Origin of the sequence: Bacillus sp. PPSBB_2 (genome assembly GCF_045291115.1) — a bacterium.
In the GTDB taxonomy this organism is placed as follows: domain Bacteria; phylum Bacillota; class Bacilli; order Bacillales; family Bacillaceae_G; genus Bacillus_A; species Bacillus_A cereus.
Genome location: NZ_CP147983.1, coordinates 533,064 through 590,734 on the forward strand (window position 1 = coordinate 533,064; position 57,671 = coordinate 590,734).

Below are 57,671 nucleotides of genomic sequence, written 5' to 3' on the forward strand. Positions count from 1 at the left end.
TCGCGGGGTGGAGCAGCACGGTAGCTCGTCGGGCTCATAACCCGAAGGTCGCAGGTTCAAATCCTGTCCCCGCAACCAAATGGTCCCGTGGTGTAGTGGTTAACATGCCTGCCTGTCACGCAGGAGATCGCCGGTTCGACCCCGGTCGGGACCGCCATTTTAATAAGGCTCGGTAGCTCAGTCGGTAGAGCAGAGGACTGAAAATCCTCGTGTCGGCGGTTCGATTCCGTCCCGAGCCACCATTTATTTTAATAAAATACGCCGGCTTAGCTCAATTGGTAGAGCAACTGACTTGTAATCAGTAGGTTGGGGGTTCAAGTCCTCTAGCCGGCACCATGTAAGTTTCGGAGGGGTAGCGAAGTGGCTAAACGCGGCGGACTGTAAATCCGCTCCTTCGGGTTCGGCAGTTCGAATCTGCCCCCCTCCACCATTTACATAGGGGCATAGTTTAAAGGTAGAACTGAGGTCTCCAAAACCTCCAGTGTGGGTTCGATTCCTACTGCCCCTGCCAAATATATTTACACAACATGGCGGTTGTGGCGAAGTGGTTAACGCACCGGATTGTGGCTCCGGCATTCGTGGGTTCGATTCCCATCAGTCGCCCCATTTTTATTTTAAAAATTACAAATAATCTAATGGATACTTACATATAATTAAGTAAGAATTCGATGGGCTATAGCCAAGCGGTAAGGCAACGGACTTTGACTCCGTCATGCGCTGGTTCGAATCCAGCTAGCCCAGCCATTTTTGCGGAAGTAGTTCAGTGGTAGAATACAACCTTGCCAAGGTTGGGGTCGCGGGTTCGAATCCCGTCTTCCGCTCCAATAAAATTTAATATGGCGGCATAGCCAAGTGGTAAGGCAGAGGTCTGCAAAACCTTTATCACCGGTTCAAATCCGGTTGCCGCCTTTTCTTTTGTGCCGATGTGGCGGAATTGGCAGACGCGCACGACTCAAAATCGTGTTCCTTCGGGAGTGTCGGTTCGACCCCGACCATCGGTATCATGAACGGCGTAATAAAAGACTCTACACCAAATGTGTAGAGTCTTTTTATGTTTTCATCACACTATAAAATAAGCAAAAATGGTGTGTTGGTGAAATGGTTATAAATGATTAAGGTAAACTTATTCATTTAGTACATGCGATACAGTTGGGGAAAACTACAAAACAATAAAGGGATAAATTTTTATCCCTTTATATAATTTCATTATTTTATAGAGAATTTCTCCAACCTGGTGACATGAAGTTAAATCCGACGCCACCAGTAGATATTAGTACATGATCAGCTGTTAATTTCGTAATTTCTAAGAACTTCTTTTCAAACTCTTCTCTGTTGTATTTGTACATAGTTGAGTGGCATGACCACATGTGCGTTGAAGTACTCAACCAGTCTCCTAATTCCTTTAATTCAGGAAACGACTCAAATCGAATTGGTTCATCTAATTTCATGAATCTCACTTGATAGATAGTTGGGTTTAATTTTTCTCCTATTCCTTTAAAAGCATGTGATTTTTTGCCTTTTGAATGTGTCATAATTCACCCTCCATCTTTTCTTCAAATTTTTTCCTATTTTTATTATACAACAATAGAAAACAATTATGGGAATAATATGGAAATCGGTATTAGCAATATAAAAAGACACTAACAGAAATGTTAGAGTCTTTTTGTTAAATTATACTATGTGCTTCTAAAATTCGTAATAAACGTAGGAATTCATGTATAATATAACTTGTCGAAAGAACAAAATGATAGTGATTTATATTATGTCTGTAATATGAATCAAAAATGAACTTTTTATATTTCTTTTAAAAATGTGTTGAACACACATTATATTTCATATTAATATTTTTATGTAGATTTAAAACGGGAAAGAGAGTGGAAAGTATGGGCCGTAAATGGAACAATATTAAAGACAAAAAAGCATCAAAAGATGCAAATACAAGCCGTATATACGCGAAATTTGGGCGTGAAATTTATGTGGCAGCAAAACAAGGCGAGCCAGATCCAGAATCAAACCAAGCACTAAGAGTTGTATTAGAGCGTGCGAAAACATACAATGTTCCAAGAACAATTATTGATCGTGCAGTTGAAAAAGCAAAAGGCGGTTCAGAAGAAAATTATGACGAGCTTCGTTATGAAGGATTCGGACCAAATGGAGCTATGGTTATTGTAGATACACTTACAAATAACGTAAACCGTACTGCAGCAGATGTACGAGCTGCATTTAGCAAAAACAGTGGTAATATGGGTGTGAACGGTTCTGTAGCTTACATGTTTGATGCGACAGCTGTTATCGGCCTTGAAGGTAAAACATCAGATGAAGTTCTTGAAATTTTAATGGAAGCAGATGTAGATGCACGTGACATTCTAGAAGAAGAAGATTCTGTTATCGTGTATGCTGAACCAGATCAATTTCATGCAGTACAATCTGCACTTAAAGGTGCTGGCGTTGAGGAGTTTACAGTTGCAGAATTAACAATGCTTGCACAAAGTGATGTAACACTTCCTGAAGATGCTCAAGCACAATTTGAGAAAATGGTTGATGCATTAGAAGATTTAGAAGATGTTCAACAAGTTTATCACAACGTAGACTTAGGAGAGTAATACGATAGATGACCCTTTTCGCTTAGCGGATAGGGTCTTTTTTATGAAGTTAATTAAGGTGATGAAGTATTAAAGGTATTTTGTTGTAGGTAGGGAATATGATTATAGGGATATATAAAATATTCATTATCTCTAGGAGGCTTAATATGGAACATAAGACACCAAAGCATATCGTTGCTGTAGCAGGTTATTTAACAAATGAAAAAAATGAAGTGTTATTAGCAAAAGTGCACTGGCGAGCTGATACGTGGGAGTTGCCAGGAGGACAGGTAGAAGAAGGCGAAGCGCTCGATCAAGTTGTCTGTAGGGAAATAAAAGAGGAAACAGGGTTAACGGTGAAGCCTATCGGAATTACAGGCGTTTATTATAATACTTCTATGCATATTCTAGCTGTTGTTTTTAAAGTAGCATATATAAGTGGTGAAATAAAAATTCAACCTGAAGAAATACAAGAGGCTAAATTTGTTGATTTAAATGAAGAGAACATAGATGAGTATATAACGCGTCCTCATATGAAATCCAGAACGCTTGATGCAATGAGAGCAACACATTTTATTCCGTATGAAACGTGGGAAGTACAGCCGTATAATTTAATAGGAAGATTGTAAAGAAAAGAGTAGCCGATTTGAGATACATTCGAATCACTACTCTTTTTTTGTATACTGTTTAAGAAAAAGGTCAAAATAATAATAGCACTAGTATTGATTTGAGAAACATTTGTTCTGTATAATAAATCTATATGTTATATACATTTAGATTACTAGATAGTCAAAAGTATATATATTTGTAGATGATATAATTAAAGTGTAAAGTGAAAATATAATAGTCTTAAGGGTTTCTCTATTATTGGTTATTCGTACTTTAACATAACCTATATTCAATATTTCAGATGAATAGTAGATAAAAAAATACTGTGATACAATACTTTTTTATCCCACTATTTGCTGGGCAGTAAGCCTGATTGATGAGGGCTCATTAAAGTTTCACTTTATACCTTACAATGATGTAAGGTACGTGTAAGAGAAATCGATGGGATATTTTTTTACAACAATGTATTCTTAAAGTAAGAGTTATATGCTGTGTGGAAAAGAGGTGTTCAAGATGAAAGAACGAGTATTATCTAGGGTGAACTATCATCAAAAAGTTGCATTAAATCCAATGACTAAACTTTTTTATAAAGCCATCATATTATTATTATTGTTAAGTTGTACGTTATTATTCATTGGAAATGTAATGATTGAGAAAAGTGATATTAGTAAATTACATGTACCGGCTAAGTTAGAGGTGCCAGAATCATTAACATATGCATTTATTGCGACAGAAGATAAAAGATTTTATCATCATAACGGTTTAGATTATATAGCAATTATTAGGGCATCTGTTGAGAATATAAAGGCTGGTGGTGTCGTGCAAGGAGGAAGTACAATTACACAGCAGCTATCTAAAAATGCCTTTTTAACGAATGAACGTACATTTTCTCGGAAGTGGAAAGAGATTTTTTATACGAAAAAAATTGAACGCACATTTACGAAGGATGAAATTTTAAAATTATATGTAAGTAATATTTATTATGGAGAAGGAGCATGGGGAATTGAAAAAGCAGCAAACCTTTACTTCGGTAAAAAGGTGAACCAATTAACGTTGGCTGAAAGTGCAATGATGGCTGCTGTAGTAAAAGCACCTGCTTATTACTCACCTGCACAAAATTATGATAAAGCAGTAGAGAGACGTAATGTCGTTTTGAGACTAATGGAGAAAGAAGGCTATATAAGCCATGATGAGTATGTTCAAGCAGTTAGTGAGAAATTGGTAATTCGTCATGATATAAAAATAGAGCAGTCGATGTTAAATAGCGCGCGTAAAAAAGCAGTAAGTTAAGAGAAGTTCCTACAGAGGAGCTTCTTTTTTTGAATAAATTGTGACAAATTGTGACACAATATCGTCACAATTATTGTGTTTTTGTAATTTATGTGAGCGTGTTCATTGCGTGACGTATATAAGTGTTGATATTATGTGTATTGTGTACAATGCTGTATACAGAATATGAATTTAAAGAGGAATGTATATGAAATCAAATAAACTCATGGCTCTTGGTATAGTTTTTTCTATCGCAGTATTAATTGTAATTGGAACAATTGCGTATAGCATCATAAATGACAAAAAAGATAAAGGGAATGAGATGTTTGCTTATTCTACGCAACAATCTTTAGGGAAAGATGATGCTCCAGTTAAGGTAGTTGAATTTGGAGACTTTAAATGTCCTGCTTGTCGTACTTGGGATGTAACAGTATTACCTCGATTAAAAGAAGAGTATATTGATAAAGGCAAAGTGCAGTTATACTTTATTAACTTCCCATTTATTGGAAAAGACTCAGATTTAGGTGCAGCAGCTGGTGAAGCAATTTATAAACAAGATAAAGATTCATTCTGGATCTTCTATGATGAGATCTATCAAAATCAAAAGAAAGATACAGAAGAATGGATTACAGAAGATTTGCTTCTTAGCATTGTGAAAGAGAAACTGCCGAAAGTTAATTTAGAGCAATTTAAGAAAGATTTACACAGTAAAGACATTAAAGAAAAAGTAAGTAAAGATTCAGATCGTGCTCAAAAATTAAAAGTTCAAGGTGCTCCTTCTGTATATGTAAACGGAAATCTTGCAAATCCTGATTTTGATAGTATGAAGAAGGCAATTGATAAAGAATTGAAAAAGTGATGAGGTCTCTCATCACTTTTTCGACTTTTTTCGATAAAATTCTTGCCTCTACTTTTTTTACATGCTATACTACTTTACATAAGTTATTCTAATATCTTATATGTAATTCATATTTGCGGGTGTAGTTTAGTGGTAAAACAAGAGCCTTCCAAGCTCTGGTCGAGAGTTCGATTCTCTTCACCCGCTCCAAATTTTATTAAATGTTTTTCTATAAATTGTGATCAACGCAGTGTTTCGTTTCCGAGATAAACGAGGCATTGCGTTTTTTAATGTTTGAAAAATATAATTACATGCGAAAATAGAAGTAAATAATAGTATTCCAAACGTGAATTACTAACCAATAGAGTGGTTACATAAGGGGTGGATTCATCTGAGGAGGCGATTAAGAGTGGATTTTGAACAATTAAAGCAAGATGTAATTGCGTATAGTAAAACAATTGGCATAGATAAAATAGGCTTTGCGAGCGCTTCTCCTTTTGAGGAATTAAAGCAGCGCTTAATCCAGCAACAACAATTAAATTATCAATCTGGATTTGAAGAGCCTGATATAGAGAAGAGAACGAATCCGCAACTGTTATTACCGGGTGCTAAATCAATTATTGCGATTGCTTTAGCATATCCTTCAAAATTAAAAAATGCACCATTAAGTAAGCGTGGAGAACGCCGTGGGATTTTTTGTCGTGCTTCTTGGGGACAAGATTATCATCTTGTTTTACGAGATCGTTTGCAAAAATTAGAGGCATATTTAATTGAAAAACTTCCCGATATAGAAGTGAAGTCCATGGTTGATACAGGTGAATTAAGTGATCGAGCTGTATCAGAGCGTGCTGGTATTGGATGGAGCGGTAAAAACTGCTCTATTATTACACCTGAATTTGGTTCGTTCGTATACTTAGGGGAAATGATTACAAATGTTTCATTCCCGCCAGATAAGCCGATAGAAGATCAATGCGGGGGCTGTACGAAATGTATCGATATTTGTCCTACCGGTGCTTTAATACAGGGGGGACAGTTAGATTCGAAGAAGTGCATTGCGTTTTTAACACAAACGAAAGGATTCCTACCTGAAGAATATCGCGATAAAATAGGAAATCGCATATATGGATGTGATACGTGTCAGACTGTTTGTCCGAAAAACAAAGGAATGGATTTTCATAATCATCCTGAGATGGAGCCGGATCCTGAGCTAGTTAAACCATTATTAACGCCACTTTTAACAATTAGTAATCGTGATTTTAAAGAGAAATATGGGATTATGTCAGGGTCATGGAGAGGGAAAAAGCCACTGCAAAGAAATGCGATTTTAGCATTAGCACATTTTAAAGAAGCATCGGCAATTCCTGATTTAATTGGTGTTATGAAAGATGACCCAAGACCGGTACTACGCGGAACGGCAGCATGGGCACTTGGGAAAATTGGCGGAGATGGAGTAGGCGAAGCGATTGAGAAAGCGATGGAACGTGAGAAAGATGAAGAAGTGCTTCATGAAATGAATCGCGGGCTTGAATTGTTAGCACAGAAAAAAGAGTAGATAATATTTCCCTTTTTCATATTGTAATATGGGAGGGAGACAGAATGGTTGTAAAAACGAAGATTGAAAACCAAGTACAACAATTTTTAGCATATATAACGGAGAAAAGAACGAATGTGGATGGTATTGCTGAGGATTTATTACAAATGGCACTGAGAAAGAAACAATTGTTTCAAAGGCGTAGTGCACATATAGTGAAAGCAACTGCGGATGTTTCTTTTATTAGACAATTAAATAGTAATGACCATCAAGAAATTGATTATCAAATACATTTTAAATATTTAATTAAGCATAAAGAATTATTTTATATTGAAGAGGAACAATTAAAACGAAGAGTTTGTTTAAATAATAGTCGAATTATAGGCGATTCTGCTATTGAAGTGTCAGAAGAAATTAGAATGGGTGAGACATTAGAAAGGGATATTACGAAAGAGAAGTACGGTTCTTATCAGTATAATCGTTTAGAGGCAGTGAAATATGCAGAGCGTTGGTGGGATGACCGGAATCCTATGTATCGTAATTTCCCTGATAATTGTACGAATTTCATTTCTCAATGTCTTCATACTGGAGAAGTACCTATGAACGGGTATCCTAATATTCGTAAAGGATGGTGGCAAAGGGAGAATCAGTGGAGTTGGAGCTGGGCTGTTGCACATTCTTTTTATTGGTATTTGTCAGGTGCTACAACAGGACTTCGAGCAGAGGCGGTAGAGAGGCCAGAAGAACTTATTCTTGGAGATGTCATTGCTTATGATTTCGAGGATGACGGAAGATGGAATCATACGACGATTGTGGTAGCAAAAGATGCAGATGGTATGCCGCTTGTAAATGCACATTCAGCGAATAGCCGTCGACGTTATTGGAACTATGAAGACTCTAGTAAATATACACCACAAATGAAATATAAATTCTTTCATATTATTAATGGGTAGAGATTTTTCGCTCAAGTGGTATAATACGTAGTAGACAAAAAACAGAGGTGAATATCGCGTGGGAGTACATGTTGTTTTATATCAGCCAGAAATTCCAGCAAATACAGGGAATATTGCTCGTACTTGTGCAGCAACTGGAACAGAATTACATTTGATTAGACCGCTTGGATTTTCAACGGATGATAAAATGTTAAAGCGTGCAGGATTAGATTATTGGCAGCACGTAAAAATTACGTATTATGATTCAATTGAAGAATTTTATGAAAAAAATAAAGACGGTGAATTCTTCTATTTAACAAAGTATGGCGAGAAAGCTCATACAGCGTTTGACTATAGCAAGCGTGAGAAGGATTACTATTTTGTATTTGGAAGAGAAACAAACGGCTTACCAGCTAATGTAATCGAAGAAAACTTTGATCATTGTTTACGTATTCCAATGACAGATAAAGTACGTTCATTAAATTTATCTAATACAGCAGCAATTTTAATTTATGAAGCGTTCCGTCAACAAAATTACCCTGGATTAGATTTAGAAATCGTTTATTAAAAGTCGCCATATGGCGACTTTTTTTTATAAAATAAAAATAATATATAATCATACATTTAAAAGAGAGGACATAATCATATAGAATGGGATATATGATTAAAAATAGATAAGACGGGTTGAGATAAATATGAAGGAAGAATATAGTAATCAAAATACCTTTTTAAGTATGATAGATATGGATTTAATTAGACAAGGATTATTACATGCTATTCAAGATTTAGTATTCATATTGAAAGTTATTGATAATGAAACGTTTCAATATATGTATGTGAATAAAATAGGAATGGATTATGCTAGGTTAAGCGAAGAGTGCTATGGAAAAACTTTTGCAGAAGTATTACCAAAAGATATAGCGGGGATATTGCAAAGGCAATATGCAAAAGTAGTGAGAGAAGCGAAAGCACACACCTTTTGTGATGTAGTCAATTTACCAAAAGGTGAGATACATTATGAATCTTCACTTAATCCTGTCTGCGACGAAGAAGGAATATGTCAATTTGTTATTTGTATTACAAGAGATATTACAGCTCAAATTGAGGAGAAGACAAAGATAGAGGAAAAACAAATGTTATTTAAGTCGTTACTGGAATATAATAATGACTCAATTATATCTATAGATTCTATAGGGAGAGTTACATATGCAAATCCGGCAACGTATGAAATATTTGGATACCGGTATGAGGAATTAAATAATAAATTTATTTTTGAATTCATTAATAAAGAATATGAAAAAGATTTTCAAATTATATTTAAGGGATCGATGCAAGGAAAAGCAAAACAAATTGTTTCAAAGAAATATGTTCATAAAGAAGGGTACGAGCTATATATTTCTTTGAGAACTATCCCGATTATTGTGAACGGTGAAATTGTTGGGATTTATATTGTTACGAGAGATGTTACAAGGCAAGTATTAAACGAAATGCGAACAGAATATTTAGCTTACTATGACCAGTTAACGGGATTAATGAATAGAATTTCATGTACAAATAAGTTAAATACTTTTTTAAATGAGAGTGTAAATTTTGCACTTGTATTTATAGATTTAGATGAGTTTCATCGTATTAATGATACATTTGGTCATAAAGAGGGAGATAAAGTATTACAAAAAGTTACAGAATGTTTAAGCAATCTAAAAATAGAAGATATGCACTTATTTAGAGAACACGATGATCAATTTGTTATGTTGATAGAAAATATAACGAAAGAATATGTAGAGGAAGTTGCAAAAAGCATACTGAAAAATATTAGTGAATATTTTGTAATCGAAGAAGAAGATGTATATTTAAGTGCATCAATTGGAATTGTAATGGCTCCAGCAGATGGAGAAGATGAAAAAATACTATTTCAGAGGGTCGATGCTGCTTTAAAAAAAGCAAAAGAAAAAGGAAAAGGACATTATCATTTTTATTGTAGTGGATTAGACTGTGAGCGTGAACAAAGGTTTATAATAGAAAACCAGTTACATCGTGCTATAGAAAAAAATGAATTTTTCTTATATTATCAGCCACAAATTAATATTGAAACGAAAAAAATAGCTAGTATGGAAGCTTTAATAAGGTGGGAGAATAAGGAATTAGGATTTGTTTCTCCAAACCAATTTATTCCGTTGGCAGAAAGAACAGGGTTTATTATTAAGCTCGATGAATGGGTAGTAAATCAAGTGTGTCAGCAACTGCGCGAATGGTTAAATAAAGGATATGAAGTGGTCCCAATTGCGGTTAATATTTCAGCTAGACACTTTCGTTCTATTACATTAATAGAGATGATTACACGGGCTTTAAATAAGTACAATGTATCAGCTCATTTATTAGCGATAGAGGTTACAGAAGGAGCTCTTATACATAAAGATATATCAAAGAGAGTGTTACTACAATTAAAAGAACAAAATTTAAAGATTCATTTAGATGATTTTGGAACAGGCTATTCATCTTTAAGTTATTTAAAAACATATCCAATTGATACTTTAAAAATTGATCGTTCTTTTATGGAAGGTATACATATAGATGAACGTGATACGAATGTTACAGCTGCAATTATTCATTTAGCTCATACTTTAGAATTGAATATAATTGCAGAAGGAGTAGAAAAAAAGGAGCAAATACAGTTTTTGAAAGAAAAGAATGTGAAGCTTGTACAAGGTTATTATTATAGCCGACCACTATCCAAATATGATATGGAAAATATGTATTATAAATAAAAAAATGATGTGCTAAAAGCACATCATTTTTTATGTGTACCTGGTTTGTCATTGTAACCGGATGTAAAAATAGCTGTAAGAAATGTGAGTGATACACCTAAAATTAATAATAATTTCATACTAATATCCTCCTTACTTTTTTCGGTTCATGAGTTTTATTTATTATCCAAAATGTATGTAAGGTTCTTAGAAGAAAAGAATTTATTTATAATGAATAGCAGTGTAAAAATGTTAATACCTATATTATACAGAATTTTCTTTGAATTTTGGAGAGAATTTTAGCGTGCTATTATATATTTCGTTTTGATTTAAAGAATGTTTAAGGACATCCTAGCATACCTTTTATAATAATCCGATTGAACAAGGAGATGGGGGAGGAGCTATAATGGATATTCTAAAAAAGATTGAACAGCATCGAGCAGCAGAAGAACGTTTACAATGGGAAGGTACGTTTGCGGAGTATTTGGAGCTTGTGAAAGAAAGACCATGGGTGGCTCAAACAGCACACTCTCGCATTTACAATATGATAAAAGACGCTGGAATTGAAGAAGTTGATGGTAGAAGAAAGTATAATTTCTTTAGTAATCAGCTCTTTGGATTAGAGGATGCTCTAGAACGTCTTGTAGAGGAATATTTTCATCCATCTGCAAAACGATTAGATGTTAGAAAAAGAATTTTATTATTAATGGGTCCTGTTAGTGGAGGGAAATCAACGTTAGTTACAATGTTGAAACGAGGATTAGAAACATATTCAAGAACAGATCGCGGAGCAATTTTTGCAATTAAAGGATGCCCAATGCACGAGGATCCACTGCATTTAATTCCACATCATTTACGAGATGATTTCTTTAATGAGTATGGGGTTAGAATTGAAGGGAATTTATCACCACTAAATGTCATGCGTTTAGAGCAAGAATACGGATCAAGAATTGAGGATGTAGTTGTAGAGCGTATTTTCTTCTCTGAAGATCGCCGTACAGGGATTGGTACATTTAGTCCGTCTGATCCAAAATCACAGGATATTGCAGATTTAACAGGTAGTCTGGACTTTTCTACGATTGCAGAATATGGTTCAGAATCAGATCCACGTGCGTATCGATTTGATGGAGAATTAAATAAGGCAAACCGAGGAATGATGGAGTTCCAAGAGATGTTAAAATGCGATGAGAAGTTTTTATGGCACTTATTATCGCTTACGCAAGAAGGGAATTTCAAAGCGGGAAGATTTGCGCTTATTTCAGCAGATGAATTAATTGTAGCGCATACGAATGAAACAGAGTATCGCTCATTTATAGCAAATAAGAAAAATGAAGCATTGCACTCAAGAATTATTGTAATGCCAGTTCCTTATAATTTACGAGTAAGTGAAGAAGAACATATTTATGAAAAAATGATTCGTGAAAGTGATGTATCGAATGTTCACATTGCACCACACACACTTCGCGTTGCAGCAATGTTCACTATTTTAACTCGTTTAAAAGATCCGAAGCGTCCGGATATTGATTTAATTAAAAAGATGCGTTTGTATGATGGAGAAACGGTAGAAGGTTATAATGCGATTGATGTAGAAGAATTACAACGCGAATATCAAGATGAAGGTATGAAGGGTATTGATCCTCGTTATGTCATTAACCGAATTTCGTCTACAATCATTCGAAAAGAGGTACCATCTATTAACGCGTTAGATGTACTTAGATCTTTAAAAGATGGGCTAGATCAGCATCCATCCATTAGTAATGAAGACCGTGAACGTTACATGAACTTCATCTCATTAGCGAGAAAAGAATACGATGAAATCGCGAAGAAAGAAGTACAAAAAGCGTTTGTTTATTCATATGAAGAATCAGCTAAGACGCTTATGGATAATTACTTAGATAACGTTGAGGCGTACTGCAATAAATCGAAATTACGTGATCCCTTAACAGGAGAAGAAATGAGTCCAGATGAAAAATTAATGCGCTCAATTGAAGAGCAAATTGGAATTTCAGAAAATGCTAAGAAAGCGTTCCGTGAAGAGATTTTAATTCGCATTTCTGCTTATGCCCGTAAAGGAAAACGTTTTGATTATAATTCACATGAACGTCTTCGTGAAGCGATTCAGAAAAAACTATTTGCTGATTTAAAAGATATAGTGAAAATTACAACATCAACGAAAACGCCGGACGAAAATCAGCTTAAGAAAATCAATGATGTTGTTGCGCGTTTAATTGATGAGCATGGCTATAATTCTTCTTCAGCAAATGAATTACTACGCTATGTAGGTAGCTTGTTAAACAGATAGTTTGATAACAAAACGCTGTCTCTTGTATTTTGCGGGACAGCGTTTTATTATCCGTTCATATGTGTATAAAGTGTCATACCTTGTCCAAATGTAATAAATTAAGATGCAATTTTATGAATTTATTGTCAATTATTTTTACAATATGCATATGATAGAGTAACCAACCATTCATACGAAAAAAGCCAACACAATACAATATGTTGCAAAGTAAAAATGTGTGCAACAATGCATTGTGTTTCTTTCTTATCAGTGGCTGAATATTTCTTTCTATTTATGTGAGTGGCAAAATTTTGTTTAGGATGCTCGGGGTATTGTATGAAAAACGTTATAAATGTTTATGGGATGATTTTCTGTGGGCAGTTACCTTTCAAATATTCTAGCTTGCATATTACAGAACAAAATTTATAGATTGCTGTTCATACAGGAAGACAATTACAGTAAGGAGGGAAAGGAATGGGCGAAGAAAATCAACCAAATTATACGATTTCACAGGAAAACTGGTCCCTCCATCGCAAAGGATATGACGACCAACAGCGCCATCAAGAAAAAGTACAAGAGGCAATTAAGAATAATTTACCCGATCTTGTAACAGAAGAAAGTATAGTTATGTCTAATGGCAAGGATGTTGTAAAAATACCAATTCGTTCTCTAGATGAATATAAGATTAGATACAATTATGATAAAAATAAACATGTTGGGCAAGGAAACGGTGACAGCAAAGTTGGTGATGTCGTTGCGAGAGATGGATCAGGTGGTCAAAAACAAAAAGGGCCAGGAAAAGGGCAAGGAGCAGGAGATGCAGCTGGGGAAGATTACTATGAAGCTGAAGTCTCTATTTTAGAATTAGAGCAAGCGTTTTTCAGAGAGTTAGAACTGCCTAATTTAAAGAGAAAAGAAATGGATGAAAACCGGATTGAACATGTTGAATTTAATGACATTAGAAAAACAGGATTATGGGGAAATATCGATAAGAAACGAACAATGATATCCGCATATAAACGAAATGCGATGGGTGGTAAAGCATCTTTTCATCCAATTCATCAAGAAGACTTAAAGTTCCGCACTTGGAATGAAGTATTAAAGCCAGATTCAAAAGCTGTTGTATTAGCGATGATGGATACGAGTGGATCGATGGGAATATGGGAGAAATATATGGCACGTAGCTTCTTTTTCTGGATGACAAGATTTTTACGCACAAAGTATGAAACAGTTGATATTGAATTTATTGCTCATCATACAGAAGCGAAAGTCGTTACAGAAGAAGAATTTTTCTCAAAAGGAGAAAGTGGCGGAACAATATGTTCCTCCGTATATAAAAAAGCATTAGAACTTATCGATAATAAATATTCACCAGACCGCTATAATATTTATCCATTCCATTTTTCAGATGGTGATAATTTAACATCAGATAATGCTAGATGTGTAAAGCTTGTTGAAGAGCTAATGAAGAAGTGTAATATGTTTGGGTATGGGGAAGTGAACCAGTACAACCGCCATAGTACACTTATGTCAGCCTATAAAAATATTAAAGATGATAATTTCAGATATTATATTTTAAAGCAAAAAGCAGACGTATTTCATGCGATGAAAAGCTTTTTTAGAGAAGAATCAGGTGAGAAAATGGCATAACCTCTTTTAAAGAGGTTCTTTTTTTGTAAACTTTTTATTTTTTCAGTTGACAATGATAATGAAAATCATTATCATTTATTCGAGAAATGATTACATTTCGAATTATATATTTCGGAGGAGATGTAAAGTTGAAACAAAATAAAAGAAAACGTATAAATGCAATGATTATAGCGGCGGCGTTATCACTTCCGTTTGCTGTGTATTCAACACCTGCTTTAGCGGCAGTAGCAATTGAGGCGAATAAAACTGGACAAGGTTTAGAAGATGGTACATATGACGCTGTTATTAAAGCGTATAAAGATAAAACGAATGAAGAGTCTATGGCAGCTGTTTATATAAAGGATCCGAAATTAACAATTGAGAATGGAAAGAAAATTGTAACAGCAACGTTAAGTGATAGTGATTTCTTTCAATACTTGAAGACAGAGGATATTCACACTCCAGGTGTGTTTCATGATGTGAAAGTAATATCAGAAGACAAAAAGAAAAATGGAACGAAAGTGATTCAGTTTGAAGTAGGGGAATTAGGAAAAAGGTATAATATGCGAATGCATATTTATATTCCAACAATGGCCTATGACAATAAGTACCAAGTACAGTTTGAAGTAAATACATTGAATTTAGAGAACAATGTTCCAGAAAAACAAAAGGAAAATAAAGAGGAGAAACAAGATGAAAACGGAAATGTAATATTAGATAAGCAATTACAAAAATATATTAATAAATATAACTTAAATAGAGATAATGTAGATGCGCCAATCACAAAGAAAGATTTATTACAAATTAAAACATTATCCATTTATTCAGGTAAAGGAATAAATGAAATAACTGGTTTAGAGTATATGACAAACTTAGAGAAGTTGATGTTACGAGAGTCTAATGTAAAAGACATATCAGCCATCTCGAAATTGAGAGGTTTGAAGTACGTTGATTTAACATCTAATTCAATTGAAAGTATTCACCCAATTGAGCAGTTAGAGAATATTAATATGCTTTTTTTAAGAGATAATAAAATTTCTGATCTTACACCATTAAGTAAAATTAAAACATTAGATTTAATCGGTAATAACATTAAAGATATCCAGCCATTATTTACATTATCAACTGTGAAACAATTATACTTAGCAAATAATCAAATCAGTGATCTTACGGGAATTGATCGATTAAATAATGTGGAACTATTATGGATAGGGAACAATAAAATTAATAATGTTGAATCTATTAGTAAAATGAGTAATCTTATTGAACTAGAAATTTCTGATAGTGAAATAAAAGATATATCATCACTATCTCAATTAGGAAATTTACAAGTGCTGAATTTAGAAGAGAATTATATCTCTGATATATCGCCGTTGAGCACTTTAACAAATTTACATGAGATAAATCTTGGAGCAAATGAAATTTTTGACGTAAGGCCTGTTGAGGAATTAGGTAAGCGAATTTCAATTGACATTCAAAGACAAAAAATCTTTTTAAATGAAGCAAGTGTAGATGAAGAAATAAAAATCCCAGTATACAACCTTAAAGGAGAACCACTTCAAAATATTAATCTACAAAGTGAGGGGGCTACTCTGAATAACGGATTTATAAAATGGAATAGTCCTGGAGAAAAAATATATGAATTTAAACTAGATACTAATTCTACTGAAAGTAAAATAAGATTTAATGGCACGGTTATACAGAATATAGTTGAAAAACAAAAAGAAAGTCAAAATGTAATTCTCGATAAAACTTTACAACAACATATTAATAAAGAGAATTTAGGTAGAGAGAATTTAAACGCTCCTATCACAAAAGAAGATTTATTACAGATTAAAAAATTAGAGATACTTAAAGAAAAAGGAAATGAGATAAAAGATATAACAGGTTTAGAATATATGACGAACTTAGAAAAACTCACTTTAGAAGGAGTAGGTCTGAAAAATATTGAGTTTATCTCAAACTTGAAACAATTGAATAATGTGAATGTATCTCATAATCAAATTGAAGATATAACACCACTATCTTCATTGGAAAATTTACAGTGGTTAAATCTTGCGGACAATCATATTAAAGATGTAACGGTTATTGGTTCCATGCTAAACTTATTTAGCTTAAATTTAGCTGGAAATGAGATTCGTGATGTAAGGCCGTTAATACAATTAGGTCAGTGGTTTACAATTGATGTTGGAAGACAAAATATCATTTTAAATGATGCAAAAATAAACGAAGAAATTCAAGTTCCTGTATATGATTTAGAAGGAGAAAGTATTGAAAATATTCAATTGGTAAGTGAGGGAGGGACGTTTAATAACGGAGTAATAAAATGGAGTACCCCAGGTGAAAAGGTGTATAAATTTGATTTAGATTCTGATGAAATTAGCATAAGGTTTAACGGAACAGTTATACAGAATATAGTGGAAAAAGAAGAAGAAAAAGAGCCGGTAAAAGAAGTTGAAGAAACAAAAGAAGAAGTGAAAGAACCAACAAAAGAAGTTGAAGAAACAAAAGAAGAAGTGAAAGAACCGGTAAAAGAAGTTGAAGAAGCGAAAGAAGAAGTAAAAGAGCCAACAAAAGAAGTTGAAGAGGTAAAAGAAGAAGTAAAAGAACCAACGAAAGAAGTTGAAGAAACAAAAGAAGAAGTGAAAGAACCAATAAAAGAAGTTGAAGGTACAAAAGAAGAAGTGAAAGAACCGGTAAAAGAAGTAAAAGAGGAAGTAAAAGAGCCAACGAAAGAAGTTGAAGAAGCGAAAGAGGAAGTGGACGAGCCAACAACAGGAGTTGAAGGATCGAAAGTGGAGGTAAAAGAAACAGGAAAAAAAATTGAAGGTTCAAAAGACGCGGTAAATCAATCAGCAGTAGTCCAAGAACAAAACGTGAATAATCAAGTTGTGAAAGAAAATAAACCAGCTGTTAATAAGCAAGAAGAAAGTAAGAAATCATTAGGAGCAACAGGTGGACAAGAGAATACATCAACATTACTTTCAGGCATAGCGTTAGTTCTTTCAGCACTGAGTATGTTTGTATTTAGAAAGAGATTATTTAAGAATGAAAAACGTTTTATCTTATTATAACGTAAGATGATTATATGAGTTTTTGAGAAGACATTATCATGGCGATTTCATTTTGAAATATGCTTATGGTGATGTCTTTTTTAGAAGGATATAAATGGAAAAGGTGTGAATATATTAGTGAAGGAGGAGAGGTTATGTATGTCAGTTCTATTTTGAAAATTGAAGAGGTGGCAGCATTTATTGCGAATATGAATAAAGATGCTACTCATCATGTTGGCTATTGTGGAGATGAGAAAGAGGAGTTGTTACAGACAATTATTCATGATTTTTCAGATATAGGCTGGGAACAATCTTTTGTTGCTACTTATGAGAATAATAATTTAATAGGTTTATTAGGATTTGATGTGGATGAAGTAAAGAAATGTGCAGAGATATGGGGACCGTTTATTATCGCAGAGAATTGGGAAGAAGTTGCTTTACATATGTGGAAGGAACTTATAGAAAAGGTGCCTTTTCATATTGAGAGATTTTATGGTTTTTATCATGTGGAAAATAATAATTGTGCCCGTTTAATGAGGAATTTACATGCAAAAGAACAAGGTCGACATAGTATTCTCGTTTTAAATAATATTGTGGAGCACCGTATTATATGTAATGTAGAAGAGGCTTTACCACAAGTGTTTGAGCAGTTTATCGCTTTACACAATCATGTGTTTTCTAATACGTATTATGACGGAAACGAAATTATTGAACGTTTAAGTAATACGAATAAATTATTTGTAAGTATGAAGAATGATAAGTTAGAAGGTTATGTATATGTGGAAGTAAATCCAGAGTTTCAAGAAGCGAATATCGAATTTATTGCAACCGCTGAAAATAGTAGAAGAAAAGGTGTCGGAGAGCGGTTATTACAAAAGGTAATTCAGTATATTATTTCCTTCCAAGGAATGAAGGAGATAGAATTATGTTTGAATACGAATAATGATCGTGCGATGAAATTGTACAAGAAAGTAGGATTTGAGGAGAAGGCATGTTTACAACACTATATAATAGAGTGAAAACCCATTCGTATGAAAATTATATTTCATACGAATGGGTTTTATTAATCTACTTTTCCCTCAGTTGTTACGGATTCAGAAGTAATTTGAGGTGCTAATCGTTACATAACCTTTTTTATTTTTTGAGATACTTCTTTTGTTTGCAAATTAACATCTTCTTTTCGCAGCTCCTTAAAGAGCGAAATGACCATAAGAACGACTACGATAGAAAATGGTAGTGCTGCGATGATAGCTGCGATTTGTAGTGCATTTAATCCTCCAGCTTGTAATAAAATAGCGGCAATTATCGCGATTGTTAATCCCCATATAAGTTTTAAACTATTTTTCGGTGATAAGCTTCCGTTACTCGTTTGCATGGAAACGACAAATGTTGCTGAATCGGCAGAAGTAACGAAAAATGTGGCTACTAGAATCAACCCGATAATCGTTAAAAATGTAGAGAATGGTAGGTGTGAAATAACAGCAAATAATCCAATCTCTGTACCATTTTTTGCAATTTCATCAGCTATTCCAAGCGATTGGAACATTTCCATATGGATTGCGGTACCACCAAATACTGCAAACCAAAATGTACAGATAAGAGTCGGGACTAATACAACTCCAAAAATAAATTCTTTTATTGTGCGCCCTTTAGAAATACGTGCGATAAATGTGCCGACGAATGGAGACCAAGAGATCCACCATCCCCAATAGAAAATAGTCCAGTTTTCAATCCAAGAAGAAGATTTTTCACTAAATGCTCCTAAATTTAATCCCATACTAGGCAAAGCTCCAATATAAGAACCGAGTGTAGATGTGAAATATTTCATAATAAATACGGTTGGCCCTAAAAATAAAAAGGAGACGAGTAAAATACCTGCAAGAGAGAAATTTAAGTTACTCAAATATTTAATCCCACGATCTAAGCCAGTTTGTGCACTCGTTAAATATAAAACGGCGAAGATGGCGATAAGTACGAGCTGTGTAAGTAAAGTGTTATGAATAGAAGGGAATAAATAGCTTAATCCTCCAGCAATTTGTTGAGCACCAATCCCAACAGATGGTACAATGCCAAATACTGTGGCTAAAACAGCTAAAATATCGACTGTTTTTCCGATACGAGAATTTTTCGATCGATTAAATAATGGAGTAACTGTAGCCCCGATAGTGCTACCTTTTTGTTTGCGGAATGTGAAATATGCAATTGTTAAAGCGACCATTGCGTATAGTGACCATGGAAAGAGACCCCAGTGGAAAAATGAATATTGCATAGCGAGTTTGGCACTTTCCTCTGTCCCCGCTTTTCCTGTTAATGGATCTGTAAAATGTGAAATCGGTTCAGCGATTCCATAAAAGAGGAGTCCAATTCCCATTCCTGCCCCAAACAACATGGATAGCCAAGATGGATAATTATATTTTGGCTTTTCTCCATCTTTACCAAGACGAATAGAACCGTACTTGGAAAATGCTAAATAAGCAGCCAAAATAATCATTGTAGTCATAAGTAGAGAGTAAAACCATCCAAATTTATTGAGGATAAATGAGTTTAAAGAAGATGTAACACTTTGTAAATCGTAGCCTTGTATCCAACTTGCTGGGGTAATTCCCCATATAATGAATAATGTTGTTAGCAAGAAGGAGATATAAAATACACTGTTTTCTTTTTTTATCATAGAATCCCACCCTTATTTAATAAAGTTAACAATTATAATAATCATAACAATTAAGTTTTTAATTGTCAAAAAATTCCCTTTTTATAATGTGAAAGGATGCAATTTGTTTTAGGGAGGTAAAGAGCAATGCGTTCACGATATGTACAAATTATAGGAAGAAATAATATGAAATATTGCATTTTATATTGTTACATCCAGATTTTATGTTAAATTCTTGAATGGAATATTAAAATAGGGGGCAAGGATATGAACAAGAAATCAAAGATCAATAAAGTGATGCTTAGCATTAGTACAATGGCTTTATCGTTAGGCGCACTTCAAACTCATGCAGCAGCGGAAGAAAAAGTACCGTATAACGTGTTAAAAACGAAACCGGTTGGAATTGAAAAGTCGGTAGATGAAGTTGGACATATTTCAAAAGTTGATGAAACTTTATCATTTCAAGAACGTTTAAAAGTAGGAGATTTTTCACAGCGACCAGCATCTATTAAGAAGAAAACTGCAGTAAAGCAGGTTAAAGAAAGCTATTCAATGGCTGATTTAAACAAAATGAATGACCAAGAATTAGTTGAAACGTTAGGCAGTATTAAATGGCACCAAATTACAGACTTATTCCAGTTTAATGAAGATGCAAAGGCTTTTTATAAAGATAAAGGAAAAATGCAAGTCATTATAGATGAATTAGCTCATAGAGGTAGTACATTTACGAAAGATGATTCAAAAGGAATTCAAACGTTTACTGAAGTGCTGCGTTCAGCTTTTTATCTTGCATTTTATAATAGTGAATTAAGCGACTTAAATGAAAGAAGCTTCCAGGATAAATGTTTACCTGCTTTAAAAGCAATCGCAAAAAATCCAAACTTTAAGCTTGGTACAGTTGAACAAGATACAGTCGTATCTGCGTACGGTAAATTAATTAGTAATGCTTCAAGCGATGTTGAAACGGTTCAATATGCATCGAATATTTTAAAGCAATACAATGATAATTATACTACTTATGTAAATGATCGAATGAAGGGACAAGCAATATACGATATTATGCAAGGTATTGACTATGATATGCAGTCGTACTTAACTGAGGCTCGTAAAGAAGCGAATGAAACGATGTGGTATGGAAAAGTAGATGGGTTTATTAATGAAATAAATCGTATTGCTCTTCTAAATGAAGTAACGCCAGAAAATAAATGGCTCGTTAATAATGGCATTTATTTTGCTAGCCGTTTAGGGAAGTTTCATAGCAATCCAAATAAAGGATTAGAGGTTGTTACACAAGCAATGCATATGTACCCGCGCTTAAGTGAACCGTATTTTGTTGCGGTAGAACAAATTACAACAAATTATAATGGTAAAGATTATAGCGGGAATACAGTAGATTTAGAGAAAATACGTAAAGAAGGAAAAGAGCAATACCTACCAAAAACGTATACATTCGACGATGGATCAATTGTGTTCAAAACAGGAGATAAAGTATCAGAAGAAAAAATTAAGAGACTATATTGGGCTGCGAAGGAAGTAAAGGCACAGTATCACCGTGTAATTGGAAATGACAAAGCGTTAGAGCCAGGAAATGCGGATGATGTATTAACGATCGTAATTTATAATAGTCCAGATGAATATCAGTTAAATAGACAATTGTATGGATATGAAACAAACAACGGTGGAATTTATATTGAAGAGACAGGTACATTCTTTACATATGAGCGTACACCAGAGCAAAGTATTTATAGTTTAGAAGAGTTATTCCGTCATGAATTTACTCATTATCTGCAAGGGAGATATGAAGTTCCTGGTTTATTTGGAAGAGGAGATATGTATCAAAATGAAAGGCTAACTTGGTTCCAAGAAGGAAATGCAGAGTTTTTCGCAGGATCTACTCGTACGAATAACGTTGTACCAAGAAAGAGTATAATTAGCGGATTATCATCTGATCCTGCAAGCCGTTATACAGCAGAGCGTACACTATTTGCTAAATACGGTTCTTGGGATTTCTATAATTACTCGTTCGCATTGCAGTCTTACTTATATACGCATCAGTTTGAAACATTTGATAAAATTCAAGATTTGATTCGTGCGAATGACGTGAAAAATTATGATGCATATCGTGAAAATCTAAGTAAAGATCCTAAGTTAAATAAAGAGTATCAAGAGTATATGCAGCAGTTAATTGATAATCAAGATAAATATAATGTACCGGAAGTAGCAGATGATTATTTAGCTGAACATGCACCGAAATCGTTAACTGAAGTGAAAAAAGAAATTAGTGATACGTTGCCTATGAAAGATACAAAAATGACAAAACATAATTCTCAATTCTTTAATACATTTACATTAGAAGGTACGTATACAGGTAGTGTCACAAAAGGTGAATCAGAAGATTGGAAAGCAATGAGTAAAAGAGTAAATGAATCTTTAGAACAATTGGCGCAAAAAGAATGGAGTGGCTACAAAACTGTTACAGCATACTTCGTCAATTATCGTGTGAATAGCTCAAATGAATTTGAATATGATGTAGTCTTCCATGGAATCGCAAAAGATGATGGAGAAAATAAAGCTCCAACGGTTAATATAAATGGCCCTTATAGCGGTCTTGTAAAAGAGGGAATTCAATTTAAAAGTGATGGCTCAAACGATGAAGATGGAAAAATTGTTTCTTATTTATGGGAATTTGGAGATGGAAGCACAAGTGTAGAAGTGAATCCAGTACATGTATATGAAAGAGAAGGTTCTTATAAAGTATCGTTAAGAGTAAAAGATGATAAAGGCAAAGAGAGTAGAAGCGAAACAACTGTTACGATTAAAGATGGAAGTTTAACAGAATCAGAACCAAATAATCGTCCAGAGGAAGCAAATCGTATCGGGCTAAATAGTACGATAAAAGGTAATCTTATTGGCGGGGACCACACTGATGTTTATACATTTAATGTAGCATCAGCGAAAGATATCGACATTTCTGTTTTAAATGAGTATGGAATTGGGATGACATGGGTACTTCACCATGAATCAGATATGCAAAATTATGCAGCTTACGGTCAAGCCAATGGGAATCATATAGAAGCGAAATTTAATGCAAAACCAGGCAAGTATTACTTGTATGTATATAAATATGATAATGGCGATGGAACGTACTCATTATCAGTAAAGTGAAACTTTAATCATTCATCCCCCAATGATTATTAGCCCACACCAATCGGGGGAAAATAAGCGCTTTTCCAATGTATGTTTAACTTTACTTTTTGTGGAAAATAGTATATTATATAGATATATAATATATCGGTTATTTTCTAGGAGGAGCCTGTCACAATAGGTTTCTCCTGTTCTTTTTTAGGGGCCTGTTTTACAGGCTTTTCTTTAAAGAGTAAATAACTGAAAATTAAGAACTATAATCTTTGAAAGAGGTGGGGCATACACATAACAAAAAAGGGATTGTTTAAGAAAGGGGGATAAGGAATGGTCTTGTTTGGTTATCCACTTGAAACAATTTATTTATATGGATTTATTATTGCTACTATACTCACTGTTATTTATATCTTCTTTGGAGATATATTTGAATCGATATTTAGTTTTGGGGGCGGATCTGTATCCGTTGTTACTTTATTACTTAGTTTCTTCGCCATGTTATGTGGGCTTAGTTATATAGGAGAGTACTTATTTTCCTTTAATAGTATTACTATTTTCGGGGCTGCATTTGCTATATCTTTTATCGGTGTTTTCATCATGAAAATACTAATTTTAAAACCGATTGCAGAAGCAGAACAAAATACGATGCAACGTATGGATGAATTTATTGGTTGCAAAGGAGAAGTCATTACGACAATTCCTACAGAAGGATTTGGTGAAGTATTAATTTTATCCCAATTTGGAAGTAATGCAATCCCAGCTAAAACTGTTGGAAAAAAAGATATTTCGCAAGGAACAGAGGTTATTATCGAGGGAGTCCAAGATGGTGTTTTACTTGTACAAAACATCGCTTATTCTTTAAAAAAACCAAAATTATAAGGGGGAATTTACATGACGATTCCATTAATTATCGGTGGAGTTTTACTGGCAATTTTAATTCTACTCATTTTAGTATTCATTACGAAGTATCGTACGGTTGGTCCAGATGAAGCGTTAATTGTTACAGGGAACTGGCTTGGTGGAGGAAAGAATGTTGTTACCACTGATGATGGAAAGAAGATTAAGATTATCCGCGGGGGCGGTACTTTCGTAGTTCCAATTATGCAAAGAGCAGAGCCTTTAAGCCTATTAAACTACAAATTAGAAGTTGGTACACGTGATACGTATACGAAGCAAGGTGTTCCAGTTACAGTAAATGGTGTTTCTATTATTAAAGTAGGTTCTACAATTGAAGAAGTATCTACTGCAGCTGAGCAATATTTAGGAAAAGAAACAGAAGAGTTAAAAGTAGAAGCAAAAGAGGTTTTAGAAGGTCACTTACGTGCAATCTTATCTTCTATGACAGTAGAGGATGCGTATAGTAATAGAGAGCAATTTGCTCAAAAGGTACATGAAGTAGCTTCTACAGATTTAAAGAAAATGGGACTTCGCATTGTTTCTTTCACAATTAAAGAAATAATGGATAAAAACGGATACTTAGATGCGCTTGGTCAGCCGCAAATTGCGACAGTTAAGCGTGATGCAACAATTGCAAATGCAGAGCGTGAAAAAGAAGCACGTATTGAAAAAGCACGTGCTGAAAAAGAGGCAAAAGAAGCAGAATATCAACGTGATGCACAAATCGCTGAAGCTGAAAAACATAAAGAATTAAAAGTACAGTCCTATAAGAGAGAACAAGAGCAAGCACGTGCAGATGCGGATCTTTCTTACGAATTACAACAAGCGAAAGCACAACAAGGTGTTACAGAAGAGCAAATGCGCGTTAAAATTATTGAGCGTGAAAAGCAAATCGAGTTAGAAGAAAAAGAGATTGCGCGTCGTGAAAAGCAATACGATGCAGAAGTTAAGAAAAAAGCAGATGCAGATCGCTATGCTGTTGAGCAATCAGCAGAAGCAGAAAAAGTAAAACAAATTAAAAAGGCAGATGCGGATCAATATAAGATTGAAGCTGAAGCGAGAGCTCGTGCGGAAGAAGTACGTGTGGAAGGTTTAGCGAAGGCGGAAATCGAAAAAGCGCAAGGTCAAGCGAAAGCGGAAGTACAAAAAGCGCAAGGTACAGCAGAAGCAGATGTTATTAGATTAAAAGGTTTAGCAGAAGCAGAAGCGAAACAAAAAATTGCTGAAGCATTTGAATTATATGGTCAAGCGGCAATTATGGATATGGTTCTTAAAATGCTTCCAAGTTATGCGAAGGAAGTTGCAAGTCCGCTTAGTAATATTGATAAAATCACAGTTGTCGATACAGGCGGCGGTGGTAAAAATAGCGGGGCCGGAAAAGTTGCGGGCTATGCCACTGATTTAATGGCAACGATGCAAGAAACGTTAAAGGCTTCTTCTGGAATTGACTTAAAAGAGCTATTAGAAGGATTTGCAGGAAAAGGAGCAGTGCAACAATTATCAAGTGATAAACCTGTTGTATCTGTAGTAGAAGATGAGAAAAAAGAAGTAGAAAAAGATAAAGAATAATAAGGTGGAAAGAACCTCTAGTAAGTGAAATACTAGAGGTTCTTCTGTGAATTATAATATTTCGAATAATATACATTTTTATACATTGTTTTAATTATTTAATTTATATAGAATGAAAAAGATATGTATCAATTCTTTATGATGTAGAAAAAGATAGAGAGTCTCATCGATACATTTAAATCGTATTATTTTTATAGAAAGATTAAATGTTAATTAATTACATTTAAAACGGTATGGAGGGGTAGAAGTATGTTTCAAGGGAAACTAAGGAGTAGTAGTTTAAAAACAAAGTTACTTGTATCATTTATTATTATTTTAGTTCTTCCAAGTATTGTAATTGGTTGGACGTCTTATCAACAGGCGAAGACGAATTTTAATGAAACGATTTTAAACTCGGCGAAAGATAATATAAAAATTTTGGATAATGTAATTAATAAAGAATTGGATAGTAAAAAAGTAGATGCAACTTATTTTACGAAATTATTCACACAATCAAGTTACCAAGCAGATCAAATTCAAAACATACAAAATAAACTAGAAGAATACAATAAACTGCATCCAGAAATGGAAGCAATCTATACAGGATCTAGTAATGGACAGTTCATTCAATCACCAGCTATTCAGATGCCAGATGGATATAATCCTACAGAAAGAGATTGGTATAAAGAGGCCGTGAAGAAAAGCGGAGAAGTAATTGTAACTGCTCCATATAAGTCAAAAACGACAGGGAATATTGTTATTACACTAGCAAAGCAAAACGAGGATAAAAGTGGAGTTCTTGGGATTGACTTAATCATTAATGATATTGTTACTACTTCCAAGATGGTTAATATCGGTAAGGAAGGATATGTAGCGATATTTGATCAAGATAAAAATGTAGTAGCGCACCCGAAAATGAAGCCAGGAGAGAAATTAGAAGAGAAACTTAGTAAAGAATTGTATAAACAGGAAGCTGGGGATTTTCATTATTCATTAGATGGTGAAGATCGCAATATCACTTTTAAAACGAATAAGAAAACTGGGTGGAAAATAGCAGGAATTATGCCTTCCAAAGAAATTATCGAAGCGGCTGAACCTATTTTCTATAAAACAGTAACTGTTCTTGGAATTTCACTAATAATCGGTGGGATTGTAATTTACTTCATAATTGCGTCTATTATTAAACCGTTAAAACAACTTGTCATATCATCGAAGAAGATTAGTGAAGGTGATTTAACAGAATCAATTACAGTTCATTCTAAAGATGAAATTGGACAGCTAGGAGAAAGTTTTAACGAGATGGCTGCATCGTTACAAAGTGTCATTTCCAATATAAACACTTCAGCAAGTCATGTAGCGGCATCTTCAGAAGAATTAACAGCTAGTATGAAGCAGACAAGCGAAGCGACGGAACAAATTACACAGGCGATAGAGCAAGTATCAAGTGGTGCAGAAATACAAACGAAAGAAGTTGAAGAAGGAGCAACATTGTTAGAAGAAGTTACAGAAGGAATTCAGCGTGTTGCAGATAGTTCTTCATTAGTATCTACAGCCTCTATGTATACGAAGAAAAAAGCTGAAAATGGTGGGAAGTTAGTTGAACAAACTGTGAATCAAATGCAATTAATTCATGAGTCTGTTTCACAGTCAGACAAAATCATTGGTTTGTTAGACGATAAGTCGAAACAAATTGGAGCAATCCTTGAAGTGATTCAACATATTGCAGAACAGACAAATTTATTAGCGTTAAATGCGGCAATTGAGGCTGCGAGAGCTGGAGAGCAAGGAAGAGGATTTGCAATTGTAGCAGATGAAGTGCGAAAGCTAGCAGAACAATCAGGACAGTCTTCTACGGAAATTGGGAAACTAGTGAAAGAGATTCAATTTGATATAAAAGAAACAGTAAGCTCTATGAATCAAGTTGGAGCAGAAGTACAATCAGGACTTGTAGTTGCAAATGAAACGAAGCAAAGCTTTGCTGAAATATTGAAATCTACGGATGATACAGTTGTACAAATTGATAACATGGTAGATGTAGCAAAACAAATGACGGTAGATGCAAAGCAAGTAAGTGCATCTATTAATGAAATTGCAGCTACAATTGAAGAAAATGCAGCAAGCGTTCAAAATATTGCTGGTTCCTCTGAGGAACAATTAGCTTCAGTAGATGAAATAAATGCAGCAGCAGTCCATTTATCACAAATGGCAGAAGAATTACAAGAGATGATTAGTAAGTTTAAAGTGTAATAACGAATGTTAAGAAACGAGGTAGTAATTTTACTTCGTTTCTTTTTTTATGAAGAGAAAAAGAAAGAAATATAGAGTAACCGTGTTATGATTAAGTATAATTAAAGAGACTGTATATTCTTTAAATTCTATCTTTAATCATGTTAGGGGAATGGTTTTGAAATTAAAAAAATTAAAACTCCAACCGAGAATTACATTAACTATTAGTACACTTATTTTAGTTGTACTTATGCTAACGAATTATTTATTTTATTACATATTATCTGAAACGGTAGAAGAGCAAATTGGCAAAAGGGCTTTGCATGTTGCGAAAACAGTTGCTGCTATACCTGAAATAAAGGAAGCTTTTCAAAAAGAAAACCCAGCTTCTATTATTCAGCCGATTGCAGAAAGAATTCGAATGGATACAGAGGCTGACTTCATTGTAGTTGGAAATAAAGAGGGGATTCGATATGCACATCCTGAGCGAGATAAAATAGGAGAAGCGATGATTGGTGGAGATAACAAAGGCGTTTTATTAGAAGGAAAATCATATGTTTCGAAAGCAACTGGATCATTAGGCCCTTCATTACGCGGAAAAGTTCCAATCCGTAATCAGGAAAATGAAATCATTGGTGTGGTGTCTGTTGGATTTTCAATGGATGATATTCATGGAGCGGTAGAGGTGTATGGAAAGCGTGTATTTTGGATTACAATAATAGGGCTATTAATTGGAGTAATCGGCTCTATATATTTAGCGGCAAGTATAAAAAGAATGATGTTCGGTATGGAACCAGAAGAAATTTCATCTTTATATGAAGAGCATAGTACAGTGATTCAATCTGTACGTGAAGGGATTATTGTAATCGATAAAAATGGCATGATTAGTTTAGTCAATCAAGCAGCTTATGATATTCTTTCGCTAGATAAACAACAAAATATTATTGGGGAATTTATTTTAAATGTAATTCCTAATTCAACGATACTAGATGTACTTCAAACTGGTGAAGAACAGTTTGATCGCCAATTAAATATAAAAGGACAGGCTGTTATTGCGAACCGTCTACCTATTAAAGTAAAGAATAAAGTAACTGGCGTTGTATCGAGCTTACGTTTGAAATCTGAAATGGATCAGTTAACAGCAGAATTATCTCAGACGAAGCAATATACAGAGGCATTACGAGCGCAAGCGCACGAATATAACAATTTATTGTATACGCTTTCAGGTCTTATCCAATTAGAATCATATGAAGATGCTTTAGAGCTTATTCATAAGGAAACAGCGGTATATCAAGATTTTGTTCAATTTATTATGAAGCGGATTCAAAATCCATGGCTAGGTGGAATTTTAATTGGATTTTATAATAGAGCACGAGAGTTGAAGATTGATTTTATGCTAGATAGAGAAAGTGGTTTAGACAAATTAAGTCCACATATTGAGAGTAATTATGTCGTTTCTATTTTAGGAAATTTAATTACGAATGCATTTGAAGCAATTGAAAAAAATGAAGAGAATGATAAGAGAGTAAGGATGTTTGTAACTGATATTGGAGAAGAAATATTAATTGAAGTGGAAGATTCAGGACAAGGGATTCATGATGAAATAATTACTAGCATATTCTATAAAGGCTTTTCGACGAAAGAAGGAGGAGAGCGAGGATATGGATTAGCAAAAGTGAAAGAGTTAGTAGAAGATTTAAATGGAAGTATTGCAATTGAAAAAGGGGATTTAGGTGGTGCGTTATTTATTATTGCACTACCGAAAGAGAGAGGCGAATAGTAATGGGTGAGGAGATTGAAGTATTAATTGTAGAAGATGATATTCGGATTGCTGACATTCATCGTCGTTTTACTGAGAAAATTGAGGGATTTAAAGTAATTGGAACGGCAACGACTGGAGAACAAGCGAAAGAATGGCTAGAGCTTGTGAAGCCACAGCTTGTTTTATTAGATGTGTACTTACCTGATATGCAAGGAACGGAACTTGTCACATATATTAGGCATCATTTGCACGATACAGATATTATTATGATTACAGCGGCATCGGAAACAGATGTAGTGAGGCACGCCCTGCGGGGCGGAGTAACAGATTATATCGTAAAGCCACTAATGTTTGACCGATTTAAAGCAAGTCTGGAAGGCTATCAAAAAAAGATTATACAGTTAAAGAAAAATAATCAATTATCTACGGAGCAAATTGAATATTTATGGTCTCAAAGAGGGGTGAAGGGAGATCAAATAGAATATGCCCCGAAAGGGATAGATCCTTTAACTTTAGCGAAAATAAAAAAGCATATGTTAACAGTTAATGAAGAAGGGATTACAGCAGAGGTGCTAAGTTCAATGGTAGGCGTAAGCCGATCAACTGCAAGGCGTTATTTAGAGTATTTGATATCTGGGAAGAAAGTCCACGCAGAGCTAATATATGGAAGTGTTGGGAGACCGGAGAGACGTTATTTTCTTGTTTCTTCATAATAAAAAACAGTAGAGGATTTTATTCCTTCTACTGTTTTTTTTGCATCTTATATTGGAATAATCCCAATTACAATTCCGGTAATTAACATAACCATTGTCGTTCCAACGGCCCATAATAAAGTGAAGCGTTGATGTTCACCGAAATCAACTTTTGCCATTCCGACCAATAAATAAGTGGAAGCGACAAGAGGACTTAATAAGTGAACGGGTTGCCCAAGTAAGGAAGCACGTCCCATTTCAGCTGCACTAATTCCGTAAGTAGCAGCAGCCTTAGTTAAAATAGGTAATACCCCAAAGTAAAATGCATCATTGGACATGAAAAATGTGAATGGCATACTAAGAAGAGCTGTAATAATTGGCAATTGTGGTCCAAGTGCATCTGGTATAAGAGTTACTACACTGTTAGCCATGGCATCTACCATTTTTGTTCCAGATAAAATACCAGTGAAAATACCGGCAGCAAATACGAGAGAAACAACTGCTAATACATTCCCAGCATGAGAAGCAATACGTTCTTTCTGTTGCTCTAAGTTTGGATAGTTAATCATAACAGCGATAGCAAAAGCGACTGTAAATAAAACAGGTAACGGCATAACTTCTAGTATGAGACAGACAAGTAATGTGGCGGTTAATAAAAAGTTAATCCATAGAAGTTTAGGGCGTTTATGCACTGCTGCTTCGACAGTTGCAGCTTGCTCATCCATTGTTTGCATTTGTTTTAAATACTGTACATCCATAATTCCTAAACGTTTTCTTTCTTTTTTTCCAAGATAGTAGGCAACGAAAACAACCCAAATTGCACCAGCAATCATTCCAGGAATAAGAGGTGTAAATAATTCGGAAGCCTCAAGTCCAAGTGCGCTCATAACACGAGCTGTCGGTCCACCCCAAGGTGTAAGATTTGTTACCCCTGCCCCTAACATAACAACTCCAGCTAATATGAGGGGGTTCATTCCAAGGCGCTTATATAGTGGATACATTGCGGAAACTGTAATCATGTATGTTGTTGTACCATCACCATCTAGAGAAACGATAATAGTCAATATAGCCGTTCCGACAACGATTTTTAAAGGATCTCCTTTTACAAATTTTAAAATCTTACTAATGACAGGATCGAATAAACCGCTATCAATCATAATCCCAAAATATAAAATAGCGAACATAAGCATAATACCAGTAGGTGCTAATTTTTGAATCCCCTCTAACATCATAGGCCCCATATTGGCATAGAATCCGCCAATTAATGCAAAAACACTCGGAATTAATATTAATGCTACTAGCGCTGACATACGTTTCGTCATAATTAAAAACATAAAGACAAATACCATCGCAAATCCAAGTAGTGCTAACATGTAATTTCCCCCTTAAAAGAATGATTGCGCTTTCAAAATAGAATAAAAATTCAGAAAAAGGTTTTTTATTTATAATAAAAGCATCTATTCAAATGGTAAATAATTTGAAAAATAACATCATTAGAAGCATAATTTTTATTTTGTTCATTTTGTTCACGGTAGTTAATTTGAATTTTTAAAAAGTAAGCTGCTTCTCGTAAGAATGGTAGAATAAGATGAAAATAGTGAAGTGTGAAATAGGGAGTAGATGTTATATGAAAACGAGAATTGAAGAGATTTATAGCTCTTATGAAGGAAAAGTAGAGGAGATTTTTATTAATGAATCTTCTTACGTATATGAATGGGAAAAATTACTGATGATCCGAAAAAATGACGGTGAGCTTAAAAAAATTGCAGTCGGGATTAGTGGAAATATAAGATTGGTAAATGTAGAAGTTGGACAGGAAATTAGTGCGGATACATTATTAGTTAAATTAGAAGATGATTTGTTAATTACAGGTTGCGAGTGATGAGAGATGTGTAGAAATAACTACACATCTTTTTTTGTTTTCTATATTACAAAAAGCACATTGTTTTTTCACAAATCTCACACAACCTTTTGGTATTCTTTTCGTGGAGTATACGGTTTCTAGGGAGGAATATTGATGAAAGTAAAATATGTCGTACTTGCTATATGTATATGTTTCGTATTTACGGTAGTCGGGTGTGGGAAAAAGGAAACAGCAGCTGTTGCCATTGATGAGAAACATGATAAATGTGATATTTGCCAAATTGGGGTAACAGATAATCAATTTGCAACAGAAATTATTTTAGAAAATGGAAAAGCGTTAAAGTTTGATGATATCGGTTGTATGTATAAATGGATGGAGATCAACTCAGATGAAAAGACGAAAGAGAAATTTGTCCGAGATTATGATTCGAAAGATTGGATTTCGTTAGAAGACGCTACTTACGTATATGATAAAACAATAACGACACCGATGGCTTATAATGTCATCTCATTTAAAAATAAAAAAGATGCAGAGAGCTTTGTATCTAACTATAAGGGGAAAGTTCTTTCGTATAAAGAGCTAGCAGAGCATAAATGGGAAATGAATAAAGAGATGATGGGGAAACCGAAGGCAGGAAATCATGGTGGACATCATTAATAATAGAAAAGGTGTAAAATTTTTAGAAGAACGGTTACAATGGAATATAGTAACCTAAAGCAATCATTTATCCCGCATTAACGGGCGGTAAGATCCCCACCTCAAAATTTAGTGAAAGCAAAGAAGTTAGGTGGAGTCGGGCTGCCCGTAAAAGCCCAACTGGTGTGGGCTAATAATTAGTGGTGGATGAACAAAACCCCCACTAATTAAAGTTTCACTTTATGTACTTTTTAGAAATGTATACAAATGCGGTAAAAACGTGCTAAACTAATTGCTTCATAATGTTAATGATGGGGCCATCAGGCGTATCATTTCAATAGGTTGAGAAACATAGTATAAGCTTAAGATAATCCGATTAAAGAAGGAATCTAAAGGGCTTATGGATAAATGTACTCAAGAAGAGTTATTGTATGTGATGGAGGAATGGTTAAGAAAACATTATCTTTCATAGGAGCTGTAGTTGTGAGAAAACAAAAAATTTTATTATGTATTTTATTAGGACTTTTAATGACGGTAGTGGCTTGCGATAAGCAAGAAGAACCAGAATCGAAACCGGTTCATGTGAAAAATGAGAAGAAAAAAGAGAAGCATAAAGAACAGGAAGAATCTAAAGAAGAGAAAAGTATAAATTTAATGGACAAACAGTTGTTACTTTCAGCTACTCTTGGAGACACAGAGACAGCTATGAAGTTGATTCAGGATGGAGCGAATATAAACGTAGAAGGTGACAACGGAGAAACGCCTGTCCTTGCAGCGACGTACCAAAATCATGTAGAGACAGTTAAAGCATTAATTGGTGCAGGTGCTAATATTGAAATTAAAGATGAGAAAAAAAGTAATCCACTTCTTTATGCAAGTAGAGAAGGATATACGGATATTGTAAAAGTATTAATTAATGCAGGAGTTAATACGAAAGAAACGACTAGGTCAGGTGGGACAGCACTTATTTCTGCATCTGAGCGTGGCCATGTAGAGGTTGTTAAAGAATTATTAGAGCATACAGATATTGATGTGAATTATAAAAATGAACGTGGTGGAACAGCGTTATTAGAAGCAATTGTATTAGGAAATGGTAGTGAAAACCATAAGAAAGTAATTCAATTACTTATTGATCACGGTGCAGATGTAAACATGGCTAACAAGGAACATCTGACACCACTGCAATACGCTGAAAAAAGAGGTTTTAAAGATATTGTAAATATGTTGAGGGTAGCTGGAGCGAATGAAGTAGTACAGCCACAACAACCAGTAGAGTAAAAAACGAAAAATAATCCCATTTAGATAGACAGAATGAAGAAATCAGTTAGTATGATGGATTCAGTAATGTGTATTTGAATGGGATTTTTATTTTGAACATGAAAAATAGATTATGAATGGATGGTAAATGGAGTAAATAAGGAGGCAACCTTATTTGGCAATTGTAAAAAATGAAAAAGTAGTTTCTGTTTGTTGCAGTGCCAGAAGTACGCCCGTAGCTGCTGAGGCAAGTGTGGAAACTTTAGCTGAGTTTCAAGGGAACGGATATGGTACTGATGTTGTTACAGCCTAGGCCATATCAATACAAGAGAAAAGGCGCATTCCACTTTATAGTACTGCTTGGGATAACTTTAGTTTGCAAGCAGTGGCAAGCAAACTAAAAATCATTAACTATGGAATGAATTTACATATTGATTGAATTTTAAGTATTGTTTCGTTCTATTTATTTATATTTTAATATCTAGATTAATGTAAATAATGATATGGTGAATATTAACATTTGATTAACACCTAATTAACAATCTATCAAAACTGACTTAATAAATGCGTAATATAGTAAAGGTAACAAAATAACTAGGGTAGAGAACATTTGAGAACACCCACTTACATATAATGTGCCACTTTCTTAGGTGTGCTCTATTCCCTAGAGTTCAAATAAGGAGAAAGGCGTTCTATGTAAGTAGGTGTTTTTAGTTTGGATAAAAATAGAACAGTTAGGTGGAATAAATGTTTAAAGAACCTTATATTGCGATGATAAAGGATTGGAAAGGATACAAAGCATACAAAAAATTGCCGAAAACAGTTTTTCTTATGACTGGTTCAATGCTGGAATTACCAGAGCGTGTATATGAATTGCAGAAACATGAACATGATGTATTTCTTCATTGTGATTTTATACAAGGCTTAAATACGAATACAGAGGAAGCGCTTTTGTATATTCAAGATGTTATCGGGGCACAAGGTATTATTTCAACAAAGGGTTCAACAATTCGAAATGCTAATAAAATTGGATTGAAAACAATTCAACGTATTTTTATTGTAGATACTTTATCTCTTACTAAATCAATTGAAAATTGTAAAACGACTAAACCAAATGCAGTAGAGATTATGCCGGGGATTATGCCTTCTATTATTAAGCAACTAGTAGAGGAAATAGAGTTTCCTATTATTGCAGGAGGGCTGATTCAAACGCGAGAAGATGCGGAAATTGCAATTCGTGCAGGAGCAAGTGCGATTTCAACAAGTCATTATGAAGTATGGATACAAGAAGAAAAAAGGAGTGCAACCTTGTGATTGAATTGAAAAATGTTTCAAAGGTATATAAAAATGCAGAAGAGACAGCGGTTAAAGGCGTATCGGTTCATATTAAGAAGGGTGAATTTTTTGTTTTAGTTGGACCTTCGGGATGCGGGAAAAGCACATTATTACGAATGATCGCTGGCTTAGAAGAGATTTCTTCAGGAGATTTAATTATTAATGAACGTGTTGCAAATGATCTAGAGCCGAAAGACCGTAATCTATCAATGGTATTTCAAAATTATGCATTATATCCACACTTATCTGTAGAAGAAAATATTTTATTTGGACTTAAGGTAAGAAAAGTACAAAAAGAAGAGCGACAAAAGCGATTAATGGAAGCTATTGAAATGGTAGGACTGAAAGAGTATGTGAAAATGAAACCAGGCCAATTATCAGGCGGACAAAGACAGCGTGTTGCACTTGCCAGGGCAATTGTGAGTCAAGCGCCAATCTGTTTAATGGATGAACCACTTTCGAATTTGGATGCGAAATTACGTGCGCAAATGAGAATTGAAATTAGAGAAATTCAGCAGCGATTAGGAATTACGATGATTTACGTTACCCACGATCAAATAGAAGCGATGACTATGGGTGATCGTATCATGGTTTTAAATAAAGGAAGTATACAGCAAGTTGGAACACCACTTAACATATATAACGAACCAGCAAACGAATTTGTTGCAAGCTTTATAGGTTCTCCTTCTATGAATATAAATGATGGGGAAGTAAATAAAGAAAAAGGTGTATTACATATAGGACAATTGCAAATTCCATTATCTATTAGACAGTTAAAGCAATTACCAGAAGGAACAATTCGCATAGGCATGCGCCCTGAGCATATTGCACTGTCTGAGGAGGGACAAGAAGTGACGTTGCAATCTGTAGAAGTATTAGGGAATGAATCTATATTGAACTTTGCGGTAAATGGAACAACTTGGAGTGCGAAAGTTATAGGACAGTTACTCCTGAACAAAGGTGACAAAGTAAAATTATTATTCTCGCAAGAAAAGTTATGCTTCTTTAACGAAAACACGAATGAACGCTTAAAAGTGGTAGCTGAAGAAGAGTTGAAAGTGGTGGCGAAATAATGATCGAAGTAAGTAAGTTACCAGTTCAAACAAAGGTGTCAAAAAAGAAAAAATTATGGGAGAGAACGAAAGATTTAAGAATAGGATTATTGTTTTTGGCGCCATCTATTTTGCTATTTTCGATTTTTCTGTTCTATCCATTGTTTAGGACGATTTATTATAGTTTTTATTTAACCGATATACATGGAGAAGCTAATCTTTTCGTTGGCTTAGAAAATTATCAATATTTATTCTCTGATCCAGCCTTCTACAAAAGTATAAAATCAACTTTATTATTTGTTTTATATACAGTTCCTACGAGTATTATATTTGCTTTGTTTCTTGCATTGATTGCAAATGGAAAGGTAAGAGGTATTGGGTTATTCCGAGTTCTGTTTTCTTCGACGATGGGAATATCAGTAGCTGCTAGTGCAGTGATTTGGCTATTTTTATTTCATCCAAGTGTAGGATTATTTAATAATATATTAGCCTCTATGAACCTTCCTGCAATCGCATGGTTAACGAGTCCGGACTGGGCACTATTCTCTGTATCAGTTACAACAGTTTGGGTGAATACAGGTTTTGCATTTTTAGTTATATTAGGTGGTTTACAAAATATTGATACGTCTTTATATGAGAGTGCATCTATAGATGGCGCTAGTTATTTATATAAGCTTCGCCGTGTTACATTACCGATGCTATCACCAACTTTATTCTTTATTGTAACAGTAACATTAATTAGTGCGTTCCAAAGCTTTGGACAAATTGATATTTTAACGCACGGTGGACCAAATGATGCAACGAATTTAATTGTGTACTCGATTTACAAAGAGGCGTTTGTGAATCATCAATTTGGAACAGCAAGTGCACAAGCGATGGTATTATTTGTTTTCATTTTCGTTGCTACATTACTTCAATTTAAGTTTGCTGAGAGAAAGGTGCATTATAAATGATTGTTAAACAGTGGAAACAAAATTTCCTATTATACATGCTACTCATTATTAGTGCAGTGATGGTATTTTTTCCTGTACTGTATGCATTTTTAATAAGCTTTATGACACCAGACGATATTCAAATGAGAAGGTTATTTCCGACCCAGTTTACTTTTGATAATTTCATTAATATTTTTCAAAAAGTACCGCTTTTTACATACTTATATAACAGTTTAATTGTATCGACAGTCGTTATGATTGGACAACTTATCGTATCAAGTTTAGCAGCTTATGCTTTTGTTTTTCTTCAGTTTAAAGGGAGAAACTTAATTTTCTTCCTGTTTATTTCAACGATGCTTATTCCGTGGGAAGCAACGATGGTGCCTAACTTTTTAACGATTCAAAACTTTGGCTGGATCAATAGTTTCGCCGGGATGACAGTGCCGTTTTTTGCAACAGCTTTCGGTATTTTCTTGTTACGTCAACATTTTATGACACTTCCGAATGAACTGAAAGAAGCTGCTTTTATTGAAGGGATTGGAAATATAAGATTTTTATTCAGCGTTGTAATACCGTATTGTAAAACGAGTTTTATTACGCTTGGAGTATATAGCTTTTTAACAACATGGAATATGTATTTATGGCCACTTTTAGTGACCACTGATGAAAAAGTAAGAACAGTGCAAATCGGTGTAAAGCAGCTTCAGTCTCAAGAAGTTGCAACTGATTGGGGAAGCGTAATGGCCGGTGTTACGGTTATCGTTATTCCAACATTGATTTTACTATTTTTAGGGCAAAAGCAATTACAACAAGGATTAACAAAAGGTGCAATTAAATAACTAAGAGAAGGTGGGATTTAAATGAGTCTAGTTAAAAAAGGTGCTGCTCTATTAATGGTAGCAACAATGGCATTATCTAGTGCAGCTTGTTCAAATAGTAAAACAGAGGGAAAACCTGAAGCACAGGCAAAAGTAGCACCAGTTGAAAAAAATGGTGATAAAACTGTAATTCGCTTCTGGCATGCGATGGGTGGAAAAACACAAGGAGTATTAGATGGTCTTGTTGCAGACTATAATAAGTCGCAAAATAAATATGAGATAAAGGCAGAGTTCCAAGGGACGTATGAAGAGTCTTTAACGAAATTTAGAACGATGTCTGCAACGAAAGAAGCGCCAGCTCTTGTTCAATCGAGTGAAATTACAACGAAATATATGATTGATAGTAAAAAAATCACACCAATTGATAGCTGGATAAAAAAAGATAAGTACGATACGTCAAAATTAGAAAAAGCAATTACAAATTATTATTCAGTTGATGGAAAAATGTATTCTATGCCATTTAATTCATCTACACCAGTATTAATTTATAATAAAGATGCTTTCGCAAAGGCGGGCTTAGATCCAGAGAAAGCTCCAAAAACATATGCGGAATTACAAGAAGCAGCGAAAAAGTTAACGATTAAAGAAGGCGGAAATGTAAAACAATATGGATTCTCCATGCTTAACTACGGTTGGTTCTTTGAAGAATTGTTAGCGACACAAGGTGCTTTATATGTAGATAACGAAAACGGCCGTAAAGATGCTGCAAAGAAGGCGGTATTTAACGGTAAAGAAGGACAGAAAGTATTTGGAATGTTAGATGATTTAAATAAAGCTGGCGCCCTTGGAAAGTATGGAGCAAGTTGGGATGATATTCGTGCCGCGTTCCAGTCTGGACAAGTTGCTATGTATTTAGATTCTTCAGCAGGTGTTCGTGATTTAATCGATGCATCTAAGTTTAATGTAGGTGTTTCATATATTCCGTATCCAGAGGATTCGAAACAAAATGGTGTTGTTATTGGTGGAGCATCATTATGGATGACGAATATGGTTTCAGAAGAAACGCAACAAGGTGCTTGGGACTTTATGAAATATTTAACGAAGCCAGACGTACAAGCAAAATGGCATACTGCAACAGGTTATTTCTCAATTAATCCAGATGCATATAATGAGCCATTAGTAAAAGAGCAATATGAAAAATATCCACAGTTGAAAGTAACAGTAGATCAATTGCAAGCGACGAAGCAATCTCCAGCAACACAAGGGGCTTTAATTAGTGTATTCCCAGAATCACGAGATGCAGTTGTAAAAGCATTAGAAGCGATGTATGACGGGAAGAATAGTAAAGAAGCGTTAGATGAAGCTGCCAAAGCAACAGATAGAGCAATTAGCATTTCAGCTCGTACGAGTCAAAAATAAGAGAAAGCCGTATCCTTAAAAGGGATACGGCTTTCTCTATAGGGAGATAAGGGATCAAAGAAATGATGAAGTCTTATCTCTTTTATATGAGTAAAGGGTCTAGAGTGAATGTTGTCCTTTTCATTATTTATTTAACTCCATTGCGACTTGTTTACCATTTACGAAAACCTCTACTACCGCTACTACAACTTCCATTACTTTTTTCATCTCTCATCTCTCCTTATTTTTTGTTTCATTTCTTACTCTCAGTATAAGGAAATACAGTAATTACAACTATCGAATTGGATGACAAGAGACTTACATTGTTGTAAGGATAATAGTTTAGTTTGTAATAAAGTGAAACTGTAATCAGTGGGGGGCTTACTGCCCGTTAATGCGGGATTTCAATTCTGAACTTTCTGTCGTTTTGAACTATAATTAGAAAGAGGGGGGATAATATGAAAAGAATTCTTGTTATTAGTGATATTCATGGAGAGATAGAAAAGTTCGAACAGTTATTGGAAGAAGCTCAATATGATGCGAAACAGGATCAATTAATCTTACTGGGAGATTATGTAGATCGTGGTCCAAATGCGCGTGCTGTAATTGAAAAGGTAAGAGAATTGAAAAAAGAGGGAGCACTCATTTTAAAAGGAAATCATGAAGATATGATGATTAAGGCGTTAACGACAAATGAGGAACGTTCATGGAACCATTGGGTAAAAAGAAATGGTGGAGATAAGACATTATATAGCTATGGATTTGTAGAAGAAGATATTGCGGTTAATGAGAAAGACTTCCAAAAACCGATTTTACACTCTCGTGTATTAGAGGAACATATAAAGTTTATTCAAGAATTAGATCATTACATTGAAACAGAAGAGTATATATTTGTACATGCTGGGGTTGAACCGATGAAACGAGTTTCTGAATCTGAACCATATACATTAATGTGGATCCGTAATGAATTTCATAATGGATATAGCGGTGAAAAGGTTGTTGTATTTGGGCATACGGAAACAAAAACGCTTCATGGTAGTGAGGATTGCGGAGTGTATTTTGGTAGTAATCGTATTATTGGGATTGATGGCGGGGCTGTGTATGGCGGTCAGCTAAATTGTTTAGAGTTGCCGAGTAAAAAGGTATATGTAATAAAAAATTGAAAGAGATAAGAGGAATCTTATTTCTTTCAATTTTTTATTAAGCTAAATTTAAGACAAAGTTTTTATAATAAAACTTCAAAATTTTAGAAGGAAATAGTTAAAAATGAAATTACGTAATGTAACTACATTCTTTTGTTATAAAGAGAAGAAATGTAATAATAAATAGAATTGAACTATTTGATGGAAGGTGAGAGCATGCGTTTACTTGTAGTAGAAGATAATGCTTCGTTATTAGAGTCTATCGTACAAATTTTACGTGATGAATTTGAAGTAGATACGGCAATAAATGGAGAAGATGGATTGTTTTTAGCTCTTCAAAATATATATGATGCAATTTTGCTGGATGTGATGATGCCAGGGATGGACGGATTTGAAGTGATTCAAAAAATACGAGATGAAAAGATTGAAACACCAGTCCTGTTTTTGACAGCGAGAGATTCTTTAGAAGATCGGGTGAAGGGATTGGACTTTGGTGGAGATGACTATATTGTTAAGCCATTTCAGGCCCCTGAATTAAAAGCGAGAATTCGTGCTTTACTACGCAGAAGTGGTAGTTTAACAACGCAGCAAACAATTCGTTATAAAGGGATTGAATTGTTCGGAAAAGATAAAGACGTTCAAGTAGATGGACAAAGTATTAAGTTGACATTGAAACAATATGAGCTACTAGAGTATCTCATTCAAAATAGCGGGAAGATTTTAATGCGTGAACAAATTTTTGATCGTGTTTGGGGATTTGATTCAGATACTACAGTAGCGATTGTAGAAGTATATGTGCATCATTTGCGTAAAAAATTAGAACCATTCGGTTATCAGAAAGATATTCAAACCGTTCGAGGTATTGGATATATATTAAAAGAACAATGAAAAAAGGAAGTATGTTTCAAAAAACACGCATTCGTTTGACTATAGTGAACTCATTAGTATTTATTCTATTAATAGGTATATTAGGTAGTATTATTTATTCATACACATATAAGCGTATTTATAATGAAGTGGATCAATCTATAAAAATGATGGCTCAGTATAGAGAAAAATTAGATGTTAAAATACCACCAAGAAAACGCATGGAGAATATCCAAATTGGAGATCCGCGAGTAACTAGAATAACTTGGAATGGGAAAATAGTGAAAATAGAGGGCGATAACCGTAAATTCCGTTCTATTTTTGAAGAGAATTTGGAAAGTTTTTCTCCCGAAAAATTAGAGGAGTTACAAGATATTGAAGTACAAGGACGATATTTTAGAGCATTTTCGCTTCAAAAAGATGGAGAAATAGTTCAAATCGTGCGAGATATAACAGCGGAAGAAGGAATGTTAAATACTTTATTTTTAATTCTCGTTATAGGTTGTAGCATAGGAAGCCTCTGTGCGATAGGTATTGGCTTTTTCCTAGCTGGTAGAGCACTTGTACCTATTCAAAGTTCATGGGAGAAACAGCAGCAATTCGTTTCTGATGCATCACATGAACTCAGGACACCACTTGCAGTTATTCAATCAAAAACGGATGTTTTATTCCAGTCACCATCCGCTACGATAGAAGAAAAAGCGATGGATATTTCTACAATTTCAAAAGAATGTAGGCGGTTATCGAAACTCGTTAGTAATTTATTATTGCTAGCACGTTCTGATTCTAATCAAATTGAGATGGATAAGAAAACATTTGAACTTGATAAATTGTTAGAAGAAATAGTAGCTCCATATAAAGAGATTGCTTCTTATCAAGAAAAAGAAATGATGCTAAAAGTAGAACGTGGTGTATCTTTTATGGCTGATAGAGAGCGGATTCATCAAATGATGGTCATACTGTTAGATAATGCGATGAAGTATACAAACGAAGGTGGGCATATTCAAATTGATTGCACGCAAACGAGTAGTTCAATTCGCATACAGGTGAAAGATGACGGGATAGGAGTGAAAGAAGAAGATATTCCGAAATTATTTGATCGTTTTTATCAAGGGGATAAAGCAAGAAGTACGTCAGAAGGAGCTGGATTAGGTCTTTCAATCGCAAATTGGATTGTAGAAAAGCATTACGGAAAAATATCAGTAGAGAGCAAATGGGGAGATGGCACTTGTTTTGAAGTGATTTTCCCTAAGAACCAAAAAATATAAGTAAGAAGACGACCTTGTTTTTACAGGGTCGTCTTTTTTTAAGGTAAAGTTAAGAAACTATTTATATTATGTATGGCATAAAGAAAGTTCGTTACATGAAGAAGAGACTAGGTGTATGTGAGTGGGGTTTATCAATCATAATGTTATCTCAAGCAGCGATGAGATGTATGTATAGTATTAAAAAAACTAGGGGAATGATGGGAAAGAAAGTATAAGAGGGAGGAATTAATTTTGAAAAAGAAAATGATGACGGTATTCACTATTGGAGTAATGAGTTTAAGTATATTAGGGGGTGCCTCTCCTTCTGAAACACAAAAAGGAAAGACAGATTACACGCAGCGCAGTAAAGAACAATTGAACAATGGTAAGATACATGCAGTGCATACAGAAGAAAAAGCAGAGAAACTAGGTATTGAAACGGAAGGAAAAGAACAAATTACACTAGAAAAAGAAATTCATGAAACAGAAGTAGGAAGGGAAGCAGAGCAGTTAGGCATATCGATTGAAGGAAAAGATGTTGGGACGCTGTCAGAAGAAATCTATGAAACAAAAGTAAAGCAAGAAGCGTTAAAGCTAGGTATATCTATAGAGAATACATCAATTGTAGATTTAATTACTCAAATTAATGCGATTAAAATTAAAGATGAAGCAGATAAATTAGGTATTTCGACAGATGGAAAAGAAATCGAAGACATCGCGGAAGAAATCTACGGAAAGAAAGTAAGAGAAGAAGCAGAAAAGCTAGACATTTCTCAAAAAGGAAAAGAAATTGAAGAGTTAGCACAAGAAGTGTACGAACAAAAAGTACAAGAAGAAGCAAAAAAACATCATATTGATTTGTATGGTAAAGATATATATCAAATATTAAGAGAAATTAATGAACAAAAGGTGCTACAAATGGCAGATGAGCTTAATATGGATAAAATGAATATGAATATTCAAGAGTTAGCGGAAAAGATAAAAAAAGATCAGCCTGAAAAAGGAAAAGAACTAAATTTTGTACCGATGGTACGAACGGATGCTGACGCATTTTATTCTTATTTAACGAATTAATAAGGGTGTGAAAGCGATAAGAAAATTGAAGTGGTATATATGTACAGCTTTACTAGGTGCAGCAATATGGAGTGTATATACAAATGGAATTCCAAAGTATGTAGAGAAGTTAACATTCTCAAATATACAAAAAGGAAAAGAAACGGAGTTTAGTAATAACGATGAAAAAGTCATCTTATCAAATGTTCCCTTAATTCAGCAGTTACCAGAATTGGATAGAGGCTGTGAAGTGACGAGTTTAGCGATGATGTTACAATACGCTGGTGTTTCAGTGGATAAGATGACATTAGCAAATGAAATAAAAAAAGTTGATTTTATAGACGATGGTGTGCGCGGGAATCCAAATGAAGGATTTGTAGGTAATATTTATACATTTTCTGAATCGGGATATGGTGTATATCATGGGCCACTTTTTCAGTTAGCGGAAAAATGTTTACCTAATAAAGCTGTAGATTTAACAGGGAAGAATATAGAAGAAATTTATAAGAGTATAAAAGCAGGGCAACCTGTAGTCATGATCACAAATGCAACATTTGCACCATTAGATGCAGATGAATTTACTACATGGGAAACAAATAGTGGAGATGTTTCTATTACGTATAATGAACATTGTATTGTACTTATCGGGTATGATCAGGAATCTGTATATATTCGAGATCCACTTGAGGGTAGCTTAGATGTAAAAGTACCGAGAGAAACCTTTGAACAGGCATGGGCGCAAATGGGAAGTCAGGCAATTAGTTATGTAAAGAGCGTCAAATAAATTAGGACGAAGAGTTTTAGTAATATGACTATAAGGCGAAGGATAAAGATTTGAGGATTATAAGAGAAGTTTTATAGAGTATAAGCTGTTAAGAAATAAGAGAACTTTAGCATATATAATGCTAAAGTTCTCTTATTTTTATGATTAAAATACGTATAAGGAGTGAATATGCAAAAATGCATAATTGACGAAAAAATTACATGTTATCATTATATATTGTTTTATATATGTTAATTGTATAAAATGACACAAGTATCCACATTACATAAAGGAGGCTTATTATGCAAAAAATATTTAACTGGGTTAAATGTATGAGTATCAATAAAAAATTAATCATTTCATTTTTTATTATTTTAACTATACCAGGAATTATTATCGGTGGTGTTTCATATCAAACTGCCAAAACAAATTTTGAACATCAAATGACAGCTAAAGCAAAGGAGAATATTTCGATTTTAAATACTGTTATTTCTCAAAATATAGAAGAGAAATTTGTTGATGCGACGTACTTTGCAGACATCTTAACAGAGGATACATATCCAAATGGACAGGAAGAAATAGTAAGAACGAAGTTAGCACAATATATAAAGCTTCATCCAGAAGTAGAAGGTATTTATATTGGAACAGAGACAGGAAAGTTTATAAGAGAACCATTTATCCAGATGGCTGATGGGTATAATCCAACAGATAGATCTTGGTATAAAGAAGCTCATGAAAATAAAGGGAAAGTAATTGTTACTGCACCATATCAGTCAGCATCTACAAAAAATATGGTAGTGACAATTGCGAAAGAAGTAAAAGATGGTAAAGGTGTTATAGGAATTAATTTAAATTTAGATAACATCTTAAAAATTTCCAAAATGATTAACATTGGTGAAAAAGGTTATGCAGTTATTTTAGATCAAAATAAGCAAATTGTTAGTCATCCATCTAGGAAACCAGGTGCAAAAGTTACTGATCCTTGGATTAAACCAATCTATGAAGATAAACAAGGAAATGTGTCTTATACAGAACAAGATGATAAAAAGAATTTAATCTTTGCAACAAATGAGAAAACGGGCTGGAAAGTAGTTGGCGTTATGTTCGATGAAGAAATTACCCAAGCTGCCAGTCCAGTGTTTTATAAGACTTTGATTGTCATTGCTATCGCTATTGCATTTGGTAGTATATTAATTTATTTCATTACAAAGTCTATTACAAGGCCATTACGAAAAATAGCTGAATCGGCATATAAAATTAGTAAGGGAGATTTAACAGAGAAAATTACAATCCATTCCAAGGATGACATAGGGAAATTAGGGAATTCATTTAATGAAATGTCTACGTCTTTACAAGATGTTATTACCCAAATTAGCTTTTCAGCAGAACATGTTGCAGCATCGGCAGAAGAGTTAACAGCGAGCGTACAGCAAGCAAATGATGCGACAGATCAAATTACAATTGCAATGGAACAAGTATCAGGTGGGGCTGAATCACAAAGTCAAGGTGTTGAAGAAGGTGCGGCTACATTGCAACAAGTAAATACAGCAATTCAAGATGTAACTGGAAGCGCAGAGTCAATTTCTATTTCCTCATTACATGCGCGAGAAAGAGCTGAAGAGGGAGAAGATTTAGTTGAACAAACTGCAAAACAAATGCAGTCTATTTCTAGGTCGGTATCCGAGTCAGATGCTATTATTAAACTTCTTGATGAGAAATCAAAGCAAGTAGGAGCTATTTCTGAAGCAATTCAAAGCATCGCAACTCAAACAAACTTATTAGCTTTAAATGCGGCTATTGAAGCAGCAAGAGCAGGTGAACAGGGACGAGGATTTGCTATTGTAGCAGATGAGGTTAGAAAATTAGCAGAGCAATCAGGAGAGTCATCTGGAGAGATTGCAAATTTAATTGCAGAAATTAAGGCGGATATTGAACATACTGTTAAGGCGATGGATAATGTGAATGGAGAAGTTCAACAGGGCCTTGATGTTGTAACAAAAACGAAAGTAAGTTTTACGGAAATTTTAAGTTCTACTACACATATTGTTTCTCAAGTTAATCAAATGGTAGAAACAACGAAGAGAATTGCTGGAGATGCAAATGAAGTGACAAATGCTATTGATGAAATTGCAGCTGCTGCAGAAGAAAATACAGCTAGTATGCAAAGTGTTGCAGCTTCAACAGAAGAACAGGTTAATTCCATGGAGGAAATTAGTTCAGCTTCGCAAAACTTAGCTGAGATGGCAGAAGAACTACAAGCGATGACTAGTAAATTTAAAGTATAATAACAGCAGATAAGTAAGGTGAAAATAATATCACCTTACTTATTTTTCTATTCAGCAATTAGGGGAGTCATTAACGGGATGAAAAAAAGAAGAAGACTATGGAATTTATGGAAAACGATTACATTGTTAGTTTGTACAGTTGTAATTTTTTCTTTACTTGTGACAGATATATTAATTAGTCATAATGTAGAACGGACGACGGAGGATAGCCAAGCAGAGAAGGCAAAAACAATTGCACACATTGTGGCGAATGATTCGATTGTAATCGATGGTTTGGTTTGGAAAGCAGATACCTCTGCAATCCAAACGTATACAAATAGAATATTACAAAACACAGGTGTTCAGTTTATTGTAGTTATGGACATGAATGGAATAAGAAAGTCACATCCAAATCCTCAAAAAATAGGGCATCATTTTATTGGAGGAGATGAAGGGCCTGCATTGAAAGGAAAAGAACATGTATCGTTAGCAGAAGGAACTTTAGGTATTTCCATGCGAGTGTTTGTACCAATATTTTCTGAAACAGGTGAACAATTTGGAGCTGTGGCTGTTGGTATTTCAGCAGATAATGTAAAAGAGAGAGTTAAGGAAAGTAGACATATCATTTATATTGGTGTCGGAGTTGGTGTATTAGTCGGAATTATAGGAGCAATATTGCTAGCTAGACATATAAAGAAAAGTTTATTCGGTCTTGAGCCGCACAGGATAGCAAAAATTCTTGAAGAAAGAAATACGATGCTACAATCTGTAAAGGAAGGTATTATTGCTGTAGATAAAGAGGCTAGAGTAACATTAATTAATAATGAAGCGAAACGTCTATTTAAAAAAAGCGGACTTGAAGAAGATTTTATCGGTAAAGATGTTGAGTTGTATATGCCAAATTCACGTATAAAAGAAGTATTGCAAACGGGAGAAGTACAATTAAACGAAGAACAAAATATTTATGGAATTACGATTGTGACGAATCGAGTTCCTTTATATGTAAAAGGAGAAATAGTTGGTGCAATTGCAACATTTCGTGATAAAACAGAGATTAGAAAACTAGCAGAGGAACTAACTGGTATTAGACTATATGCAGAAGCATTACGGGCACAATCTCATGAGTTTATGAATAAGATGCATGTCGTATTAGGGCTTACACATATGAAGCAGTATGAAGAATTACAGAAGTATATAAGCGGCATGGTATCAGAGCATCAATATGAAATTGGTGGAGTTATGAAAAGAATAAAAAGTCCAGTATTTGCTGGTTTTTTACTAGGTAAGCTCAGCTATGCTAGAGAGAAATATATAAAATTAATTATAAGTGAAGATTCTTATATGCCGGAAATAGATGATGAAAGTATTACTCATGAACTTATTACGATTGTCGGAAATTTAATTGATAATGCATTAGAGGCAGTTACGAATTGTGAAAAGAAGCGAGTTGAAGTTAAGATACAACATGGGGATATACTAACTATTACAGTACAAGATACGGGAAAAGGTATACAAGAAAAAGAAATAGAGGAATTATTTACGAAAGGTTATTCCACAAAGGGAGATAACCGCGGTTATGGTTTGTATCTTGTAAAAGAAAGTATACAGCGAATAAATGGGGAAATTCATATGCATTCATTAGTAGGTAAGGGAACAACGATAACAATTGAAATACCTAAAGGTAGGGATGAGAGGCAAATATGATTAAAGTTTTAATTGTAGAAGATGACCCGATGGTAGCAATGCTAAATACGCATTATTTAGAGCAAGTAGGAGGATTTGAACTTGTTCAAGCAGTTAACTCAGTAAAGTCGGCGATCGAAATATTAGAGAAATCACGAGTAGATTTAGTATTACTTGATATTTTTATGCCTGAAGAGACTGGTTTTGAGCTTTTAATGTATATCCGGAACCAAGAAAAAGAAATCGATATTATAATGATTTCAGCTGTACATGATATGGGAAGTATTAAAAAAGCATTACAATATGGTGTAGTAGATTATTTAATTAAACCATTTACATTTGAACGATTTAAAGAGGCATTAACTATATATCGAGAAAAACTTACTTTCATGAAAGAACAACAAAAAATTAGTCAATCGGAATTAGATTCGTTAATTTTACAAAAAGAAAAAAGGGAGCCTACTGTCACGAAAGAGCTTCCGAAAGGGTTAACGAAGCAAACGTTGCAATTAATTTGGCAGAAGATCGAGTCGTTGAATGGAAGAGTGTTTACAACAGATGAAATGGCACAATTAGTTGGAATTTCAAGAGTTTCTATTCGAAAATATGTAATGTTTTTGACTGACATTGGGGTGTTAGAAAACGAAATGATGTACCAACATGTGGGCAGACCTGTAAGTAAATTAAGATGTGTTGATCAAAAGAAAATAGAGTTTTACGTATAAGCGACTTAATATAAGTCGCTTATACTTTTTTTAATTACAAAATCAATTACAAAACTTACAAAAACTATTTTTACTATTGAAAGCGTTTTAATATTGTTATTAAGAAAACGAGGGGGTGCCATATGGGAATTCAAAAGAATGTGGAAGCGGTATCATTTTCTGAAGGAAATGAAGTACAAAGAGAATCTTTCGCTTCTAAAATTATGAATGTAAAAATCGGTGTTATACCTTTACCGTTATATGTAGTATTGGCTGCTATTATTTATGGGGCATCTGTATATAATAAATTACCAGCAGATATGATTGGTGGATTTGCAGTTATTATGATCATGGGGATTTTCTTAGGCGATATTGGGATGAGAATTCCAATTTTAAAAAATATCGGCGGTCCAGCAATACTTTCGTTATTTATTCCATCATTACTTGTATTTTTTAACTGGATGAATCCAGCTTCAATGGAAGCTGCGACTATGTTAATGAAAAAATCGAACTTTTTATATTTATATATTTCTTGTTTAGTAGTCGGAAGTATTTTAGGAATGAACCGTAAAGTGTTAGTACAAGGTTTCGTTCGCATGTTTATTCCTTTAGTAGTAGGGACATTAGCTTCTGTAGCAGTAGGGTTATTGGTCGGTTCATTATTTGGATTTGAAATGAAGCACACATTCTTCTTTATCATCGTACCAATTGTGAGTGGTGGTATCGGGGAAGGGATTTTACCATTGTCGCTAGCTTATAGTGATATTTTAAATGAATCATCAGCGACGTTTGTATCACAGCTTATTCCAGCAGCTATTATTGGAAATATGTTCGCAATTGTAAGTGCAGGGTATATGAAGCGTTTAGGTGAGAAGAAACCGGAGCTTAGTGGTAACGGTGTATTAGTGAAAACAGACAATCAAGCAGAATTATTAAAAGAACAAAATACAGAGAAGCCAATTGACTTCTCATTAATGGGAGCAGGTTTATTAATTGCGTGTACGTTCTTCATCTTCGGAGGATTTGCTTCTAAGTTCATCGGTATTCCTGGGGCAATCATTATGATTTTTTCAGCAGCACTTGTGAAATACTTTAAATTAATGCCAGCAAAAATGGAGCAAGGAGCATTCCATTTATATAAATTTATTTCGAAGAATTTAACTTGGCCTTTAATGGTTGGATTAGGATTGCTATATATTCCGTTAAAAGACGTAGCAGCAGTTCTTTCAGTAGGATATGTTGTTGTGTGCGCATCGGTTGTTCTTACAATGGTAGCATCAGGTTTTCTTGTAGGGAAAGTGATGAAGATGTATCCAGTTGAATCGGCGATTGTAACTGGATGTCATAGCGGTTTAGGCGGAACTGGAGATGTTGCTATTTTATCGGCTTCAAATCGTATGGAATTAATGCCGTTCGCGCAAATTTCAACTCGTTTAGGCGGGGCGGCAATGGTTGTAACGGCGACAATATTATTAAAAATGTTTTCATGATCAAACAAGCTAGCTATATTCGTATAGCTAGCTTGTCAAATTAAGGGGAGATTATAAGTATGTTAGCAAATCAAATTAATGAAAGATCATTGTTATTGCATAAAGAATTAGTAGGGAAAATTGAAATTACAAGTAAAGTGGAGGTAAATTCAGCGGATGATTTAAGCCTGACGTATACACCAGGTGTAGCGGAGTCGTGTAAAGCGATTGCGGCAGATGAAGAAACAGTGTATGACTATACAGCACGTGGCAATATGGTGGCAGTTGTTTCAGATGGAACAGCGGTACTCGGTTTAGGAAACATTGGACCGAAAGCCGCTATGCCTGTTATGGAAGGAAAAAGTATTTTGTTTAAGAAGTTTGCGAATGTAGATGCTTTCCCATTATGTTTAGGCACAACGGATGTAGATGAAATCGTTACCCTTGTAAAAAATTTAGAGCCTACATTTGCAGGGATTAATTTAGAAGATATTGCAGCACCGCGTTGTTTTGAAATTGAAAAACGATTAAAAGAAGAAACGAATATTCCTGTATTCCATGATGATCAACACGGAACAGCTATTGTCGTTTTAGCAGCTGTTATTAATGCATTAAAAGTTGTTAGCAAACAAATGGATAATGTGAAAATCGTTATTAACGGTGCGGGTTCGGCAGGAATTGCAATTGGAAAATTATTATTAAAGGCTGGTGCAAAGCACATTACGCTAGTTAGCCTAGAAGGTATTGTTTGTGAAGGTGAAACATGGATGAACGAAGCACAAATTGAAGTTTCAAAAAAGACAAATCGTGAACATGTGCGTGGAACGTTAAAAGGAGCAATTCACCAAGCTGATATTTTTATTGGCGTATCTGCTCCTAACGTATTAACGAAAGAACTTGTACAGACGATGAATGAGAAAGCAATTGTGTTTGCAATGGCGAATCCAATTCCAGAAATCTTCCCTGAGGATGCATTAGAGGCTGGGGCAGCTGTAGTAGGAACTGGACGCTCGGATTATGCGAATCAAGTAAATAATGTATTGGCGTTTCCCGGAATATTCCGCGGTGCGTTAGATGTGCGCGCAACTGATATTACAGAAGAGATGAAATTAGCGGCAGCATATGGGATCGCTAACATCATTACTGATGAAGAACGTAATGCGAATTATGTAATCCCCAATCCATTAGATAAAAGAGTTGTTCCAAGTGTTGCAGAAGCAGTAGCGAAAGCAGCTATTGATTCAGGCGTGGCACAAATTACGAAAATACCACGTTATTAATAGCGAAAAGCAGTGCCTAAAAGGCACTGCTTTTTTGAGATAAGAAATCAAAATAATGAAGAAGTGTAGAATTATTTATGTTTCTTCACTATTTATTTAATTCCATTGCAACTTGTTTACCATTCACTAAAACCTCAGTTACTGCTACGATCACTTCCATCATTTTTTTCATCTCTCATCTCTCCTCGTTTCATTTCTTACTTTAAGTATAAGAGAAGAGAGATAATTCAACTATCGAAGTACATGACGTAGAAATTACATTGTTGTAAGAAAGTGGCTTATTTTTGTCACTTTACTCAGCGGTGATTACAAACTGATTATAATATTTTTCATTCACATATATATTTAATAACCATAATCCAGATGAAGGTAGTGACATAGCGAGAGGGAGTTCGCTTGTAGTAGAATCGATTGTATTTGAAGTAGTCCAAGTTTGTTTGGAAGTTTCTTTTTGAAAGAGTACTGGTGTTGGAGTTACAGATCCTTGTTTTAGCGCAATAATAGACAATTTTCCAGTTGGTATTTCAGAATCTAGAAAGTACCACATTATTTCATTTTGTTCATTTGCGATAATAGGACTATCAGCCATTGCGACTTTACCTTCGATGCCTTTTAAAGGTATTTTTCCGTCTATGAATGAGGGTGCTTCTTCCCAATTTACATCTTTTAAAACACTAAGGTGAAAGAAGGAAGGTGCGTTCACTTGAGTGGATGACGTTGCTATTACGTCTTTTTTTTGTTCTTTTGAATCCGGTTGCGTTTGTGTACATCCAGTGATGAGGAAGGAGAGAAGTAGCATAGTTCCGATTTTTTTCATGGTGCCACACTCCTAGTTTTTATTGTTAGTGTAATTGTATTTGCTAGAAGGCGGGACAATTCCTTTAAAGTATAAAAAGAGGTCGTAAGTTTTGTACGACCTCTTTTGACATTTTTATCACGTAAAAGCCCGATTGGTGTAGGTTAATAATTAGTGGGAGATAGTCCCCACTAATTAAAGTTTCATTTTATATTTGTTCCGTTGTATAGGTTGGTTCGGTTTCTTTTTGAGGCATCGTCAAAAAAATAACGGACAGAACGATACATACGCCGCCTAATAATTGATATGTTCCAAAAGATTCATTTAGCCAAGTGATTGAAACGATGGCAGCTACAAGGGGTTCAATGCTAGATAAAATGCTTGTTTCTGTTGCTGCTAAATATTTAAGACTACCGATATATAGAAGGAAAGAAAGGGTACCACTAATAATGATAAGAATAAGCATAGAAAAAGTTTTTAGTGTAAGGGTTTGTGAAAATTGATTCCACCCGAATGAACGATTATAAATAAGTAGTGCAATTCCTCCGATTAACATCCCCCAACCAATTACTACAGTTGTCCCGCATTCTTTAATGAGAGAAGCCGGATGAAGGGTATAAAATGCAAATCCGATTGCTGTTAATAGTCCAAAAATAATAGCTTCTTTGGATAAAACAATATTTTCAATTGAGCCATTTGTAATAATAAAGTATGTTCCTATTAGCGCGGCTATAATTGCGAATAGTTGCATGGAAGCAGGGAATTTTCTTTGTTCAAATGCAACATACATGGTAATAAGAACAGGACCTAGAAATTGAAATAGCGTTGCTGTGACTGCATTACTAATATGAACCGTTTCGATAAAGGCGTATTGCGCACCGAGCATGCCGAGAATAGAAAAAATAATAAGTTGTATAGAATATCTAGGGTGTTTCCAAATTTGAAATATATTTTGTTTCTTTATAAGTAAGAAAGACAAAATAAATATTCCTGCAAGCAACAATCGAATTGTTAAAAAATCAATTGAGGATACATTAGTATGCTGAAATAGCCACTGAATCATTGGACCAGATAATCCCCATAATGTAGCCCCTGTAATAATCATAATAAGTCCGATACGTCTACCATTGTTCATTATCATGTTTCTCCTCTCCGGTATTTGATTTTTTATGTGTGACATGATAATAGGAATTATATATAACTTCTGGTACTGTAAAAAGTATCAGATTTTAGTTTTATTAAGGGGTCAGATACTATGTTAGAATTAACGCCTAATTTAAATATGAATAGTAAAAAGGCATTATATGTGCAATTGTATGAGTATATAAAAAAAGAGATTAAAGATGGATCAATTGTCCCTTTTACGAAATTACCGGCTAAGCGAAAGTTAGCGATACATTTACAAGTAAGTAAAAATACAGTAGAGGCAGCGTACGAACAATTACTTGCAGAAGGTTATATTGAGTCGATATCGAGAAAAGGTTATTTTGTATGCAAGATTGAGCAAATGGCTCATGTAGAGGATAGCGGAGAGAGAATAGAAGAAGTACCGTTTCAGGAGAAGAGTTATAAATTTGATTTTACACAAACAGGAATTGATACAAATGCTTTTCCATTCAATATGTATCGGAAAATTGTAAATGAAATATGGCAGCCGCATAATAACGAACTTCTCTTTCTAGGACACCCTCAAGGAGAAGCGAGCTTAAGAGAAGAGATTACGAATTATTTGTATGAATCTAGAGGTGTACGTTGTTCAGCTAGTCAAATTGTATTAGGAGCGGGAACACAAATATTAGTGAAACTATTGTTTCAATTGTTAAAGGGAAGCAATTATGCAGTTGAAAACCCAGGGTATCATAGAAAGATGGTTGTTTTTGAACAGGGAGAAGCAAGAGTCCAAATGTTATCTTTAGATAGAGATGGAATTTGTATTGCAGATTTAGAAAATAGCAATGCGAATGTTGTATTTGTTACACCTTCCCATCAGTTTCCATATGGAATGATTATGCCTATTACGAGAAGGGTGCAGCTTTTACAATGGGCAAAGAAAGAAGAGAGCAGGTATATTATTGAAGATGATTACGATAGTGAATTTCGCTATTCTGGAAAGCCTATACCGGCGCTGCAAGGGTTAGATACAGAGGGGAAAGTTATTTATATGGGGACGCTATCTAAAGCATTATTGCCATCGCTACGGATGAGCTATATGGTGTTGCCGAAGAAATTAATTAAAAAGTATCAACAGCAATATTTATTTTATACACAAAGTGTTTCAAGAATGGACCAAGAAGTGATTAGAAGATTTTTAAATGAAGGCTATTGGGAAAAACATATTCATAAAATGCGTGTCGTCTACCGAAAGAAGAGAGATCGACTTGTTTTTGAAATAGAGAAGTATTTCTCTAATCGTGTTGAAGTGATAGGAGAAGATTCGGGATTACACATTTTATTAAAAGTGCATAATGGAATGCGGGAAGAAGAATTAATTCAAGAAGCTGCGAAACATAGTATCAAAATATATCCTGTGTCTACGTACTATAAAGACGGTACGGCGCCTGAGAATGTAGTTTTACTTGGGTTTGCGATATTATCAGAGGGCGAGATTGCGAAAGCGATTCAATTATTACACACGGCATGGTTTACAAGAAAGTAAAAAACATCCTCCAAACATGAGGATGTTTTTTATTATTTATTTTCATCTAAGAATAAGACCATATGCTCTTCATCCCAATATTGTCCGTTATATTTTAATGAACGTTCTTGTACACCGAATGTTTTAAAACCTAATGATTCATAAAGTTTTTTCGCTCCATCGTTGCCAACAACAACATCAAGCATAACTTGTTCTACTTCTAAAGATTTAGCAAGCTCAAGACATTCTTTAATAAGTGCTTTTCCTGCTCCAAGTCCGCGTGCTTTTGGAGATACATATACAGAACCGATTTTAGCTTTATGTTCTTGTTTTACATATGGTTTCGTTTCCAGTGTTGCAACCCCGATTAATTTTCCATCTTTAAATGCACCTAGCGTATAGTTTTCGTCTTGTGCTAATTTTTGTGCTTTATATTCAATCGCACACTCTTTATTAATAATATCTTCATAAGAAGAGCTGAATGCTTCAGGGTTTTGCTTTAATCCTTCTACGCGAAGTTCTAAGTAAATTTCTGCTTCGTCTTTTGTTAATACATGGATATCCAATTATATCACCCTCCAAATCTTTGCAAATGTACCTTTATTTTATATTGAAATAAGAATAATTTCAAAAGCTTAGCTTATATGAGCTGTTGTTATGAACAAAATAACACCAGTAGTGTTTACTACTACTGGTGTTTTCACACGCATATTATTCAAAAGGTAGCTCGATTATAAAGTTTGTTCCCGCTCCTAATTGGCTTGTTACTAGAATAGAACCATTATGCAATTCTACAATTTCTTTTGCAACAGCTAGCCCGATGCCTTTTCCGCCTGTAGCTCGTGTTCTGGATTTATCAACACGATAAAAACGGTCAAAAATATGCGGGATATCTTCTTCAGGAATACCTTCACCTTCATCTTGTACACTTATTGTAAAAGAATCTGTTTCCATGAGTACACGTATCGTAATGGATGTGTTTTCTGGCGAATGTTGATAAGCGTTGTGTAATAAATTTAACATAACTTGTTCCATACGTCTTTCGTCTATGCAAACTTCTAAATCATCTTTGCAATATACATGAAGTTGCATTTGCTTATTTGTTAATGTTGTTTTTGTTTTTTCAACCATTCGTTCTAAAAATGGCTGAAGAAGCACTTTTTGTTTTTTTATAACAAATTGGTGTTGTTCTAATTGTACAAGCATAAATAAATCTTGGACGAGATCGGTTACACTATCCGTTTCATCCTCAATAATTTGTAAGTATTCTTCTCGCTCCTCTTTTGTTAAAGAGTCTCTCTTTGCTACCTTCGCATAACCTTTCATATAGGTCAATGGAGTTAATAGTTCATGAGCGACACTAGCGAGAAATTCATTGCGCTCTTTTTTCATATACGTAAGTTCACTCGATAAATCTTCAATTGTTTTTGCTAAACTTCCAAGTTCATCATTTCGTTTAATACCTAATTGAATTGGCTTGTTTAATTTTGACATTTTTTCTGTCGCTCTCTTCATTTTTACAAGTGGTTCTGTAATAACGCGTGAAAAAACAAAGACAGAAATTGTTGTTAAAATAATTGTTAAAACGCTAATGATAAGAAATTGGTTCATGAGTTTAAGTAACATATTTTCTAGGAAAGATGTTTTTAATAACATATATAGCTTTCCTTGAAACTTTGTTGTGTTAAGTGGGCTTACTGTTGTGATGAACTTTGATTTTTTCCAGTTCCTTTCAACGACCAATCCGCCGTCTGGGACAGTTTCTGTTTTACAAGTAAGTTGTTTTTGCATATCTTTTGTTACGGGTTCTGAGGTGGAAATAATTTTGCCGTTATGGTCAGTAATAATGATAGCTATATCGGAGTTAGAAATTGATTCCGATTCAACTAAGTGTGCAGCCTCATTCGTAATATCGAACTCAGGGTACACAGGACGTTTAGGATTTTTATTATGTTCAGCGTGTTTCATTTCTTTATAATATTCATCCCGTCTCTCGCGGCTTTTAATTTTTTTACTATAGCGATTACCTTTCTCTAAAAGAGCATCTGTTTCCTCTACAATACGCATTTTTGAAAGACTTTTATAAAAAGATACG

General features: G+C 34.4%; 44 protein-coding genes, 12 tRNA genes and 2 pseudogenes (1 of these 58 only partly in view). 51 read left to right on the forward strand and 7 right to left on the reverse strand.

Annotation, left to right across the window (positions count from 1 at the left end; translation table 11 throughout):
- The first annotated feature begins 1 nt into the window (after position 1).
- From V6946_RS02610 to V6946_RS02660, 11 genes are all read left to right on the forward strand, one after another.
- Positions 2 to 78 (forward strand) — tRNA-Met (locus V6946_RS02610).
- 3 nt (positions 79 to 81) lie between these two features.
- Positions 82 to 157, forward strand: a tRNA-Asp gene (locus V6946_RS02615).
- A gap of 9 nt (positions 158 to 166) precedes the next feature.
- A tRNA-Phe gene (locus tag V6946_RS02620) sits at positions 167 to 242 on the forward strand.
- Positions 243 to 260: 18 nt separating this feature from the next.
- Positions 261 to 336 (forward strand) — tRNA-Thr (locus V6946_RS02625).
- Positions 337 to 346: 10 nt separating this feature from the next.
- Positions 347 to 430, forward strand: a tRNA-Tyr gene (locus tag V6946_RS02630).
- Between the two features lie 7 nt (positions 431 to 437).
- Positions 438 to 511: transfer RNA gene (locus V6946_RS02635), tRNA-Trp, on the forward strand.
- A 19-nt stretch (positions 512 to 530) separates the two neighbouring features.
- Positions 531 to 606 (forward strand) — tRNA-His (locus V6946_RS02640).
- A 63-nt stretch (positions 607 to 669) separates the two neighbouring features.
- Positions 670 to 744 (forward strand) — tRNA-Gln (locus V6946_RS02645).
- Between the two features lie 5 nt (positions 745 to 749).
- Positions 750 to 824, forward strand: a tRNA-Gly gene (locus V6946_RS02650).
- Between the two features lie 14 nt (positions 825 to 838).
- Positions 839 to 909: transfer RNA gene (locus tag V6946_RS02655), tRNA-Cys, on the forward strand.
- A gap of 10 nt (positions 910 to 919) precedes the next feature.
- Positions 920 to 1,001, forward strand: a tRNA-Leu gene (locus V6946_RS02660).
- A gap of 210 nt (positions 1,002 to 1,211) precedes the next feature.
- Here the strand turns inward: V6946_RS02660 and V6946_RS02665 are convergent.
- Entirely contained in the window at positions 1,212 to 1,532 is a 321-nt protein-coding gene (locus V6946_RS02665) for a DUF3884 family protein (RefSeq protein ID WP_006915723.1), read from the reverse strand.
- A gap of 351 nt (positions 1,533 to 1,883) precedes the next feature.
- Between V6946_RS02665 and V6946_RS02670 the strand changes: the two genes are divergently transcribed.
- The 13 genes from V6946_RS02670 (at position 1,884) to V6946_RS02730 (ending at position 18,487) form a co-directional block, all read left to right on the forward strand.
- On the forward strand, positions 1,884 to 2,603 hold the full coding sequence (locus tag V6946_RS02670) for a YebC/PmpR family DNA-binding transcriptional regulator (RefSeq protein ID WP_000532952.1): 720 nt from the start codon (positions 1,884 to 1,886) through the stop codon (positions 2,601 to 2,603).
- 146 nt (positions 2,604 to 2,749) lie between these two features.
- Positions 2,750 to 3,211 carry an NUDIX hydrolase gene (locus V6946_RS02675; RefSeq protein ID WP_366982108.1) on the forward strand — a complete coding sequence of 154 codons (462 nt, stop codon included), beginning with the start codon at positions 2,750 to 2,752 and terminating at the stop codon, positions 3,209 to 3,211.
- Between the two features lie 493 nt (positions 3,212 to 3,704).
- Positions 3,705 to 4,481: a transglycosylase domain-containing protein gene (locus V6946_RS02680; RefSeq protein WP_006915721.1), complete on the forward strand. Its 777-nt coding sequence runs from the start codon at positions 3,705 to 3,707 to the stop codon at positions 4,479 to 4,481.
- A gap of 187 nt (positions 4,482 to 4,668) precedes the next feature.
- On the forward strand, positions 4,669 to 5,319 hold the full coding sequence (locus tag V6946_RS02685) for a thioredoxin domain-containing protein (RefSeq protein ID WP_006915720.1): 651 nt from the start codon (positions 4,669 to 4,671) through the stop codon (positions 5,317 to 5,319).
- Between the two features lie 115 nt (positions 5,320 to 5,434).
- Positions 5,435 to 5,508: transfer RNA gene (locus V6946_RS02690), tRNA-Gly, on the forward strand.
- Positions 5,509 to 5,707: 199 nt separating this feature from the next.
- The gene (gene queG, locus V6946_RS02695) at positions 5,708 to 6,850 is read left to right on the forward strand and encodes a tRNA epoxyqueuosine(34) reductase QueG (protein WP_006915718.1); all 1,143 of its coding nucleotides are present in this window, start codon (positions 5,708 to 5,710) and stop codon (positions 6,848 to 6,850) included.
- Between the two features lie 44 nt (positions 6,851 to 6,894).
- A complete protein-coding gene (locus V6946_RS02700) occupies positions 6,895 to 7,782 on the forward strand; it encodes an amidase domain-containing protein (protein WP_000260591.1) in 888 nt (295 codons plus the stop codon).
- Positions 7,783 to 7,840: 58 nt separating this feature from the next.
- Positions 7,841 to 8,329 (forward strand): tRNA (uridine(34)/cytosine(34)/5-carboxymethylaminomethyluridine(34)-2'-O)-methyltransferase TrmL, encoded by a 489-nt coding sequence (gene trmL, locus V6946_RS02705; RefSeq protein WP_000538147.1) that lies wholly within the window; start codon positions 7,841 to 7,843, stop codon positions 8,327 to 8,329.
- Between the two features lie 127 nt (positions 8,330 to 8,456).
- Complete coding sequence (locus V6946_RS02710) at positions 8,457 to 10,526, forward strand: EAL domain-containing protein (RefSeq protein ID WP_406622201.1); 2,070 nt, start codon at positions 8,457 to 8,459, stop codon at positions 10,524 to 10,526.
- Between the two features lie 385 nt (positions 10,527 to 10,911).
- On the forward strand, positions 10,912 to 12,807 hold the full coding sequence (locus V6946_RS02715; RefSeq protein ID WP_006925087.1) for a PrkA family serine protein kinase: 1,896 nt from the start codon (positions 10,912 to 10,914) through the stop codon (positions 12,805 to 12,807).
- A 453-nt stretch (positions 12,808 to 13,260) separates the two neighbouring features.
- A complete protein-coding gene (gene yhbH / locus V6946_RS02720; RefSeq protein ID WP_006925084.1) occupies positions 13,261 to 14,436 on the forward strand; it encodes a sporulation protein YhbH in 1,176 nt (391 codons plus the stop codon).
- Between the two features lie 128 nt (positions 14,437 to 14,564).
- Entirely contained in the window at positions 14,565 to 17,489 is a 2,925-nt protein-coding gene (locus V6946_RS02725; RefSeq protein ID WP_406622202.1) for a leucine-rich repeat domain-containing protein, read from the forward strand.
- Between the two features lie 134 nt (positions 17,490 to 17,623).
- The gene (locus V6946_RS02730; RefSeq protein ID WP_006925081.1) at positions 17,624 to 18,487 is read left to right on the forward strand and encodes an N-acetyltransferase; all 864 of its coding nucleotides are present in this window, start codon (positions 17,624 to 17,626) and stop codon (positions 18,485 to 18,487) included.
- 101 nt (positions 18,488 to 18,588) lie between these two features.
- Here V6946_RS02730 and opuD read toward each other — a convergent pair whose 3' ends face one another.
- The gene (opuD, locus tag V6946_RS02735; protein WP_006925079.1) at positions 18,589 to 20,139 is read right to left on the reverse strand and encodes a glycine betaine transporter OpuD; all 1,551 of its coding nucleotides are present in this window, start codon (positions 20,137 to 20,139) and stop codon (positions 18,589 to 18,591) included.
- Between the two features lie 246 nt (positions 20,140 to 20,385).
- On the opposite strand from opuD, the gene colA reads away from it, so the two are divergent.
- The 7 genes and pseudogenes from colA to V6946_RS02770 all read left to right on the forward strand — a co-directional run bounded on the left by colA (position 20,386) and on the right by V6946_RS02770 (position 30,402).
- The gene (colA, locus tag V6946_RS02740) at positions 20,386 to 23,283 is read left to right on the forward strand and encodes a collagenase ColA (RefSeq protein WP_001036404.1); all 2,898 of its coding nucleotides are present in this window, start codon (positions 20,386 to 20,388) and stop codon (positions 23,281 to 23,283) included.
- 303 nt (positions 23,284 to 23,586) lie between these two features.
- On the forward strand, positions 23,587 to 24,135 hold the full coding sequence (locus V6946_RS02745) for an NfeD family protein (RefSeq protein ID WP_000242444.1): 549 nt from the start codon (positions 23,587 to 23,589) through the stop codon (positions 24,133 to 24,135).
- Positions 24,136 to 24,147: 12 nt separating this feature from the next.
- Positions 24,148 to 25,722 (forward strand): flotillin family protein, encoded by a 1,575-nt coding sequence (locus tag V6946_RS02750; protein ID WP_000155019.1) that lies wholly within the window; start codon positions 24,148 to 24,150, stop codon positions 25,720 to 25,722.
- Positions 25,723 to 25,971: 249 nt separating this feature from the next.
- A pseudogene (locus tag V6946_RS02755) lies at positions 25,972 to 27,006 on the forward strand (cache domain-containing protein); the annotation flags it as partial.
- A gap of 81 nt (positions 27,007 to 27,087) precedes the next feature.
- A complete protein-coding gene (locus V6946_RS02760; RefSeq protein ID WP_372584302.1) occupies positions 27,088 to 27,948 on the forward strand; it encodes a methyl-accepting chemotaxis protein in 861 nt (286 codons plus the stop codon).
- 151 nt (positions 27,949 to 28,099) lie between these two features.
- Positions 28,100 to 29,707, forward strand: a complete 1,608-nt coding sequence (locus tag V6946_RS02765) for a sensor histidine kinase (RefSeq protein ID WP_366981992.1) — start codon at positions 28,100 to 28,102, stop codon at positions 29,705 to 29,707.
- Between the two features lie 2 nt (positions 29,708 to 29,709).
- Positions 29,710 to 30,402, forward strand: coding sequence for a response regulator (locus V6946_RS02770; protein ID WP_000503461.1), 693 nt, complete (start codon positions 29,710 to 29,712; stop codon positions 30,400 to 30,402).
- Positions 30,403 to 30,449: 47 nt separating this feature from the next.
- Here V6946_RS02770 and V6946_RS02775 read toward each other — a convergent pair whose 3' ends face one another.
- Positions 30,450 to 31,754, reverse strand: a complete 1,305-nt coding sequence (locus tag V6946_RS02775; RefSeq protein WP_000880474.1) for a CitMHS family transporter — start codon at positions 31,752 to 31,754, stop codon at positions 30,450 to 30,452.
- 254 nt (positions 31,755 to 32,008) lie between these two features.
- Here V6946_RS02775 and V6946_RS02780 point away from each other — a divergent pair, with 254 nt between their 5' ends.
- The 19 genes and pseudogenes from V6946_RS02780 (at position 32,009) to V6946_RS02870 (ending at position 52,145) form a co-directional block, all read left to right on the forward strand.
- Positions 32,009 to 32,263: a hypothetical protein gene (locus V6946_RS02780; protein WP_000857376.1), complete on the forward strand. Its 255-nt coding sequence runs from the start codon at positions 32,009 to 32,011 to the stop codon at positions 32,261 to 32,263.
- A gap of 135 nt (positions 32,264 to 32,398) precedes the next feature.
- Positions 32,399 to 32,902, forward strand: coding sequence for a nitrous oxide reductase accessory protein NosL (locus V6946_RS02785; protein WP_006925065.1), 504 nt, complete (start codon positions 32,399 to 32,401; stop codon positions 32,900 to 32,902).
- Positions 32,903 to 33,289: 387 nt separating this feature from the next.
- Complete coding sequence (locus V6946_RS02790) at positions 33,290 to 34,159, forward strand: ankyrin repeat domain-containing protein (protein WP_000287336.1); 870 nt, start codon at positions 33,290 to 33,292, stop codon at positions 34,157 to 34,159.
- Positions 34,160 to 34,301: 142 nt separating this feature from the next.
- Positions 34,302 to 34,577, forward strand: a pseudogene (locus V6946_RS02795) (GNAT family N-acetyltransferase); the annotation flags it as partial.
- 308 nt (positions 34,578 to 34,885) lie between these two features.
- A complete protein-coding gene (locus V6946_RS02800) occupies positions 34,886 to 35,452 on the forward strand; it encodes a glycerol-3-phosphate responsive antiterminator (protein ID WP_006925062.1) in 567 nt (188 codons plus the stop codon).
- On the forward strand, positions 35,449 to 36,546 hold the full coding sequence (locus V6946_RS02805) for an ABC transporter ATP-binding protein (RefSeq protein ID WP_000571390.1): 1,098 nt from the start codon (positions 35,449 to 35,451) through the stop codon (positions 36,544 to 36,546). Before V6946_RS02800 ends, V6946_RS02805 begins: the two co-directional genes overlap by 4 nt.
- Positions 36,546 to 37,478, forward strand: coding sequence for a carbohydrate ABC transporter permease (locus tag V6946_RS02810; protein ID WP_000573797.1), 933 nt, complete (start codon positions 36,546 to 36,548; stop codon positions 37,476 to 37,478). The genes V6946_RS02805 and V6946_RS02810 overlap by 1 nt, the downstream gene beginning before the upstream one ends.
- The gene (locus V6946_RS02815) at positions 37,475 to 38,296 is read left to right on the forward strand and encodes a carbohydrate ABC transporter permease (RefSeq protein WP_000635946.1); all 822 of its coding nucleotides are present in this window, start codon (positions 37,475 to 37,477) and stop codon (positions 38,294 to 38,296) included. Before V6946_RS02810 ends, V6946_RS02815 begins: the two co-directional genes overlap by 4 nt.
- A gap of 21 nt (positions 38,297 to 38,317) precedes the next feature.
- Complete coding sequence (locus tag V6946_RS02820) at positions 38,318 to 39,694, forward strand: ABC transporter substrate-binding protein (RefSeq protein WP_000060602.1); 1,377 nt, start codon at positions 38,318 to 38,320, stop codon at positions 39,692 to 39,694.
- Positions 39,695 to 40,131: 437 nt separating this feature from the next.
- Positions 40,132 to 40,836 carry a metallophosphoesterase family protein gene (locus tag V6946_RS02825; RefSeq protein ID WP_000821975.1) on the forward strand — a complete coding sequence of 235 codons (705 nt, stop codon included), beginning with the start codon at positions 40,132 to 40,134 and terminating at the stop codon, positions 40,834 to 40,836.
- A gap of 195 nt (positions 40,837 to 41,031) precedes the next feature.
- Positions 41,032 to 41,703, forward strand: coding sequence for a response regulator transcription factor (locus tag V6946_RS02830; protein WP_001238623.1), 672 nt, complete (start codon positions 41,032 to 41,034; stop codon positions 41,701 to 41,703).
- Positions 41,700 to 42,950 (forward strand): cell wall metabolism sensor histidine kinase WalK, encoded by a 1,251-nt coding sequence (locus tag V6946_RS02835; RefSeq protein WP_006925058.1) that lies wholly within the window; start codon positions 41,700 to 41,702, stop codon positions 42,948 to 42,950. The genes V6946_RS02830 and V6946_RS02835 overlap by 4 nt, the downstream gene beginning before the upstream one ends.
- Before the next feature lie 231 nt (positions 42,951 to 43,181).
- The gene (locus tag V6946_RS02840; RefSeq protein ID WP_000728587.1) at positions 43,182 to 44,003 is read left to right on the forward strand and encodes a hypothetical protein; all 822 of its coding nucleotides are present in this window, start codon (positions 43,182 to 43,184) and stop codon (positions 44,001 to 44,003) included.
- A gap of 7 nt (positions 44,004 to 44,010) precedes the next feature.
- Positions 44,011 to 44,766, forward strand: a complete 756-nt coding sequence (locus V6946_RS02845; protein ID WP_006925054.1) for a C39 family peptidase — start codon at positions 44,011 to 44,013, stop codon at positions 44,764 to 44,766.
- 422 nt (positions 44,767 to 45,188) lie between these two features.
- Positions 45,189 to 47,030 carry a methyl-accepting chemotaxis protein gene (locus V6946_RS02850; protein ID WP_406622344.1) on the forward strand — a complete coding sequence of 614 codons (1,842 nt, stop codon included), beginning with the start codon at positions 45,189 to 45,191 and terminating at the stop codon, positions 47,028 to 47,030.
- Positions 47,031 to 47,108: 78 nt separating this feature from the next.
- Positions 47,109 to 48,713: a sensor histidine kinase gene (locus V6946_RS02855; protein ID WP_406622204.1), complete on the forward strand. Its 1,605-nt coding sequence runs from the start codon at positions 47,109 to 47,111 to the stop codon at positions 48,711 to 48,713.
- Positions 48,710 to 49,417: a response regulator gene (locus V6946_RS02860; protein ID WP_000598666.1), complete on the forward strand. Its 708-nt coding sequence runs from the start codon at positions 48,710 to 48,712 to the stop codon at positions 49,415 to 49,417. Before V6946_RS02855 ends, V6946_RS02860 begins: the two co-directional genes overlap by 4 nt.
- A 122-nt stretch (positions 49,418 to 49,539) precedes the next feature.
- Positions 49,540 to 50,886: a 2-hydroxycarboxylate transporter family protein gene (locus V6946_RS02865; protein ID WP_000512722.1), complete on the forward strand. Its 1,347-nt coding sequence runs from the start codon at positions 49,540 to 49,542 to the stop codon at positions 50,884 to 50,886.
- A 59-nt stretch (positions 50,887 to 50,945) separates the two neighbouring features.
- Complete coding sequence (locus V6946_RS02870; RefSeq protein ID WP_006925047.1) at positions 50,946 to 52,145, forward strand: NADP-dependent malic enzyme; 1,200 nt, start codon at positions 50,946 to 50,948, stop codon at positions 52,143 to 52,145.
- A gap of 292 nt (positions 52,146 to 52,437) precedes the next feature.
- Here the strand turns inward: V6946_RS02870 and V6946_RS02875 are convergent, their stop codons facing one another.
- Together V6946_RS02875 and V6946_RS02880 are read right to left on the reverse strand one after the other, a co-directional pair.
- Positions 52,438 to 52,962 (reverse strand): DUF4871 domain-containing protein, encoded by a 525-nt coding sequence (locus V6946_RS02875; protein ID WP_006925045.1) that lies wholly within the window; start codon positions 52,960 to 52,962, stop codon positions 52,438 to 52,440.
- A gap of 187 nt (positions 52,963 to 53,149) precedes the next feature.
- Positions 53,150 to 54,076 carry a DMT family transporter gene (locus V6946_RS02880; protein WP_001059054.1) on the reverse strand — a complete coding sequence of 309 codons (927 nt, stop codon included), beginning with the start codon at positions 54,074 to 54,076 and terminating at the stop codon, positions 53,150 to 53,152.
- Between the two features lie 120 nt (positions 54,077 to 54,196).
- On the opposite strand from V6946_RS02880, the gene V6946_RS02885 reads away from it, so the two are divergent.
- Positions 54,197 to 55,597 carry a PLP-dependent aminotransferase family protein gene (locus V6946_RS02885; RefSeq protein ID WP_006925042.1) on the forward strand — a complete coding sequence of 467 codons (1,401 nt, stop codon included), beginning with the start codon at positions 54,197 to 54,199 and terminating at the stop codon, positions 55,595 to 55,597.
- A gap of 32 nt (positions 55,598 to 55,629) precedes the next feature.
- On the opposite strand, the gene V6946_RS02890 is transcribed toward V6946_RS02885, so the two are convergent.
- A complete protein-coding gene (locus tag V6946_RS02890; protein WP_000351212.1) occupies positions 55,630 to 56,142 on the reverse strand; it encodes a GNAT family N-acetyltransferase in 513 nt (170 codons plus the stop codon).
- Between the two features lie 145 nt (positions 56,143 to 56,287).
- Positions 56,288 to 57,671, reverse strand: partial view of a HAMP domain-containing sensor histidine kinase gene (locus tag V6946_RS02895; protein WP_000041024.1) — the 3' portion only. Its footprint extends 71 nt past the window's final position; the window shows 1,384 of its 1,455 coding nt (coding positions 72-1,455); the start codon falls outside the window, past its right edge; the stop codon is at positions 56,288 to 56,290.

Excerpts from the sequence above, each read along its gene's own strand:
- V6946_RS02665 (WP_006915723.1), bottom strand. The coding sequence starts at position 1,532 with ATGACACATTCAAAAGGCAAAAAATCACATGCTTTTAAAGGAATAGGA.
- V6946_RS02670 (WP_000532952.1), top strand. The coding sequence starts at position 1,884 with ATGGGCCGTAAATGGAACAATATTAAAGACAAAAAAGCATCAAAAGAT.
- V6946_RS02675 (WP_366982108.1), top strand. The coding sequence starts at position 2,750 with ATGGAACATAAGACACCAAAGCATATCGTTGCTGTAGCAGGTTATTTA.
- V6946_RS02680 (WP_006915721.1), top strand. The coding sequence starts at position 3,705 with ATGAAAGAACGAGTATTATCTAGGGTGAACTATCATCAAAAAGTTGCA.
- V6946_RS02685 (WP_006915720.1), top strand. The coding sequence starts at position 4,669 with ATGAAATCAAATAAACTCATGGCTCTTGGTATAGTTTTTTCTATCGCA.
- V6946_RS02700 (WP_000260591.1), top strand. The coding sequence starts at position 6,895 with ATGGTTGTAAAAACGAAGATTGAAAACCAAGTACAACAATTTTTAGCA.
- V6946_RS02710 (WP_406622201.1), top strand. The coding sequence starts at position 8,457 with ATGAAGGAAGAATATAGTAATCAAAATACCTTTTTAAGTATGATAGAT.
- V6946_RS02715 (WP_006925087.1), top strand. The coding sequence starts at position 10,912 with ATGGATATTCTAAAAAAGATTGAACAGCATCGAGCAGCAGAAGAACGT.
- yhbH (WP_006925084.1), top strand. The coding sequence starts at position 13,261 with ATGGGCGAAGAAAATCAACCAAATTATACGATTTCACAGGAAAACTGG.
- V6946_RS02730 (WP_006925081.1), top strand. The coding sequence starts at position 17,624 with ATGTATGTCAGTTCTATTTTGAAAATTGAAGAGGTGGCAGCATTTATT.
- opuD (WP_006925079.1), bottom strand. The coding sequence starts at position 20,139 with ATGATAAAAAAAGAAAACAGTGTATTTTATATCTCCTTCTTGCTAACA.
- colA (WP_001036404.1), top strand. The coding sequence starts at position 20,386 with ATGAACAAGAAATCAAAGATCAATAAAGTGATGCTTAGCATTAGTACA.
- V6946_RS02745 (WP_000242444.1), top strand. The coding sequence starts at position 23,587 with ATGGTCTTGTTTGGTTATCCACTTGAAACAATTTATTTATATGGATTT.
- V6946_RS02750 (WP_000155019.1), top strand. The coding sequence starts at position 24,148 with ATGACGATTCCATTAATTATCGGTGGAGTTTTACTGGCAATTTTAATT.
- V6946_RS02760 (WP_372584302.1), top strand. The coding sequence starts at position 27,088 with ATGAAGCAGACAAGCGAAGCGACGGAACAAATTACACAGGCGATAGAG.
- V6946_RS02765 (WP_366981992.1), top strand. The coding sequence starts at position 28,100 with ATGGTTTTGAAATTAAAAAAATTAAAACTCCAACCGAGAATTACATTA.
- V6946_RS02770 (WP_000503461.1), top strand. The coding sequence starts at position 29,710 with ATGGGTGAGGAGATTGAAGTATTAATTGTAGAAGATGATATTCGGATT.
- V6946_RS02775 (WP_000880474.1), bottom strand. The coding sequence starts at position 31,754 with ATGTTAGCACTACTTGGATTTGCGATGGTATTTGTCTTTATGTTTTTA.
- V6946_RS02780 (WP_000857376.1), top strand. The coding sequence starts at position 32,009 with ATGAAAACGAGAATTGAAGAGATTTATAGCTCTTATGAAGGAAAAGTA.
- V6946_RS02785 (WP_006925065.1), top strand. The coding sequence starts at position 32,399 with ATGAAAGTAAAATATGTCGTACTTGCTATATGTATATGTTTCGTATTT.
- V6946_RS02790 (WP_000287336.1), top strand. The coding sequence starts at position 33,290 with ATGTACTCAAGAAGAGTTATTGTATGTGATGGAGGAATGGTTAAGAAA.
- V6946_RS02800 (WP_006925062.1), top strand. The coding sequence starts at position 34,886 with ATGTTTAAAGAACCTTATATTGCGATGATAAAGGATTGGAAAGGATAC.
- V6946_RS02810 (WP_000573797.1), top strand. The coding sequence starts at position 36,546 with ATGATCGAAGTAAGTAAGTTACCAGTTCAAACAAAGGTGTCAAAAAAG.
- V6946_RS02815 (WP_000635946.1), top strand. The coding sequence starts at position 37,475 with ATGATTGTTAAACAGTGGAAACAAAATTTCCTATTATACATGCTACTC.
- V6946_RS02820 (WP_000060602.1), top strand. The coding sequence starts at position 38,318 with ATGAGTCTAGTTAAAAAAGGTGCTGCTCTATTAATGGTAGCAACAATG.
- V6946_RS02825 (WP_000821975.1), top strand. The coding sequence starts at position 40,132 with ATGAAAAGAATTCTTGTTATTAGTGATATTCATGGAGAGATAGAAAAG.
- V6946_RS02830 (WP_001238623.1), top strand. The coding sequence starts at position 41,032 with ATGCGTTTACTTGTAGTAGAAGATAATGCTTCGTTATTAGAGTCTATC.
- V6946_RS02835 (WP_006925058.1), top strand. The coding sequence starts at position 41,700 with ATGAAAAAAGGAAGTATGTTTCAAAAAACACGCATTCGTTTGACTATA.
- V6946_RS02850 (WP_406622344.1), top strand. The coding sequence starts at position 45,189 with ATGACAGCTAAAGCAAAGGAGAATATTTCGATTTTAAATACTGTTATT.
- V6946_RS02855 (WP_406622204.1), top strand. The coding sequence starts at position 47,109 with ATGAAAAAAAGAAGAAGACTATGGAATTTATGGAAAACGATTACATTG.
- V6946_RS02860 (WP_000598666.1), top strand. The coding sequence starts at position 48,710 with ATGATTAAAGTTTTAATTGTAGAAGATGACCCGATGGTAGCAATGCTA.
- V6946_RS02865 (WP_000512722.1), top strand. The coding sequence starts at position 49,540 with ATGGGAATTCAAAAGAATGTGGAAGCGGTATCATTTTCTGAAGGAAAT.
- V6946_RS02870 (WP_006925047.1), top strand. The coding sequence starts at position 50,946 with ATGTTAGCAAATCAAATTAATGAAAGATCATTGTTATTGCATAAAGAA.
- V6946_RS02875 (WP_006925045.1), bottom strand. The coding sequence starts at position 52,962 with ATGAAAAAAATCGGAACTATGCTACTTCTCTCCTTCCTCATCACTGGA.
- V6946_RS02880 (WP_001059054.1), bottom strand. The coding sequence starts at position 54,076 with ATGAACAATGGTAGACGTATCGGACTTATTATGATTATTACAGGGGCT.
- V6946_RS02885 (WP_006925042.1), top strand. The coding sequence starts at position 54,197 with ATGTTAGAATTAACGCCTAATTTAAATATGAATAGTAAAAAGGCATTA.